The sequence below is a fragment of the Mumia quercus genome (genome assembly GCF_025506335.1).
Lineage (GTDB): Bacteria > Actinomycetota > Actinomycetes > Propionibacteriales > Nocardioidaceae > Mumia > Mumia quercus.
The window spans coordinates 455,427-512,497 of the sequence record NZ_JANZYO010000005.1 but is presented as its reverse complement, the minus strand read 5'-3'; the positions used below and the strand labels follow the sequence as shown (position 1 = coordinate 512,497).

At 72.7% G+C, this 57,071-nt stretch carries 50 protein-coding genes (1 of these 50 only partly in view); 29 read left to right on the top strand and 21 right to left on the bottom strand.

Annotation, left to right across the window (positions count from 1 at the left end; translation table 11 throughout):
- The 3 genes from NYZ95_RS14585 to NYZ95_RS20470 form a co-directional block, all read left to right on the top strand.
- Positions 1-132: integrase core domain-containing protein (locus tag NYZ95_RS14585; protein WP_262852051.1), on the top strand; the 132-nt coding region annotated here is incomplete at its 5' end.
- A gap of 372 nt (positions 133-504) precedes the next feature.
- The gene (locus NYZ95_RS14580; RefSeq protein ID WP_262852033.1) at positions 505-1,914 is read left to right on the top strand and encodes an amidase; all 1,410 of its coding nucleotides are present in this window, start codon (positions 505-507) and stop codon (positions 1,912-1,914) included.
- 43 nt (positions 1,915-1,957) lie between these two features.
- Positions 1,958-3,313 (top strand): M15 family metallopeptidase, encoded by a 1,356-nt coding sequence (locus tag NYZ95_RS20470; RefSeq protein WP_262852032.1) that lies wholly within the window; start codon positions 1,958-1,960, stop codon positions 3,311-3,313.
- Between the two features lie 10 nt (positions 3,314-3,323).
- On the opposite strand, the gene rsgA is transcribed toward NYZ95_RS20470, so the two are convergent.
- Complete coding sequence (rsgA, locus tag NYZ95_RS14570; protein ID WP_262852031.1) at positions 3,324-4,337, bottom strand: ribosome small subunit-dependent GTPase A; 1,014 nt, start codon at positions 4,335-4,337, stop codon at positions 3,324-3,326.
- A gap of 93 nt (positions 4,338-4,430) precedes the next feature.
- On the opposite strand from rsgA, the gene NYZ95_RS14565 reads away from it, so the two are divergent.
- Entirely contained in the window at positions 4,431-6,077 is a 1,647-nt protein-coding gene (locus NYZ95_RS14565; protein ID WP_262852030.1) for an acyl-CoA dehydrogenase family protein, read from the top strand.
- A gap of 15 nt (positions 6,078-6,092) precedes the next feature.
- Here NYZ95_RS14565 and NYZ95_RS14560 read toward each other — a convergent pair whose 3' ends face one another.
- Complete coding sequence (locus tag NYZ95_RS14560; protein ID WP_262852029.1) at positions 6,093-6,527, bottom strand: SRPBCC family protein; 435 nt, start codon at positions 6,525-6,527, stop codon at positions 6,093-6,095.
- A 365-nt stretch (positions 6,528-6,892) separates the two neighbouring features.
- On the opposite strand from NYZ95_RS14560, the gene NYZ95_RS14555 reads away from it, so the two are divergent.
- The 7 genes from NYZ95_RS14555 to msrB all read left to right on the top strand — a co-directional run bounded on the left by NYZ95_RS14555 (position 6,893) and on the right by msrB (position 12,070).
- Positions 6,893-8,575, top strand: coding sequence for a nitrite/sulfite reductase (locus NYZ95_RS14555; RefSeq protein WP_262852028.1), 1,683 nt, complete (start codon positions 6,893-6,895; stop codon positions 8,573-8,575).
- Positions 8,572-8,730, top strand: coding sequence for an eL43 family ribosomal protein (locus NYZ95_RS14550; protein ID WP_262852027.1), 159 nt, complete (start codon positions 8,572-8,574; stop codon positions 8,728-8,730). The genes NYZ95_RS14555 and NYZ95_RS14550 overlap by 4 nt, the downstream gene beginning before the upstream one ends.
- Positions 8,727-9,452 (top strand): phosphoadenylyl-sulfate reductase, encoded by a 726-nt coding sequence (locus tag NYZ95_RS14545; protein ID WP_262852026.1) that lies wholly within the window; start codon positions 8,727-8,729, stop codon positions 9,450-9,452. Before NYZ95_RS14550 ends, NYZ95_RS14545 begins: the two co-directional genes overlap by 4 nt.
- A 56-nt stretch (positions 9,453-9,508) precedes the next feature.
- Positions 9,509-10,258 (top strand): sirohydrochlorin chelatase, encoded by a 750-nt coding sequence (locus tag NYZ95_RS14540; protein ID WP_262852025.1) that lies wholly within the window; start codon positions 9,509-9,511, stop codon positions 10,256-10,258.
- 19 nt (positions 10,259-10,277) lie between these two features.
- A complete protein-coding gene (locus tag NYZ95_RS14535) occupies positions 10,278-10,979 on the top strand; it encodes an SDR family NAD(P)-dependent oxidoreductase (protein WP_262852024.1) in 702 nt (233 codons plus the stop codon).
- An 82-nt stretch (positions 10,980-11,061) separates the two neighbouring features.
- Positions 11,062-11,619, top strand: a complete 558-nt coding sequence (locus NYZ95_RS14530; protein WP_262852023.1) for a hypothetical protein — start codon at positions 11,062-11,064, stop codon at positions 11,617-11,619.
- A 43-nt stretch (positions 11,620-11,662) separates the two neighbouring features.
- Entirely contained in the window at positions 11,663-12,070 is a 408-nt protein-coding gene (msrB, locus tag NYZ95_RS14525) for a peptide-methionine (R)-S-oxide reductase MsrB (protein WP_262852022.1), read from the top strand.
- A 16-nt stretch (positions 12,071-12,086) separates the two neighbouring features.
- Here the strand turns inward: msrB and hemQ are convergent, their stop codons facing one another.
- From hemQ to hemE, 3 genes are read right to left on the bottom strand one after another with little or no spacing between them, the layout of a single operon-like run.
- The gene (gene hemQ, locus NYZ95_RS14520; protein WP_262852021.1) at positions 12,087-12,788 is read right to left on the bottom strand and encodes a hydrogen peroxide-dependent heme synthase; all 702 of its coding nucleotides are present in this window, start codon (positions 12,786-12,788) and stop codon (positions 12,087-12,089) included.
- Between the two features lie 4 nt (positions 12,789-12,792).
- Positions 12,793-14,205, bottom strand: coding sequence for a protoporphyrinogen oxidase (hemG, locus tag NYZ95_RS14515; protein WP_262852020.1), 1,413 nt, complete (start codon positions 14,203-14,205; stop codon positions 12,793-12,795).
- 10 nt (positions 14,206-14,215) lie between these two features.
- Positions 14,216-15,319, bottom strand: a complete 1,104-nt coding sequence (gene hemE / locus NYZ95_RS14510; protein WP_262852019.1) for a uroporphyrinogen decarboxylase — start codon at positions 15,317-15,319, stop codon at positions 14,216-14,218.
- Positions 15,320-15,389: 70 nt separating this feature from the next.
- Here hemE and NYZ95_RS14505 point away from each other — a divergent pair, with 70 nt between their 5' ends.
- The 6 genes from NYZ95_RS14505 to secD all read left to right on the top strand — a co-directional run bounded on the left by NYZ95_RS14505 (position 15,390) and on the right by secD (position 22,204).
- Complete coding sequence (locus NYZ95_RS14505) at positions 15,390-15,992, top strand: DUF3000 domain-containing protein (RefSeq protein ID WP_262852018.1); 603 nt, start codon at positions 15,390-15,392, stop codon at positions 15,990-15,992.
- Entirely contained in the window at positions 15,989-17,233 is a 1,245-nt protein-coding gene (locus NYZ95_RS14500) for an HRDC domain-containing protein (RefSeq protein ID WP_262852017.1), read from the top strand. The genes NYZ95_RS14505 and NYZ95_RS14500 overlap by 4 nt, the downstream gene beginning before the upstream one ends.
- A 42-nt stretch (positions 17,234-17,275) precedes the next feature.
- Positions 17,276-17,875, top strand: a complete 600-nt coding sequence (locus NYZ95_RS14495) for a hypothetical protein (protein ID WP_262852016.1) — start codon at positions 17,276-17,278, stop codon at positions 17,873-17,875.
- Positions 17,876-18,034: 159 nt separating this feature from the next.
- Positions 18,035-19,429: a dihydrolipoyl dehydrogenase family protein gene (locus NYZ95_RS14490; RefSeq protein ID WP_262852015.1), complete on the top strand. Its 1,395-nt coding sequence runs from the start codon at positions 18,035-18,037 to the stop codon at positions 19,427-19,429.
- Positions 19,430-19,468: 39 nt separating this feature from the next.
- The gene (locus tag NYZ95_RS14485) at positions 19,469-19,828 is read left to right on the top strand and encodes a hypothetical protein (protein WP_262852014.1); all 360 of its coding nucleotides are present in this window, start codon (positions 19,469-19,471) and stop codon (positions 19,826-19,828) included.
- Positions 19,829-19,897: 69 nt separating this feature from the next.
- Complete coding sequence (gene secD, locus NYZ95_RS14480; protein WP_262852013.1) at positions 19,898-22,204, top strand: protein translocase subunit SecD; 2,307 nt, start codon at positions 19,898-19,900, stop codon at positions 22,202-22,204.
- A gap of 61 nt (positions 22,205-22,265) precedes the next feature.
- Here secD and NYZ95_RS14475 read toward each other — a convergent pair whose 3' ends face one another.
- From NYZ95_RS14475 to NYZ95_RS14450, 6 genes are all read right to left on the bottom strand, one after another.
- On the bottom strand, positions 22,266-22,778 hold the full coding sequence (locus tag NYZ95_RS14475; RefSeq protein ID WP_262852012.1) for a hypothetical protein: 513 nt from the start codon (positions 22,776-22,778) through the stop codon (positions 22,266-22,268).
- A 53-nt stretch (positions 22,779-22,831) separates the two neighbouring features.
- Positions 22,832-23,296 carry an SRPBCC family protein gene (locus NYZ95_RS14470; protein WP_262852011.1) on the bottom strand — a complete coding sequence of 155 codons (465 nt, stop codon included), beginning with the start codon at positions 23,294-23,296 and terminating at the stop codon, positions 22,832-22,834.
- A complete protein-coding gene (locus NYZ95_RS14465) occupies positions 23,293-25,920 on the bottom strand; it encodes an AAA family ATPase (protein WP_262852010.1) in 2,628 nt (875 codons plus the stop codon). The genes NYZ95_RS14470 and NYZ95_RS14465 overlap by 4 nt, the downstream gene beginning before the upstream one ends.
- Positions 25,917-27,050 (bottom strand): metallophosphoesterase family protein, encoded by a 1,134-nt coding sequence (locus NYZ95_RS14460; protein WP_262852009.1) that lies wholly within the window; start codon positions 27,048-27,050, stop codon positions 25,917-25,919. Before NYZ95_RS14460 ends, NYZ95_RS14465 begins: the two co-directional genes overlap by 4 nt.
- A 118-nt stretch (positions 27,051-27,168) precedes the next feature.
- A complete protein-coding gene (locus NYZ95_RS14455) occupies positions 27,169-28,008 on the bottom strand; it encodes a ribokinase (RefSeq protein ID WP_262852008.1) in 840 nt (279 codons plus the stop codon).
- The gene (locus NYZ95_RS14450; RefSeq protein ID WP_262852007.1) at positions 28,005-29,039 is read right to left on the bottom strand and encodes a nucleoside hydrolase; all 1,035 of its coding nucleotides are present in this window, start codon (positions 29,037-29,039) and stop codon (positions 28,005-28,007) included. Before NYZ95_RS14450 ends, NYZ95_RS14455 begins: the two co-directional genes overlap by 4 nt.
- A gap of 111 nt (positions 29,040-29,150) precedes the next feature.
- Here NYZ95_RS14450 and NYZ95_RS14445 point away from each other — a divergent pair, with 111 nt between their 5' ends.
- Positions 29,151-30,011: a hypothetical protein gene (locus NYZ95_RS14445; protein ID WP_262852006.1), complete on the top strand. Its 861-nt coding sequence runs from the start codon at positions 29,151-29,153 to the stop codon at positions 30,009-30,011.
- Positions 30,012-30,060: 49 nt separating this feature from the next.
- Positions 30,061-31,272 (top strand): tRNA guanosine(34) transglycosylase Tgt, encoded by a 1,212-nt coding sequence (gene tgt, locus NYZ95_RS14440; protein WP_262852005.1) that lies wholly within the window; start codon positions 30,061-30,063, stop codon positions 31,270-31,272.
- 91 nt (positions 31,273-31,363) lie between these two features.
- Here tgt and NYZ95_RS14435 read toward each other — a convergent pair whose 3' ends face one another.
- Positions 31,364-32,086: a queuosine precursor transporter gene (locus NYZ95_RS14435; protein WP_262852004.1), complete on the bottom strand. Its 723-nt coding sequence runs from the start codon at positions 32,084-32,086 to the stop codon at positions 31,364-31,366.
- Positions 32,083-33,336 carry a geranylgeranyl reductase family protein gene (locus NYZ95_RS14430; protein ID WP_262852003.1) on the bottom strand — a complete coding sequence of 418 codons (1,254 nt, stop codon included), beginning with the start codon at positions 33,334-33,336 and terminating at the stop codon, positions 32,083-32,085. The genes NYZ95_RS14435 and NYZ95_RS14430 overlap by 4 nt, the downstream gene beginning before the upstream one ends.
- 177 nt (positions 33,337-33,513) lie before the next feature.
- Here NYZ95_RS14430 and NYZ95_RS14425 point away from each other — a divergent pair, with 177 nt between their 5' ends.
- The 4 genes from NYZ95_RS14425 to NYZ95_RS14410 are packed head-to-tail and all read left to right on the top strand — an operon-like array spanning position 33,514 to position 36,848.
- Positions 33,514-35,052 carry an ATP-dependent DNA ligase gene (locus tag NYZ95_RS14425; protein WP_262852002.1) on the top strand — a complete coding sequence of 513 codons (1,539 nt, stop codon included), beginning with the start codon at positions 33,514-33,516 and terminating at the stop codon, positions 35,050-35,052.
- 40 nt (positions 35,053-35,092) lie between these two features.
- A complete protein-coding gene (locus tag NYZ95_RS14420; RefSeq protein ID WP_262852001.1) occupies positions 35,093-35,506 on the top strand; it encodes an MmcQ/YjbR family DNA-binding protein in 414 nt (137 codons plus the stop codon).
- Between the two features lie 57 nt (positions 35,507-35,563).
- Entirely contained in the window at positions 35,564-36,058 is a 495-nt protein-coding gene (locus tag NYZ95_RS14415; protein WP_262852000.1) for a hypothetical protein, read from the top strand.
- Entirely contained in the window at positions 36,048-36,848 is an 801-nt protein-coding gene (locus NYZ95_RS14410) for a hypothetical protein (RefSeq protein WP_262851999.1), read from the top strand. The genes NYZ95_RS14415 and NYZ95_RS14410 overlap by 11 nt, the downstream gene beginning before the upstream one ends.
- Positions 36,849-36,864: 16 nt before the next feature.
- On the opposite strand, the gene NYZ95_RS20165 is transcribed toward NYZ95_RS14410, so the two are convergent.
- On the bottom strand, positions 36,865-39,687 hold the full coding sequence (locus tag NYZ95_RS20165) for a helix-turn-helix transcriptional regulator (protein ID WP_279307703.1): 2,823 nt from the start codon (positions 39,685-39,687) through the stop codon (positions 36,865-36,867).
- Between the two features lie 59 nt (positions 39,688-39,746).
- A complete protein-coding gene (locus NYZ95_RS14395) occupies positions 39,747-40,625 on the bottom strand; it encodes a sulfurtransferase (protein ID WP_262851998.1) in 879 nt (292 codons plus the stop codon).
- A 24-nt stretch (positions 40,626-40,649) separates the two neighbouring features.
- Here NYZ95_RS14395 and NYZ95_RS14390 point away from each other — a divergent pair, with 24 nt between their 5' ends.
- Positions 40,650-41,306: a thymidine kinase gene (locus NYZ95_RS14390; protein ID WP_262851997.1), complete on the top strand. Its 657-nt coding sequence runs from the start codon at positions 40,650-40,652 to the stop codon at positions 41,304-41,306.
- A gap of 87 nt (positions 41,307-41,393) precedes the next feature.
- Here NYZ95_RS14390 and NYZ95_RS14385 read toward each other — a convergent pair whose 3' ends face one another.
- From NYZ95_RS14385 to NYZ95_RS14365, 5 genes are all read right to left on the bottom strand, one after another.
- Positions 41,394-42,758, bottom strand: coding sequence for an adenylate/guanylate cyclase domain-containing protein (locus NYZ95_RS14385; protein ID WP_262851996.1), 1,365 nt, complete (start codon positions 42,756-42,758; stop codon positions 41,394-41,396).
- Entirely contained in the window at positions 42,751-44,475 is a 1,725-nt protein-coding gene (locus tag NYZ95_RS14380) for an NAD(P)/FAD-dependent oxidoreductase (RefSeq protein WP_262851995.1), read from the bottom strand. The genes NYZ95_RS14385 and NYZ95_RS14380 overlap by 8 nt, the downstream gene beginning before the upstream one ends.
- A gap of 70 nt (positions 44,476-44,545) precedes the next feature.
- Positions 44,546-45,676, bottom strand: a complete 1,131-nt coding sequence (locus NYZ95_RS14375) for an alkaline phosphatase family protein (RefSeq protein WP_262851994.1) — start codon at positions 45,674-45,676, stop codon at positions 44,546-44,548.
- A complete protein-coding gene (locus NYZ95_RS14370) occupies positions 45,670-46,302 on the bottom strand; it encodes a DUF5998 family protein (protein ID WP_262851993.1) in 633 nt (210 codons plus the stop codon). Before NYZ95_RS14370 ends, NYZ95_RS14375 begins: the two co-directional genes overlap by 7 nt.
- Before the next feature lie 68 nt (positions 46,303-46,370).
- Positions 46,371-49,079, bottom strand: a complete 2,709-nt coding sequence (locus NYZ95_RS14365; protein WP_262851992.1) for a bifunctional acetate--CoA ligase family protein/GNAT family N-acetyltransferase — start codon at positions 49,077-49,079, stop codon at positions 46,371-46,373.
- Between the two features lie 81 nt (positions 49,080-49,160).
- Between NYZ95_RS14365 and NYZ95_RS14360 the strand changes: the two genes are divergently transcribed.
- Complete coding sequence (locus tag NYZ95_RS14360) at positions 49,161-51,620, top strand: DNA gyrase/topoisomerase IV subunit A (RefSeq protein WP_262851991.1); 2,460 nt, start codon at positions 49,161-49,163, stop codon at positions 51,618-51,620.
- Positions 51,621-51,627: 7 nt separating this feature from the next.
- Here NYZ95_RS14360 and NYZ95_RS14355 read toward each other — a convergent pair whose 3' ends face one another.
- Complete coding sequence (locus tag NYZ95_RS14355) at positions 51,628-52,059, bottom strand: VOC family protein (protein WP_262851990.1); 432 nt, start codon at positions 52,057-52,059, stop codon at positions 51,628-51,630.
- An 85-nt stretch (positions 52,060-52,144) separates the two neighbouring features.
- Here NYZ95_RS14355 and NYZ95_RS14350 point away from each other — a divergent pair, with 85 nt between their 5' ends.
- The 4 genes from NYZ95_RS14350 to helR all read left to right on the top strand — a co-directional run.
- The gene (locus NYZ95_RS14350; RefSeq protein ID WP_262851989.1) at positions 52,145-52,846 is read left to right on the top strand and encodes an LppX_LprAFG lipoprotein; all 702 of its coding nucleotides are present in this window, start codon (positions 52,145-52,147) and stop codon (positions 52,844-52,846) included.
- Entirely contained in the window at positions 52,843-54,606 is a 1,764-nt protein-coding gene (locus tag NYZ95_RS14345) for an MFS transporter (RefSeq protein WP_262851988.1), read from the top strand. Before NYZ95_RS14350 ends, NYZ95_RS14345 begins: the two co-directional genes overlap by 4 nt.
- Positions 54,607-54,616: 10 nt before the next feature.
- Entirely contained in the window at positions 54,617-55,129 is a 513-nt protein-coding gene (locus tag NYZ95_RS14340) for a beta-class carbonic anhydrase (RefSeq protein ID WP_262851987.1), read from the top strand.
- Between the two features lie 150 nt (positions 55,130-55,279).
- Positions 55,280-57,071: the 5' portion of an RNA polymerase recycling motor ATPase HelR gene (gene helR / locus NYZ95_RS14335; protein WP_262851986.1), read on the top strand. Its footprint extends 395 nt past the window's final position; the window shows 1,792 of its 2,187 coding nt (coding positions 1-1,792); it begins with the start codon at positions 55,280-55,282; its stop codon lies off the right edge, out of view.

Below are 57,071 nucleotides of genomic sequence, written 5' to 3'. Positions count from 1 at the left end.
AACTCCGAATCAGCCCGCCTCGCCGCCCTGCCAGCATGGATCCACCACTACAACCACCACAGGCCCCACTCAGCAATCGGCAAAGCCGCACCCATCACCAGACTGACCAACCTGCCTGGACATCACATCTAGCGCTCCGCCCCACTCGACCACCCACACCCCCGCGCTCCGCCCTCCTCGACCAACAGACGAGCGGCTGGTCGAGTAGCCCGAGCCCCTGGGCGAGGGCGTATCGAGACCACACGGTCTCGATACGGGACTCCGCTAGCGCTCCGCCCCACTCGACCAACGTCTGAGGGCGTATCGAGACCACAGGGTCTCGATACGGGACTCCGCTAGCGCTCCGCCCCACTCGACCACCCACACCCCCGCGCTCCGCCCTACTCGACCACCCATACCCCCGCGCTCCGCCCGACTCGACCAACGTCTGAGGGCGGTCGGCGGCGGTTACCCACTGGTACGCTCCGGGGTGACCCAGACCACAGCCGCGTTCCAGGAGGGCTCGTGACGACCTCTGACCGCATCCACGCGTTCCGTGACGACGTCCTGGGCGACCTCGACGCGACCGGGGTCGCCGAGCTCGTCGCCACGAGGCAGATCAAGCCGCGAGAGGCCGCCGAGGCCGCCCTGTCACGGATCGAGGCGGTCAGTGCGCTCGACGCCGTCGAGCACCTCGACCCCGACCGCGCCCTCGACGCCGCGGACCGCGAGCAGTCCGGTGTCTTCGCGGGCGTGCCGACGCTCGTCAAGGACAACGTCGACGTCGCCGGCTGGCCCACGGGCAACGGCTCCGAGGCCTACACCCCGCGGCTGGCCCGCACCGACAGCGACTTCGTCCGCATGTGGGCTACCCAAGGGCTTACCTTCCTCGGCAAGTCCCGGCTGCCGGAGTTCGGGTTCAGCGCCTCGACCGAGTTCATGACTCGCCCGCCGGTGCGCAACCCGTGGAACCCGGCGTACTCCTCGGGCGCCTCCTCAGGCGGCTCCGCCGCACTGGTCGCCGCCGGCGCGGTGCCGATCGCCCATGCGAACGACGGCGGCGGCTCGATCCGGATCCCCGCGGCCGCGTGCGGCCTCGTCGGACTCAAGCCGACCCGCGGCCGGATCACGCCCGACCGCCTCGACGAGACGATGCCCGTCAAGGTCGTCACCCAGGGCGTCGTGACGCGCTCGGTGCGCGACACGGCCCGGTTCTTCGCCGCGGCCGAGCGGGCGTACCGCAACCCCAAGCTGCCCGCCGTACGCCTGGTCGAGGGGCCGGGCACGACCCGCCTGCGCATCGGCGTCCTCTACGACTCCGTCACCGGCCCCAGCGACCGCGACACCCGTACGGCGACGTCCGACACCGCCGAGCTGCTGGCGCGCCTGGGCCACCACGTGGAGGAGATCCCGCTCCCGATCACCGAGCAGTTCGCGCGCGACTTCTCGCTCTACTGGGGTTTCCTCGCCTGGTACGTGACGGCGACCGGCAAGCGCGGCTACGGCCCCGACTTCGACCCGGCCCGTACGGACAACCTCACCAAGGGCCTCGCTGCGGCGTTCCGTGCGGGCTATCGGCGCTTCCCCGCCACGCTCTACCGGCTGCGACGCACCGAGCGGGAGTACCGCGCGCTGTTCAGGACGTACGACGTCGTCCTGTCGCCCGTCCTCGCGCACACCACGCCGAAGCTCGGCTACCTCTCCCCCACTGCCGACTTCGACCGCCTGTTCGCACGGCTGCACGCGTACGTGGGCTTCACGCCGCTCAACAACGTCGCGGGCGGCCCGGCGATCTCGCTGCCGCTCGGCCGGACACGTTCGGGTCTCCCGCTGGGCGCCCACTTCTCTGCCGACCTCGGCGACGAGAGGACCCTGCTCGAGCTCGCCTTCGAGCTGGAGCAGGCGGCGCCCTTCGCACGGATCCAGGACGCCTGACCTCCGAGCGGCGGGTCCGCGCCACGACCTCTAGCGTGGAGGGGTGACGCCTCGCCGCCTGCTCCCGCTGGTCCCTCTCACCGTGCTCGCCCTCCTCGTCACGCTGCTGGCCGCGGGCCCGGCGGCCGCGGCGGCACCGACGCTCACCGCGTCCGCGCCCGCCACCGGCTACGTCGGTGCCGGGGCGACGGTCACCGGGGTGGCCACCCCGCCGGGAGGCGAGCTCACGCTCGAGCGCCGGGCCTCGGACGGCTCGTGGCGCCCGCTGGCCACCGGGCGACCTGCCGGCGACGGCACGTACGGGTTGAGGGTTGTCGTCGTCGCCGGGGCGCAGACCCTCCGCGTCACCTACCGCAGCGCCGAGGGGACGGTTTCACGCGAGGTCCGGCTCACCGGCGTCCCCGCCCCGGCTCGCGCCACGCTCAGCGGCGCGCACCGTCTCCGCGACGGACGCCGCCTGCGCCTCACCGCGCGGTGGGTCACGGTCGACGGGCGCCCTGTCACGGGGACCGCCCAGCTGTACGGACGCCGCGCCGGTAGCAAGACCTGGACCCGACGTGCCGCGGTCACGGTCAGAAAGGGCGTCGGAACGGTCCGGGTCCGCCCCCGCGTGGACACCACGTACCAGCTCCGGACGCCCGCCACAGCCGCCGTACGGGCCGCCACGTCGGCCGGCCACGGCATCGACAACCTCCCGCCTGGACGGGTCGTCCGCCTGCCGTCCGGGGCCCCGGCGCCGCGCCGGACGCTTCCCCCGCAGCGCCGCGCGGTGTCGGCCGGCGCGCACGTGCGGATCAAGAAGATCTCCGCACGAGTCTGGCGCTCGATGAAGGGCCGCAGCTGGCACCGCGGATGCCCCGTCGGCCGCAGCTCGCTGCGCCTCGTAGAGACCAGCTACTACGCGTACGACGGCTACCGGCGCCGCGGCGAGCTCGTGGTCCACCGGGGCGTCGCCAAGGCGACCAAGCGGGTCTTGACCGACCTGTACGAGGCCAAGGTGCCGATCCGCTCGATGTACCGCGTCGACCGCTTCGGCTGGTCGCGGCGCCTGCGAGGCGCCGACGACATGAAGTCGATGGCCGCCGGCAACTCCTCGGCGTTCAACTGCCGCGGCGTGGTCGGCCGACCGGGACGGCGCAGCCCGCACAGCACCGGCCGCAGCCTCGACATCAACCCGTGGGAGAACCCGTACCGGTCGGGATGGGGCCTCGTCCCGAACAGCGCCTGGGACACCCGCCGCACGCCGAAGGCCGTCGTCTACCGCAGCCGCAAGCACGTCGTCGTCCGCATCATGGCGCGGCACGGGTTCCGGTGGATGGGCCGCTCGGACTGGCACCACTTCCAGTACGCCGGCCGGGGCGCCCGCCAGCTGCCGGCACCGACGACCTTCTGGGACTGAGCCGGCTCGGTCAGTGGCCGCGCGCGCGGCGGTAGCGTCGCTGGGCGCGCGTCGAGCGACGGAGCTTGCGGTTCTGCTCGGCCGCCAGCCGCGCGTCCGCACGTCGCTCGAGCCACTGCGCCTCGCGCTGCAGGGCGCGCCAGCTCTCGAAGCGGCGCAGGCTCAGGGTGCCCGCGTCGAGGGCCGCACGCACCGCACATCCCGGCTCGACCTGGTGACCGCAGTCGGCGAAGCGGCAGGACGCCGCCAGCTCCTCGACATCGGCGAACGCGGCGACCAGCCCTTCGGTGTCGGTGACGCCGACGCCGCGGAGCCCGGGCGTGTCGATCACCCACCCGCCGCCGGGGAGAGCCACGAGCTCGCGCCGCACCGTGGTGTGTCGACCCCGCCCGTCCGCACGGATCTCCGACGTCGCGACCAGGTCCTCCCCCGCCAGCGCGTTCACGAGACTCGACTTCCCCGCACCGGAGGAGCCCAGGAGCGCGAGCGTCCCGTCACCGGCCAGCGCCGCGACCTCCGCGAGGCCGTCACCCGTCCGCGCGCTGCACAGGACGACCGGAGCACCGAGCTGGGTCGTGACCTCCTCGGCCACGTCGGGGCCGTCAGACGCGAGGTCGGCCTTGGTCAGGACGACCGTCGCCGGTGCGCCGCTCGCCCACGCCACGACCAGGAGCCGCTCGACCTTCGCGAGGGACGGCATCTGGTCGAGACCGACGACGACCGCGACCGCATCGAGGTTGGCGGCGAGCACCTGACGCCGCGACGAGCCGCCGGGCTCGGCGCGCTCGAGAGCGGTGCGTCGCGGCTCGATCTCCACCACCCGCAGCTCGGCACCGACCGCCTCGACGCTCACCCAGTCGCCCACGCACGGGACGCTCTCGCCGCCCGGACCGGGCACGACTCGCGCGGCGACGTCCTCGCCGTCGGCGCGTCGTACGCGGACGACCCCGCGGTCGCCGCGCACGACGCGGCCGCGCCACCGCTCGGGTGTCCGGCTCGTCCCGCTCTGCGTCTGTGCGTCCACCCCGCGACCGTACGGAGGAAGCCGCCTGCGGAGCGAACGAATTTCGGTCGACCACGTGGCCCAGGTCACGACGCGGGCGCCTACGCTGGCCGCATGGACCCGCTGCAACGCACCCCGCACAACCAGGCTGCGCCGCTGGCCGGCTACCACACCGTGCGCTCCGACGCCGCGCTCGTCGCCGCGGTGCGCGCCTTCGCCGGTGACGACGCGGAGACGGTCCTGACCTCGCTGGACCCCGTCGGGGAGCTCGGCGGATCGGCGCAGGCCCGTGAGCACGGCATGCTGGCCAACCGCCACGAGCCCGTCCACCAACCGGTCGACCGGTACGGCAACCGCGTGGACGAGATCACGTTCCACCCGTCGTGGCACTGGATGATGCAGCGTGGGGTCGAGTTCGGCCTGCACGCGACCCCGTGGGTCAGCGAGGAGCCGAAGCCGCACCTGCGACGCGCCGCCGCGTACGTGGCGTGGACGCACAACGAGCCTGGCCACGGCTGCCCGCTCACGATGACGTATGCCGCCGTCCCCGCCCTGCGCGCCGACGACGCGCTGGCCAAGCAGTGGACCCCGCTGCTCGCCTCCACCGAGTACGACTTCGGGCTGCGCAACCCTGCCGAGAAGCGCGGGATCCTCGCCGGGATGGGGATGACAGAGAAGCAGGGCGGGTCCGACGTCCGCACCAACGTCACCGTGGCGACGCCGACCGACGTCGAGGGCGAGTACGTGCTGCGCGGGCACAAGTGGTTCACCAGCGCGCCGATGAACGACCTCTTCCTCGTCCTGGCCCAGGCGCCGGGCGGCCTCACCTGCTTCGTCGTGCCCCGGGTGCTGCCCGACGGCACCCGCAACCCCCTGCAGGTGGTGCGGCTCAAGGACAAGCTCGGCAACCGCTCGAACGCCTCCTCCGAGCTGGAGCTCGACGGCACGTGGGCCGTACGCCTCGGCGACGAGGGCCGCGGGGTCCGGACGATCATCGAGATGGTCGCGTCGACCCGGCTGGACTGCGTGCTGGGGTCTTCGTCGTTGATGCGACGCGCCGTGGCGGAGGCGACCTGGCACGCCTCGCAGCGCTCGGCGTTCGGTGGGCTCCTCTCCGACAAGCCCGCCATGCAGAACGTCCTGGCCGACCTCGCCGTCGAGAGCGAGGCCGCCACGCTGCTCGCCCTGCGGATGGCCTCCAGCGTCGAGCAGCCCGCAGACGAGCACGAGCGCGCCCTGCGCCGCATCGCGCTGCCGATCGCGAAGTTCTGGGTCTGCAAGCGCACGCCCTTCCACGTCGCGGAGGCGCTCGAGGTACTGGGCGGCAACGGCTACGTCGAGGAGTCCGGCATGCCGCTGCTGTTCCGCGAGTCTCCGCTCAACTCGATCTGGGAGGGCAGCGGCAACGTCAACGCGCTCGACGTCCTGCGTGCGCTCCAGCGCGAGCCGGAGGCGCTCGACGCCTGGCTCACCGAGGTCGGCAGCGTCCGCGGGGAGGACCCGCGGCTGGACGCGGCCGTGAACGATGTGCTCGCCGGTCTCGCCGACCTGTCCGACATGGAGTTCCGCGCACGGCGCCTCGCGGGGCAGATGGCGGTCGCGCTCCAGGCGTCCTTGCTCATCCGCCACAGCGACCCGGACGTGACCGACGCGTTCCTCGCCAGCCGCGTCGCGGGCGACTGGGCAGGGACCTTCGGCACCCTCCCGCGCGGCGTCGACGCGGCGCGCATCGCGCGGCGGGCGACCCCCGTCACCCTCTGAGACCGCCGGGAGTCCTCAGAGGCGGGACAGGGTGTCCCTCATCTGACGCGCCGTCTTGTCGGCGAGCCGCTCGAGCGGCAGTCGGAGGATCGCGTCAGGCACCTTGCCGACGGCACCGTGGAACGTGAAGTCGGCGGTGTACTGGACCTCGGTGCCGGTGCCGGTCGAGGCGAACACGAGATGGTCCGTCGTCGTCACGGAGTCGTTGCTGCCGGTGACCTCGAAGACCGCGTCCGGGTCGCGCCGGGTCGTCTCGTACGTCAGCTCGACGCTCTTGCCGAGGAACTTCGACACGTTGTGGTAACGGGTGCCGACGCCTCCGTCTCCGGAGAGCCGCGTCGTCTCGACGGTGCCGGGGTCCCACTGCTCGGTGGTGGTGAAGTCGCTGAGGAAGGCGAAGACCTCAGGGAGCGGCTTGTCGACGGTGAGCGTGCGCGAGACAGCAACCATGACGTCACGCTACGGCACCGTTCCCGTACCCGCTTTCGCTCACGGAGGCGTTAACGCGCCGGACTCTGTGGCGGCGCTCACACAGACCCCCTCCGATCCCTGCAACTCCGGGGATCACCGAACACGGATCTCACATGATGAACGGGAATCTCATATCGTGGGATTGGCCATTGCCGGATCAGGGGTCCGCAGCACAGACTTACGACCATGCTCACAGCGCAGACGACTCACCTGGCGGCCCGTCGCCACGTGGACTTCGGTCGTATGCGCAGCATGATGTGTCGCTGCGCCTGATCCTGGCCCCGGCTTTCTGAGTGCCGGCCCGACCGTCATCCGCTTCTCGAGCATCTTCGACAGGACGTCTCATGACTGCCACCACCGACGCACCCGTGCGCGCTGCCCGCCCCCGCCGCAAGAAGGGCGAGGGCCAGTGGGCTCTCGGCTACCGCGAGCCGCTCAACGCCAACGAGCAGTCCAAGAAGGACGACAACCCGCTCAACGTGCGTGCCCGCATCGAGAACATCTACGCGCACGGCGGGTTCGACTCGATCGACAAGGCCGACCTGCGCGGACGCTTCCGCTGGTGGGGGCTGTACACCCAGCGCAAGCCCGGCATCGACGGCGGCAAGACCGCGACGCTGGAGCCGGAGGAGCTCGAGGACTCGTACTTCATGCTCCGGGTACGCATCGACGGCGGCCAGCTCGACCTCGCACAGCTGCGGACGGTCGCCGGCATCTCCACCGAGTTCGGCCGGGACACCGCGGACCTCACCGACCGCCAGAACGTCCAGTACCACTGGATCCGCGTCGAGGACATGCCTGAGATCTGGGGGCGCCTGGAGTCCGTCGGGCTGTCGACCCAGGAGGCGTGCGGTGACTGCCCCCGCGTCATCCTCGGCTCCCCCGTCGCCGGCATCGCCGCCGACGAGATCATCGACGGCACGTGGGCCGTGGACGAGATCCAGCGCCGCTACATCGGCGATCCGTCGCTGTCGAACCTCCCCCGCAAGTTCAAGACCGCCATCAGCGGCCACCCCAGCCACGACGTGGTCCCGCAGATCAACGACGTCGCGTTCACCGGTGTCGTCCACCCCGACTACGGCCCCGGCTTCGACCTGCTGGTCGGCGGCGGACTGTCCACCAACCCGATGCTCGCGCAGCGGCTCGGTGCCTGGGTGCCGCTCGAGGAGGTGCCCGAGGTCTGGCACGGGATCGCCTCGGTCTTCCGCGACTACGGCTACCGCCGCCTGCGGACCCGCGCGCGCATCAAGTTCCTCATCGCCGACTGGGGCCCGGAGAAGTTCCGCGACGTCCTCGAGAACGAGTACCTCAAGCGCAAGCTCGTCGACGGCCCCGAGGCGCCCGCGCCCCGTACGCCCGGCGACCACGTGGGCGTGCACCAGCAGGTCGACGGCAACTACTACGTGGGCGTCGCCCCCAAGGTCGGACGCGTCACCGGGACGGTGCTGAGCCGGCTCGCCGACGTCGTCGAGGCCCACGGCAGCAACCGCGTCCGTACGACGGCCCAGCAGAAGCTGCTCGTCCTCGACGTCGCGCCGGACAAGGTCGACTCGCTCGTCGCCGCGCTCGCGGAGATCGGGCTCGAGGCAGAGCCGTCGCCCTGGCGCCGCAACACCATGGCGTGCACCGGCATCGAGTTCTGCAAGCTCGCGATCGTCGACACCAAGAACCGCGCCGACCTCCTGATCGAGGAGATGCAGCGACGCATTCCCGAGCTCGACGAGCCGATCACCATCAACGTCAACGGCTGCCCCAACTCCTGCGCCCGGATCCAGACCGCCGACATCGGCCTGAAGGGCCAGCTCGTCACGGAGGACGGCACGCAGGTCGAGGGCTTCCAGGTCCACCTCGGAGGGGCGCTCGGGCTGCGGGCCGGCTTCGGCCGCAAGCTGCGGGCGCACAAGGTCACTGCCGCCGGGCTCCCCGACTACGTCGAGGGTCTGGTCCGGGCCTACCTGGCTGAGCGCGCCGACGGCGAGTCGTTCGCCGAGTGGGTCGGGCGAGCCGAGGAGGGCGTGCTGCGATGAGCGGACGAGCGGCCCCCTACCACTGCCCGTACTGCGGCGACGAGGACCTGCGTCCTCACGCCGACAAGCACGGCGCCTGGGAGTGCCGCTCCTGCCTCCGCGCCTTCGCGCTCTCGTTCCTCGGACTGATCCCACCTGGAGGTGAGACTGCATGACCACGACAGCCGTACGCGGGGACGTCCCCGCGCGTTCCGCGGAGGAGCTCGAGGAGCTCGCCCGCATCGCCGGGCCCGACCTCGAGCTCGCCCCGGCCGAGCTCATCGTCGCGTGGGCGGTCGAGCAGTTCGGCGAGCGCTTCTGCGTCACCTCGTCGATGGGCGACGCCGTGCTCGCCGACATCGCCGGCAAGGTGGCGCCCGGTATCGACGTCGTCTTCCTCGACACCGGCTACCACTTCGCCGAGACCATCGGCACCCGCGACGCCGTCGAGGCCACGATGCCGGTCAACCTCGTCACCGTCCGTCCGGAGCAGTCGGTCGCCGAGCAGGATGCGCAGCACGGCAAGGACCTGTTCCGTACCGACCCCGACCGCTGCTGCGCCCTGCGCAAGGTCGCCCCGCTGCAGGACGCCCTGGCGGGCTACGACGCCTGGGCGACCGGCCTTCGCCGCGAGGAGACCCACAGCCGCGTCATCGCCCCCGTGGTGGGGTGGGACGCCCGCAAGCGCAAGGTCAAGGTCTCGCCGCTGGCGCGCTGGAGCGCCGACGACGTCGACCGCTACATCGCCGAGAACGGCGTGCTCGTCAACCCGCTGAGGTACGACGGCTACCCGTCGATCGGCTGCTGGCCGTGCACCCAGCGCGTCGCCCCGGGCGAGGACGCCCGCAGCGGACGCTGGGCCGGCACCGGCAAGAACGAGTGCGGCATCCACCTCTGAACCCTGTCCTCACCCTGTCCGATCCCACGACACCCTCCCGGAAGGAGGAATGCACCATGACCGCCCCTGCACTGGTCACGCTGGCTCACGGAAGCCGCGACCCCCGCTCGGCCGCCACCATCGCATCACTGACGGAGTTGGTCCGGTGCATGCGTCCGGACCTGCGAGTCGAGGAGGCGTATCTCGAGCTGGCCGAGCCCGGCCCGCTGACCGTGATCGACCGGCTCGTCGCCGAGGGTCACGACGAGGTCGTCATCGTCCCGCTGCTCCTCACCCACGCGTACCACGCGTCCGTCGACGTCCCCGCGGTCGTCGAGGCCGCGCGCGAGCGACACCCGCACGTCCGGGTGCTCGCGACCGACGTCCTCGGCATCCAGAAGAGCTTCCTCGGGGTGCTGGACCTGCGCCTGCGGGCCGCGCTGCGCGAGGCGCGCGCGACCGAGCTCGACGGTCTGGTCCTCGCCGCGGCCGGCAGCTCCGACGCCCGCGCCAACGCGCACGTCGCCCGCGTCGCCCGTGCCTGGGGAGCCCACCACCGCCTGCCCGTGCTCGCGGCCTTCGCGTCCTCGGCACCACCGGCGGCCGGCGAGGCCGTCCGCGCGCTGCGCCGCGACGGCAAGCGGCACATCGCGGTCGGGTCGCTGTTCCTCGCACCGGGCTTCCTGCCGGACCGTGCGTCAGAGCTGGCGCTCGAGGCCGGTGCGGTCGCCGTCTCCGACCCGCTCGGCGCCGCGCCGGAGCTCGCCCACGTCGTGCTCGCGCGGTACGCGGTCGGCGCCGTCGACCTGGTCCCGATCCCGGCCTGACGACCGGCAGACTGTCCGCATGGACACGTCTCCCGGTCTCACCCTCGGCTCGGTCGTCGTGCACGGGGCGACCGGGTACGTCGGGCGCCACCTCGTCCGCGGTCTGCTCGCGCACGGTGCCACCGTGCTCGCCGTCGGCCGGTCCGACGATCGGCTCGAGGCGGTGCGGGAGCAGGCTGGGGCGGACGGCGCCCACCTCGTCCCCGTCGTCGCCGACGTCTCGACCGACGCAGGCGCGGAACGGGTCGCCGAACGCCTCGACGGCCACGGTCCGGTGCAGGCGGCGTTCGCCGCGATCGGCGGCTGGTGGGAGGGGCCGCGCCTCGTCGAGCTCGACACGTCCACGTGGTCGTCGCTCCTGACCAGCCACCTCACCGCCCACTTCCTCGCGGCGCGTGCGACGGTCCCCCACCTCGACCCCGCCGGCTCGGCGTACGTGGCGTTCAACGGCATCGCCACGCTCCAGCCCGAAGCACGCTCCGGACCGGTGAGCGTGACCGGCGCCGGGCAGTCGATGCTGCTCGACGTGCTGCGCGCGGAGGAGGACCGGCAAGCCGTCCGCTTCCACGAGCTGTGCGTCGTGAACCCGGTCGTGGACGACGGGGAGGCCGCACAGGCCACAGAAGCGGTGGTCGAGATCTCCGACGTGGTCGCGACGGCGCTCACGCTCGCCCGCTCCGGCGACCCGGCCACCCACCGGCACGAGCTCGGGCGCCTCTGACGCCGAAGGCGCCCGCCTCGGCGTGCACAGGCGCTTCGGCGTTAGGCGTTAGGCTGGAGACCCCCTCGCGAAAGGCATCGAGATGAACGATCCGAGTCCGCAGGAGTCGCAGCCGTACGACGTGGCGGTGCTCTTCGAGCAGGAGCTCTCCAGCCTCGACGCCCAGCAGCTCACGGCGTTGCACGAGGGGCTCGACGACCCGGTCGTCTACCACCTGCTCCTGCCCGTCGAAGACGCCGCGGCCACCATGGCGACCTCGCTCGGGGTCCTGGGTGGCGCCGACCTGGCGATGCCCGACGCGCGCTCGCTCGGCGACATCGACCGCGCGGTCCGCGAGGAGGGCGAGGCGGCGCTGCAGCGGTCGATCGACCTCGTGAGGGCCGCCGGGAAGCCGACGACCACCGTCCGCGGAGCGCTCACCCACGACGACCCGGTGCACGCGCTCTCCGACCTCGTGACGCAGTCCGGCGCCGCCGAGGCGATCATCCTCACGACCTCGCACGTCTTCTCGGAGTTCTTCCACGTCGACTGGGCGTCCCGTGCCGAGCGCAAGCTGAAGGTGCCGACGCTGCACCTCATCGAGCACGAGACGTTCGACGCCCGGGCCTCAGGCGCCGGCGAGGGCGCGTCCCTCATCTGACGTTCGCAGCCGCCTCGCGTGCGTGCCTCCGTACGATGGAGGCATGTCGTACAAGGTCGAGAAGACGGATGCCGAGTGGCGGGCGATCCTCACCCCGCAGGAGTTCCACGTGCTGCGCGAGGCCGGCACCGAGCGGCCGTTCAGCAGCGCGTACGAGACCGACGAGACGCCTGGCGTGTACGCGTGCCGCGCCTGCGGCACCGAGCTGTTCCGCAGCGACACCAAGTTCGACGCGCACTGCGGGTGGCCGGCGTTCTGGTCGCCGCTGGCCGGAGACAAAGTCGAGCTGATCGAGGACACCTCCCTCGGGATGCGCCGCGTCGAGGTGCGTTGCGCGACCTGCGGCTCGCACCTCGGTCACGTCTTCGAGGGCGAGGGCTTCCCCACCCCGACCGACCAGCGCTACTGCATCAACGGCGTGAGCCTCACGCTCGTCCCCGACGCCGACTGAGGCGCCCGCGCCCTGCTCAGGGCAGCGTGTCGACGATCTCGGCGACCGTACGCAGGCGGCCGGTGTAGAACGGGATCTCCTCGCGCACGTGCAGACGCGCCTTGCTGGCGCGCAGGTCGCGCATGAGGTCGACGATGCGGTGCAGCTCGTCGGCCTCGAAGGCGAGGAGCCACTCGTAGTCGCCGAGTGCGAACGCCGCGACCGTGTTCGCCCGGACGTCCTCGTAGCCCGCCGCCATCATGCCGTGCTCACGCAGCATGTCGCGGCGCTCGGCCTCCGGCAGGACGTACCAGTCGTACGAGCGCACGAACGGGTAGACGCACAGGTACGCCTTGCCGCCGGGCTCGCTCAGGAACGCCGGGGTGTGCGAGCGGTTGAACTCGGCGGGGCGGTGCAGACCCGTCTGCGACCACACCGGGGCGAGGCGCTCACCGAGGGCCGTGCGCCGGAACGCGTGGTAGGCGTCCTGAAGGGCGTCGGCGGACGAGGCGTGCCACCAGATCATGAGGTCGGCGTCGGCCCGCAGCCCCCCGACGTCGTACAGGCCGCGCACGACGACGTCGCCTGCCGCGAGGTCGGCGAGCAGCGCCTCGACCTCAGCGGTGACCTTCGTCCGGTCGGACACGTCACCGAAGGGCGTCTCCAGCCGGAAGACCGACCACATCGTGTAGCGGATCGTCGCGTTCAGGGCCTCGTGATCGAGCTCGGACGTCGTCATACCCTCATTGTGCCCCGCGACCGGAAGGGCCTTCCAGGTGGTCGCAGACACGGTCGGCCGCCGCCCGTGCCGAGGCGACGACGGCAGGGATCCCGACCCCGTCGTACGCCGCTCCGCACACCTCCAGCCCCGGCGTCGCGGCGATCTCCGTCGTGATCTGGGCGACCCGGTCGAGATGGCCGACCGTGTACTGCGGGAGGCCGCCGCCCCACCTCTGCACGTGCGCGTCGGCGAGAGGACCGCGCAGGCCGACGGCCTCGCCGAGATCGGCGACCGCGGTGGCGACGAGGTCGGCGTCGTCGCGCTGGAGCACGTGCTCCTCCCCTGCCCTGCCGAGCGAGGCGCGGAGCAGGACGAGGTCGCCGGCACGCTTGGCGAGCCAGCCCCACTTCCACGAGGAGAACGTCGCCGCCTTGATCGCGCGCCCCTCGACCGGCGGGACGAGGAATCCCGACGTCGTCGGCTCGGCGTCGATCTGGCCCCGCGGGACCGCCAGCGTCACGATCGCCATCGAGGCGTACTCGATCTCGCGCAGGAGCCTCGCGGCCACGGGCACCGTCGGCGCCACGAGCCTCGCCGTCGGCGCGGCGGGGGTCGCGAGCACGAGCGCGTCGGCCTCGAGGGCCCACGGCTGGTTCGCCGGACCCACCACCAGGCGCCAGCGTCCATGTCCCAGCGGGTCCGCCTCGCGCACCGTCTCCCCGGTCCGGACGGTCACACGGGGGTGGCGGGCGACAGCCACTGGCAGCTGCCACATGCCGCCGTCGAGTCCGGCGAAGGCCGGCGGGAGGTCGGGCGGTGCCGACGCCGCCTGCTCCGCCGCCGCACGTCCGAGCCGCAGACCGCGCTCGTGCAGCGCCCAGATCGCCGGCGCGGCGGCCCGTACGGACAGCTCCGAGGCGTGACCGGCGTAGACGCCACCGAGCAGCGGCTCGACGAGCACGTCGACGACCTCACGTCCCAGGCGGTGCCCGACGTACGAGGCGACCGACACGTCGTCGGACGGGGTCGGCAGAGGCAGGTCGGTGCGCGCGCGCAGCAGCGCAGGCGCCGAGAGCACGCGGCTCTGCGCGAGCGCCGTCATGTCGCTGGGCACGCCCATCACCGACGGTGGGAGCGGGCGCAGCGCGCGCCGGCTCCACAGGGAGGCGCTGACCGGCTCGGGGTGCACCAGCGCGTCCGCCAGCCCGACCTCGCGGGCGAGCCCGACCGCCTCCGGTCGCCGGTTGAGCATCGACTCCGCGCCCACGTCCACGGCGACGCCGGCGACCTCGGTCGAGGCGAGCTTGCCGCCGACCCGGTCCGAGGCCTCCAGGATGGTGACCTCGGCACCGGGGATCCGGTCGGCCACCGCACGGGCCGCTGTGACCCCCGCGAGGCCGCCACCGACGACGACGACGTGGACGGGCTGTCTCATCACCGCGACCTCAGCGGACCTCGAACGCGTGGACGTGGTCGACCAGGCGCTTCAACGCGTCCGGGTCGGTCGCGGGGAGCACGCCGTGGCCGAGGTTGAAGACGTGGCCGCGCGCCTGGCGCCCCGCCTCGAGGACGGCCGTCGCCTTCTTCTTCATCACGTCCTCGGGCGCGAAGAGAACGGTCGGGTCGAGGTTGCCCTGGACCGACCGGCCCTTGCCGACCCGCGTGACCGCGTCGGCGAGCGAGACCCGCCAGTCGACGCCGACGACCTCGGCGCCGGCGTCGCCCATCTCCTGCAGGAGCTCGCCCGTACCGACACCGAAGTGGATGCGCGGCACCCCGAGGTCGGCGACGGCGTCGAGGACCTGCTTGGCGTACGGCTTGACGTACGTCACGTAGTCCTCGCGCGACAGCGAGCCTGCCCACGAGTCGAACAGCTGGACAGCCTGCGCGCCCGCCTGCACCTGGACGCGCAGGAAGCTGGCGGCGATCTTCGCGAGGCGGCCCAGCAGCGCGTCCCACGTGGCGCGGTCGCGGTACATCAGCTCCTTGGTGAGGCGGTGGTCACGCGAAGGGCCGCCCTCGATGAGGTACGACGCGAGCGTGAACGGCGCTCCCGCGAAGCCGATCAACGGGGTGCCCTTGAGCTCGGAGACGAGGCCGCGTACGGACTCGGTCACGTACGGCACGTCGTCTGCGGTGAGGTCGCGCAGCTGCCGCTCGACGTCCTTGACCGTACGGATCGGGTCGGCCACCACCGGACCGGTGCCCGGCACGATGTCGAGGTCGACGCCGATCGCCTTGAGCGGGACGACGATGTCGGAGTAGAAGATCGCCGCGTCGACGCCGTAGCGCCGGACCGGCTGCATGGTGATCTCCACGACCATGTCTGGGCGCGTGCAGGACTCCAGCATCGGGACGCCCTCGCGGAGCTTGCGGTACTCGGGCAGCGAACGGCCCGCCTGACGCATGAACCACACCGGGACGTGGTCGACCTTCTCGCCCCGGCAGGCCGCGACGAACGCGCTGGTCGCGGGGGCAGAGGCCTTGGTGGCACCGTCCTTCGTGGTGTCGGCGGTCGTCGGGGTGTCCTTGTTCTGCGCAGCACTCACGCCTCGATCCTCGCAGGTCGCACGGCGCGTCGCTGCCCCAGGTGCGCGTGATCGCGCATACTCTGAACACATGGCAGCGCGCACCGAGCTCGACGGTCAGCCGTCGGAGTTCGTCGATGCTGTCGCTCAGCTGCGCGATGCGGCACTTCGCCCGGAGGTGCTCTGCGAGCCGCTTCCCGCGCCCCGCAGGATCGCCCCGTACGCGTACGCGCAGAGCGGCGACGTGCACGTGGCCGGTGAGGAGATCGGCACCGGCCGCCTCGTCCTGCTCCACGACCCGGCCGGCAACGACGCGTGGCAGGGGACGTTCCGCCTCGTGACGTTCGCCCGCGCCGAGGTGGACGCGGAGATGGCCAGCGATCCCGTGCTCCCCGAGGTCGGCTGGAGCTGGCTCGTCGAGGCACTGGGCGCGCAGGGTGCCTCGTACGTCGCCCCGAGCGGCAGCGTGACGACCGTCCGTACCGAGGGATTCGGGGGAATGGAGGAGGACGGCTCGACCGCCCAGCTGGAGATCCGCGCCTCCTGGACCCCCCTGTTCGGCCGCGGCGTCGGCCTCGCGGCGCACGCGGAGGCGTGGGGCGACCTGCTCTGCACCGTCGCCGGGCTCCCGCCGCTGGCGCCTGGCGTCCTCACGCTCCCCCGACGCGGCCCCGAAGGGCGGCCCCGCCGGTGAGCGATGCCGATCCCGAGTCCGCACCCGCGGAGGAGGAGGTGGTCCTGCCACCCCTCGAGCTGCACGACCCCCTGCCCGGCGTCATCCAGGACGCCGAGAGCCTGAGGCGCACCCTCGACGCGCTGCGCCGCGGCACCGGCCCCGTCGCGATCGACGCCGAGCGCGCGTCGGGCTACCGCTACTCCCAGCGGGCCTACCTCATCCAGCTGCGTCGTGAGGGCGCCGGCACGGCACTGGTCGACCCGACCGCCTTCACCGATCTGCGCGACCTCGACGAGGCCATCGCCCCCGCCGAGTGGATCTTGCACGCCGCGACGCAGGACCTTCCCTCGTTGGCCGAGGTCGGGCTGCGCCCGCGCACGCTCTTCGACACCGAGCTCGCCGGCCGACTCCTCAACCTGCCCCGGGTCGGTCTCGCCTCGCTGGTCCAGGAGATCTTCGGGATGAGCCTGGCCAAGGAGCACTCGGCTGCCGACTGGTCCCGCCGACCGCTGCCCGAGCCCTGGCTCCTCTACGCCGCACTCGACGTCGAGCCCCTGGTGGGTCTGCGCGACGCGCTCGCCGAGCGGCTCGAGGCCGCCGGCAAGCTCGAGTGGGCCCTCCAGGAGTTCGAAGCCCTGCTGGCCTTCACCGGCCCGGCCGTCCGCGCGGAGCCCTGGCGCCGTACCTCGGGGATCCACAAGGTACGCGGCGGGCGGCGGCTGGCCGTCGTCCGCGAGCTGTGGGTCGCCCGCGACACGATCGCCCGCGAGCGCGACGTCACACCGGGGCGGATCCTCAACGACGCCGCCCTCGTGGCGATCGCCCGTGCGGTCCCGCAGAGCCGCCAAGAGCTGCGCGACCTCGAGGTCATGCGCAGCCGGGGAGCCCGCCGCTACCTCGACACGTGGGACGCCGCGTTGGCCCGCGCACGCGACCTCGGCGAGGCCGACCTCCCTAACGCCGGAGCGAGCGAGCTCGACGGGCCACCGCCACCGCGGTCGTGGCCGGAGCGCAAGCCCGAGGCAGCTGCCCGGCTCGCGGCGTACCGCGCGGTGCTCACCGAGATCGCCGAGCGCCACGACCTCCCGGCCGAGAACCTCCTCACGCCGGACCTGGTCCGACGCCTGGCCTGGGACGACGTCGGGGGCGCCGATGCTGACGCGGTCGCGGCCTTCCTCACCGAGCGCGGCGCGCGGCCCTGGCAGGTCGCCCTGACGGCGCCGGCACTGGCCGAGGCACGCCGTACGCTGGCGCACTGAATTCGTCGCGATCACGTCACCTGTGTCCCCTACGCTTGACCGGTGGCCGAGTTCAAGAAGCCGTTCCTCCCCGGACCTGAGCTCTTCGCCCTCCAGCAGGGCGAGGAGGACCCGGTCGCGCGCGCGGAGGCCGGTGCCCGCGTCGCGCACCTCCTCGTACGCGGCGCCCGCTCGGCAGGAGACGAGGAGACCACCGCGCGGGTGCTCGCCCTCGCCGACGAGCACGGTCTCGACCTCCTCGCCGAGCTCTGGTCGGGTGCACCGGCCGACTCGCTCGCAGGTGCCCTGTGGCGGCTGTACGTCCTGCGGACGTGGGTGCGCCGCGACCCGGTCCGCGCGGCCCGCGAGTTCGACGCCGGCAAGGCCCACTCCCCCGTCGACGAGGTCGTCGCCGGCGTCGTGGACCCGCCAGGCCCGCAGGAGGTCGTCGCGCTGGTGGACGCCGTGGTGCGTGGTGTCGTCACCAACGACCTCGCCGACACGCTCGACCGCGCCGCCGCGTTCGCCCGGCTCGTCGGCGTCGGCCGCGCCTCGCTCGACGCGAACGACCACGACGACGCCTTCAGCGCGTCGCGGCTGGTCGACACAGCGCGCGCCCTCCAGCTCGCCGCCGCACATGAACGACGTGGCGACCTGGGCTAGGCTGGTGCACGCGCCGGGCTGCGGTAGCCCCGGGTCCCAAAATTAGCCGCTACGAGCGGCCACGCGCCGTGAGGCGCTCCCAGCCCGGCGCACGACTTCCCTCCCCGCTCTCCGCGCCGTTGTCCTGCGCGATCGCCGCTGGTGAGCCATGCTCTCGTCATGGACGAAGCGCGCGCAGACGCCGACGAGACCACAGACGTCCTCGTCCTCGGGACCGGCCCGGGCGGTGAGGCCGCGGCAGGTGCACTCGCCCGCGCCGGGCTGGACGTCGTCGCCGTCAAGGCGGGACTCGTCGGAGGCGAGTGTCCCTACTACGGGTGCATCCCGTCCAAGACCCTCCTGCGCTCGGCCGAGCTCCTCGCCGACGCCCGCCGCGCCGACGAGGCCGCGGGCAAGGTGAGCGTGGTCCCGGACTTCGACCTCGCGTACGCCCGGGTGCGCGACATCACCGCCGACTGGGACGACTCGGCCGCCGTCGACCGACTCCGAGACCAGGGCGCACGGCTGGTCCGCGGGACGGGGACCCTCGTCGGTCCCGGCCGCGTCCAGGTCGACGACCGGACCTTCACCGCACGGCGCGGCATCCTCCTGGACGTCGGCACACGTCCCACCGTGCCGCCGATCGACGGCCTCGCCGACGCGCCGTACTGGACCAACCGCGAGCTCCTCCGCAGCCCCGAGCTCCCGGCGTCGCTCGTGGTTCTGGGCGGGGGTGCCATCGGGCTCGAGCTCGCGCAGGCCTACGCGAGGTACGGCACGGCCGTCACCGTCCTCGAGGGTGCCGACCGCCTCCTCGCCCATGAGGAGCCGGAGGCCGCCGCGCTCGTGTCCGCCGCCCTCGGTGAGGACGGCGTGACGATCCGGACCGGGAGCCACGTCACCGCGGTACGGCACGACGGCGAGGGCTTCCACCTCAGCACGGAGGACGGCACGGACGTGCAGGGCCACCGGCTGCTGGTCTCCACGGGCCGTACACCCAACACCGACCGGCTCGGCCTCGACACCATCGGCGTCACGACGCAGCACGGCTACCTCTCGACCGACCCGCACCAGCGGGTCCTCGTCGACGGCGCCCCCGTCGACGGACTGTGGGCGATCGGGGACGTCACCGGCCGCGGAGGCTTCACGCACGTCTCGATGTACCAGTCGGCGATCGCGGTCGCCGCCATCACGGGCCAGTCCGGCCCCGGGGCGTCGTACCGGGCGCTCCCCCGGGTCACGTTCACCGATCCGGAGGTCGGCGCGGTCGGGCTCACCGAGGCACAGGCGCGGCACCGCGGCCTCGACGTACGGATCGGCACGGCGGACCTGGCGGCCTCGTCGCGCGGGGCGACGTACGGGCCGGGCAACCGGGGCCTCATCAAGCTGGTCGCCGACGCCGAGCGCCGGGTGCTCGTCGGGGCAACCTCGGCAGGGCCCGCCGGTGGGGAGATCCTCGGCGCGCTGTCGGTCGCCGTCCACGCCCAGGTCCCGCTGTCCGAGCTCGTCCGCACGATCTGGGCGTATCCGACGTTCCACCGGGCCATCGGCACCGCGTTGGCCGATCTTTCCTGAGCGCCTCGGCTGCTCGGCCCGTCAGGCTAGACTGCTGAGGTGCTCAGGAACGTCCCGCGTCTGCCTGCCGTCCTGGTGGCGGCAGCACTTTCGGGACTTCTCCTCATGCTGGGCGGCACCGCGTCCGCCTCGACACCCCGCAGCCACGCGACGTCGTCGACGGACGCGGGCACCGGCTCCGAGCGTGGGCTGACGGGCTGGAAGGCCGCGATCCACAAGATCGACGTCGGCACCCGCGCGCACCACGAGAAGACCGCGCTCGGCCCCGTCCCGGCCACGCTCCCCTCCTCGGCCGACGTGCCGGGTGACGACGCCCGCGCCGACGAGACGGGCGGCTCCACCGCCGCTCCACTCACCGTCGTGCCGGGTGGGGTCCTCGGACGCGCACCCCCGCGCTGACGGCGTCACCTCGCCCCGTCCTCGCGCGCCGTCGGTGCGCCGTCCTCTCCAGAATCCCGGAGCCTTCTCGTGTCACGTCCAGATTCCCGCGCGCCCCTGTGGCGTGCGGTTGCGGCACTCGCCGTCCTCGTCATCTCGGCGATCGTCGCCCTCAACTTCTCCCCACGCCTCGGGCTCGACCTGCGAGGCGGCACCCAGATCGTCCTCGAGACCCAAGACAGCGCACGCACCAAGGCTGACTCGGAGTCGACCGACCGCGCGCTGGAGGTCCTGCGCGGACGTGTCGACGCCCTCGGTGTCTCCGAGCCGACTCTCGCCCGCTCGGGCGAGCGCCGCATCATCGTCGAGCTGCCCGGCGTCCAGGATCCCCGCAAGGCGGCCGAGGTCATCGGCCAGACGGCTCAGCTGACCTTCCACAACGTGATCGGCCCCGCGCCGGAGGGCGCCAAGTCCACCGAGGGCCAGACCGTGGTCAAGGACGAGGACGGCAACCCGATCATCGTCGGACCGCAGGAGCTCGACGGCAACGGCGTCACCAGCGCGAAGTCCGAGCAGGAGCAGCAGTCGCTCCAGTGGGTCGTCAACGTCAAGTTCAACAAGGAAGGCACGCCAGGCTGGCAGAAGCTCGTCCAGGACGCGTGCGCCAACACCGCCGGCGGTCAGCGGATCGCCATCATGCTGGACAACGAGGTCATCTCCTCGCCGCAGGTCCAGCCGTCGCTGTGCGCGGGCGCGGGCTCGACGACCAGCATCACCGGTGACTTCACCTCGCAGACGTCGAAGGACCTCGCCATCCTCATCGAGGGTGGCGCCCTGCCAGTCCCGGTCGAGGTCATCGAGCAGCGCACGGTCGGCGCCACCCTCGGTGACGCCGCCATCGAGGCGTCGTTCGAGGCCGCGATCATCGGCGTCGTCCTCACCGCGCTCTTCATCGTCTTCGTCTACCGCCTGATGGGCTTCATGGCGAGCATCGCGCTCGGCTCGTACGCGCTGATGTCGTACGCGATGCTCCTGTGGCTCGGGGCGACGCTGACACTGCCCGGCCTGGCAGGCTTCGTGCTCGCGATCGGCCTGGCGATCGACGCCAACGTTCTCGTGTTCGAGCGCGCGCGGGAGGAGTACGCGCGCCGGCGCGGCGAAGGACTCTCCCGCGCTCTCGATACCGGCTACAACAAGGCCTGGTCGGCGATCCTCGACTCCAACGTGACGACGCTCATCGCGGCAGGCCTGCTGTTCTTCCTGGCCAGCGGGCCGGTGAAGGGCTTCGGCGTCACGCTGTCCATCGGCACCATCGCCTCGATGGTCTCCGCCCTCGTCATCGCACGCGTCCTCACCGACTGGGCGGTGCGGCGGTCGTTCGCCAAGAACCGGCCGGCGATCACCGGCCTCTCCGGCACGGGGCGCCTGCGCGAGTGGCTCGTCACCAAGGGCCCCTTCCTCATGCGCAAGGCTGGCACGTGGGTCGTCGTGACGGTGGTGGCCCTCGTCCTCGCCGTCACCGGCATCGTCACGCAAGGGCTCAACCTGGGCGTCGAGTTCACCGGCGGCCGGATCCTGGACTTCCAGGTCACCAAGGCGATCTCCGCCGACGAGGCGCGCGAGATCGTCTCCGACGCCGGGTTCCCGAGCGCGGTCGTTCAGGAGTCCGGCGGAGAGTCCGGCAACCAGGACAACATCACTGTCCGGACCGACCAGATCACCGACGACGAGGCCGTCAAGATCCAGGACGCGCTCGCCGAGAAGGCCGGCGAGGTCACGAAGGAGCGCGACGAGCTGATCGGGCCGAGCCTGGGCGAAGAGCTCCGCAACCAGGCGATCATCGCGTTCATCATCGCGCTCGCGGCGCAGATGCTGTACCTGGCGGTGCGCTTCCGGTGGACGTTCGCGTCGGCCGCCGTGCTGTCGCTCGCCTCGGTCGTGACCTTGGTCGTCGGCATCTTCGCTTGGATCGGCGAGTCGATCGACGGCGTCTTCCTCGCGGCGATCCTGTCGATCATCGGTCTGGCGGTCAACGACACCATCGTCGTCTTCGACCGCATCCGAGAGAACCTCCGCGAGCACCGCGAGGGCTCCAGCCTGCGCAAGACGTTCAACGACGCGATCATGCAGACGATCCCGCGTACGGTGAACACCGGCCTCGGCGCGATGTTCATCCTCGCCGCGCTCGCGATCCTGGGTGGCGCTTCGCTGCAGCCGTTCGCGATCGCGCTGCTGCTCGGTCTGACGCTCGGCACGCTGGCGACGATCTTCGTGGCTTCGCCGATCGCGCTCCTCCTGGAGGAGCGGTTCCGGCCGAAGTCGAAGGAAGACCGCGTCGCCGCGGCCGACCCGTACGCGACCGTCCCTGCGGGCGGACGCGAGGCGGGCTCGCTGTAGCAGCCGGAGACAGCACAAGGCCCGGTCTCGACGATGTCGAGACCGGGCCTTGTCGTCTGCGTCAGAAGGTGCCGGTGCGCTCGCGCGAGACCGTGAAGCCGCGCTCCGACTCCAGGTGGATGCAGGTCACGCCCGTACGCGCGCTGGTGCACCCCACGTCACCGACGATCGTGGAGCGCCCGTACGCCAGCTCGGGCGACTTCCCGGCGAGCGAGGCCACGCGGCAGGTGAACTCCGCCCCCTGCGCGGTGACGAGCAGCGTGCCGCCCCAGCCCTTGCCGCATCCCTCGGGTCGCGGTGGCGGGTCGTACGCGTAGTCGGCGATGTCGCAGCGCGCGCTGCGCTCGTCGAGCCGGCAGACGATGTTGCCGCTGGGGCTGCGGAAGGCGCGCATCTCGTCACCAACCTTCGGCAGCTTGGTCGAGACGCCCTCGATCGGAAGCTCGGCGCTGCGCGACTCCCGGGGTGGCTCGGGCGACGAGCTCGCGGCCGTTCCCGTCAGCTGGGCCGCCGACGAGCAGCCGGTCAGGGCGAGCGCGGCGAGGGTGAGGGCGACGTGTGTCGCTCGGTGCACGGGGTTGTCTCCTGCGGGTCGAGGTCGGGGGGCGCGCGTGCTCGTCGGCCACTCTAGGCGACCGCGAGGTCGTGCAACGAAGCAAGATAGCGCGTCAGCCCTGCGATGCCGTCACGCATCATCAGGGAATGGTTGAGGCGGAAGGCCGGGGACAGGAACGGACCGGCGACGTTCATCCAGTGCTGCGCGGTGACGACCTCTTGGACGTAGTGCACGGACGTCGCGTCGCCGTCGACACGCGTCCGCACGCTCGCCCACCCTTCCAGATCGCCCGCGATCTCCGCCAGGAGATGACCCGACGCGCTGTCCGCCCGCGCGCGGTGGAGGGTCACGTGGAGCGTGTACGGAAGCAACGAACGCACCGCGACGCGGGCGGTGTCCTCGTCGATCCCGACGACGCGACGGACCTGCGGCCACCAGCGGGGATAGTGCTCGAGGTCGGCGAGCGCGTCGAAGACCAGGTGCCGCGGCGCCGGGACGCGCCACGTGCGCTCGAACGTGTAGTGACGAGGGGTCATGCCGGCGTCAGGCTCACCGTGGTCGCGCCGCCCACCATCTGGAAGCGGCGGGGCTGGCACGTGAGGACCACGACCTGCGCGGTGCGGCCGACGTCGTTGAGCACGACGGCGAGCCGCTCGAGCCGCGCCGGGTCGGAGAACCCGAGGGTGTCGTCAAGGACGACGGGGGCTCCCTCGTCCGGGTCCACCAGCTGGGCGCAGGCGAGACGCCCGAGGAGCGCCAGCTGCTCCTTGGCCCCGCCGGAGAGCGAGGCGAAGGGAACCGTGCGGCCGCGCAGCGTGCGGCTGTCGATGGCGAGGTCGGTGCTCACCTCGACCTCGAAGTCGGGACCGAACACCACCTTGCCGAGCCGGTCGATGCGCTGCTTGAACGGAGCGACGTACTGGCGCTGTGCCTCGTCGCGGTGCCGCAGCAGCGTGTCGCGCAGCAGCGCGGCGGCCTGGGCCGCACGGTGCAGACGCTCGTACGTCGCGCGCGCCGCTTCGAGAGCGGCCTTCACGTCGACCAGCCGGTCGTGGATGCCCTCGCCGGCGCGGTCGTCGAGGAGCGTCTGCAGCTCGACGGCGCGCGTGTCGGTGCGGGTGAGGTCGCGATCGACCCGCTCGACGAGCTCGCGCGCGTTGGTCAGCTCCATGTCAAGAGTCTCCGGCGATGCGGCGGTTACCGCCAGGCGCGCGGCCTCAGCGGCGGCGAGGGCCTCGTCCCGGGCGCGCGCGGCCGCATCGACGGCCTCGTCCAGGGCGTCGTCGCTGTGGTCGGCCCGTGCACTCTCGAGGCGAGCGACGGCGCGCTCGTGCTCGTGCTCGGCGCTCTCGAGCTCCTGGCGCGCGCGGACCGCGGACTCCGCGGCCGCGACCAGCGCGTCGCGTGCCTCGTCGTGCGCGTCGCGTGCCCCTGCTGCCTCGGAGTCGGCGTCCTCGGCGGCCCGACGTGCAGATGCCGCGGCGGACTCGAGGCCGTCGAGGTCAACGTCGTCGGCGCCGGAGTCCTCGGCAGGCACGCCCTCCTCGCCGGCGTCAGCGCTACGGCTGCTCAGGGTCGCGAGGCGGCCCGTGAGCTCGTCAAGCGTGGCGCCGTCCAACGCCTCCCGCAACGCGCTCTCGGCCGCGGCCAGCCGGGCGTCAGCGTCGCGGCGCCGCTCGTGGGCCGACCGAGCGTCGGCCAGCGAGTCGACCTCGGCCACCCGAAGGGCGGCCTCGAAGGTCTCGCGCGCAGCGACTTCACGGCGCTCCAGGTCGGCCGGTGGCGTGCCCGGACGGACCAGGACCTCTGCCACCCCGTCGACACGCACCCGCACCTCGTCGAGCACGACGCCCTCGTACGGGTCGTCTCCGAGGACCGTGCCGTCGACGACGACGGGCTGGTCGCCGAGCGCGCGCACCACGAGCCCGGCCGCAGCGGCCTGACGCGCACCCTCGGCGACCTTGAGGTCGGTCGCCAGGTCGGTCAGGCGCTCCAGCAGCGCGTCGTCGACGCGCAGGACGTCACGCTCGGCGCGCGCCCGGGCCTTCTCCTGGCTGGCCACCTCCGCGCGCCGGAGGCGTTGGGACAGCGCGGCGCGTTCGGCCGCGTCACGACGACGGGTGAGCGCGGCCGCCGTCTCGTCGGCGGCGGTGCGCGCCTCGCGGGCGCTCTTCGCGGCCGCTGCGGCGACAGCGCGCGCACGCGCCTCCACGCTCTGGCACTGCTCGTGGGCCGCGGACACCTCACGGACGCGCGCGCTCAGTGTGTTGACGGCAGCGGCCCGACGTGCCACCTCCGCAATGAGCGCCGCACGGTCGTCGCGCGCGTCCGCGGCGTGCGCGTGACTCCGCTCGGCGACCTCGGCGTCCTCCTCGGCGCGGCGCAGACGCTCACGCAGCGCGTCGAGCGCGACCACGGCGTCCTCGGCACGTCGCAGCCGCGCGTCAGCCTCGATCGACAGCGTCGACAGCCGCTCGTGCTCCTGCTGGGTGGCGGCGTAGTCCTCGACGTAGCGGTCCATCTCGGCGCTGCGCGCACGAAGGACGTCGAGCTGAGACTCGAGGTCGGCGATCTCGGCAGCTGCCTGGGCGTAGTCGCCACGCGGCCTGCCGCTCGCGGTCAGGTACTTCTCGCACTCCGCGGTGATCGCGGCGACCAGCGCGTCGTGGTCGCCGGCGGCGCCCGTCGAGTCGTCGAGCGCCCGGTGGAGGGACGAGATCCTTGCCAACGACGGCTGGTCGAGCGACTCTCCCTGGACGACCTCCAGCGCCTCCCACAGGTCGACGTCGACCGTCTCCTCGAGCAGGCGCGTGAACCGCTGGTGCGCCTCGTCGCCGCTGAGCTGCTCGCGGACCGGAGCGCGTACCTCGAGCTCGGTCGACGGCGACTTGAGCCAGCGCTTGCGGAAGACGACGTCGTACGGCCCCGTCCGCAGCTCGATCTCGGCCTCCGGCCCGACGTCGCGGCCGACGGGCTTGACGTCACGTACGGCTTGGCTCCGCGAGCTCGACTTGGTGGTGCGGAGCAGCCGGACCGCCTCCGCGACCGACGACTTGCCGACCTCGTTGGGGCCGACGACGACGGTCACGCCCTCCCCGAAGCGCACGGTCGACTCCTCGACGCCCCGGAAGTTGCGGAGCGTGACCCGGACGAGCCTCACCGGCCGGCTCCCGCGAGCCGGTAGAGCAGGCCGAGGGCGTCCTGCGCCGTGCGGGCGGACTCCGTCTCCGAGGTCGCCAGGTCGACGAGCTCGTCGAGCGCGGCCTGCGCGAACCCGCTCAGGCCGAGGTCGGCGAAGTCGTGGCCGTCGGGGAGCACCGCCAGGTCGGTGTGACGCTCCCAGGCGTCGAGCCTGGCGAAGAGCGCGCGCGCCTCCTCGAGGACCTCCTCCAGGCGCGTCGCCTCGGCGGTCGACAGCGTCCCGCGCAGGGTCAGCCACACCGCGGTGCGCTCCTTGTCGGGCAGCGCGCGCAACCGTTGCGCGAACGCGTCGACGTCCTCGCGGGATCCCAGCTCAGCGCTCACCACCTCGAACCGCCACCGACCGACGCGCTCGCGCTCGACGGTGACTCCGCCCGAGCCAGGGTCGACGTCGACGACGAGGACGTTGCCGGGATCGGTCTCACGGCGGTGGGTGACCTCCGGCGCGCCGGCGTACCAGATGCGGTCCTCGACCTCGGTCGTCGAGTGGCGGTCACCGAGCACGACGACGTGCGCGAGGTGGTTGTCGAGCGCCTTGCGCAGCGCCGGGACGTCGATGGCCGCGACGGCGTCGCGGTCGGGGTTGAGCGTGCTGGCGGCACCGTGGCCGGCGACGACCCTGACGACGCCCTCCGGCATGGGCCCCAGGCTCGCGCACGCGTCGGCGACCAGGTCGCGCGTGGGGTGCTTGCTGAACCACGGGGCGCCGACGATCTCGGCGCCGTCGACCACCGCGTACGGTGCGCTGTCGCGCAGGACGTGCACGTGGTCCGGCGCCAGGTCCTGGAAGGCTCGGGAGTCGTAGATCGACGCCGCGTCGAGAGGGTCGTGGTTGCCGGGGAGGAGGACGACGGGGACGGTGAAGGACCGCAGCGCCTCGAACGTACGGGCGACGATGCTGCGGTCGAGCTGGTTGGACTCGAACACGTCACCGCAGACGACGACGAACGCCGCACCCCGCGCCTCAGCGAGCTCGCCGATGCGACGGACGGCATCGAGGCGCGCCTGCTGGAAGCGTGGGCGTGCGTCGTCGTCGAGGTAGTGCGCGGTCATGCCGAGCTGCCAGTCTGCTGTGGCGACGAACCTCAATGCGCACCTCCCGGGGTCGAAGATCCGTGTCCCACCCTAGGAGCCGAGGCGGACAGGATCGGGGACGCGCGCCGCGGCTGGGGACGACCGGTTGCTGGGGAGAAGATCACACCGGCGATCACACCGGTTGGGCACCCGACCAGGTCGTCGCCTCGGCCCCGGCAGCGACCGCCGCACGCAGCGCGTCCTCGCGTCCCGCCCCGGCCGCCAGCGCGGACGCCAGCGCACCCGCGAACGCGTCACCGGCGCCGGTCGTGTCCACCGCCGCCACGCGCGGCGCGGGCACCGTGGTGCCGCCCCACGTCGCCCCGCGGCCGCCCAGCGTGACGCAGACGCCGTCGTCGGCGCCGCTCAGCCCGAACGCCTGCGCCTCGTGCTCGTTGACCACCACAGGATCGGCCTGCGCCAGCAAGGACCGCGGCAGGTCACGCACGGGCGAGGCGTTGAGCACGAGCCGGGTCCCGGTGGTCGCGGCCACCTCGGCCACCGCGCGTACGGCCTCGTCCCCGATCTCCAGCTGCACCAGCACGACGTCGGCACCCTCGAGGGCTGCGCGGGCCGAACGGACGTCATCGGCCTCGAGCCGCGCGTTCGCCCCGGCGGCCACGACGATCGCGTTCTCACCCGTCGGGTCGACCACGATGAGGGCCGTCCCCGTCGGCACGCCCGGCGTCGTCTGCAGGAACGTGACGTCGACCCCGGCCTCGGCCAGCGCCGACCGGTACGCCTCGCCGTCGCCGTCGTCGCCCACCCGGCCGACCATGGTCACTCCGGCCCCCGCACGTCGCGCCGCCAACGCCTGGTTGGCGCCCTTACCTCCGCGGAGCCGGACGAGGTCGCTGCCGAGGACGGTCTCCCCCGGCGACGGGTGGCGAGCGACGCTCGTGACGAGGTCGACGTTGAGCGAGCCGACCACGACGACGGCACCCGTCGGGAAGCCCTCCTCGGCGAGGCTCACCGTTGGACCGCGCGGGCCGCGTCATCGACCTGCGAGGCGCCTGGGCCCGCGCAGATCGTCGTCAGGAACAGGTCGCGTACGCCTTCGGCGTCGACCCCGACCGCGACGTCGACGAGATGACCCAGGGAGTCCACCCCGTGGACCGCGTCCTCCCCAAGCACGAAGCGGCGGTCCACGACCGTCTGCCCGCGCGAACGCCCCGGTGCCAGCTCCACGTGGACCGGCCACCGGCCGGTGGTCAGGAGGTCGGGCTGCGCCACCATGCAGACCGCACCGGCGTCACCCAGCAGGCCGCCGTGACCGACGCGCGGGTCGCTGCGGATCACGTCGTGGGAGTGCGCGAGCAGCCGCCCCGCCAGCGCCACGGCCGGGTCGGGGTCGCCGTGAAGCACCTCGTACGTCTGCGCCTCGACGACGACCTGAGAGAACACGTCGAGCCCGTACATCGTCACGGGTACACCCGCACCCAGCACGATCGCCGCGGCCTCCGGGTCGTGCCACACGTTGAACTCGGCGACCGCCGTCGCGTTGCCGCCTTCCACGGCGCCACCCATGAGCACGATGCCGGCGAGGTTGTCGCGGACCTCGGGATAGGCGCGCAGCAGGAGCGCGACGTTGGTCATCGGGGCCAGCGGCACGAGCGTCACCGGGTCCGGAGACTCCAGGATCGCCCGCCGCATCAGGTCGATCGCGCCGCCGTCGGCCGCCAAGCGCGCCGACGCCGGCAGCCGCTGGTCACCCATGCCGTCCGCGCCGTGGATGTGGCGCGCGTCCCGAGACGGCCCCACGAGAGGGCGTTCGGCGCCACGGCCCACAGGGACGTCAGGGGCGTCGAGCGCGTCGAGGACCGCGAGCGTGTTGGCGACCACCTGGTCCACGTCGGCATTGCCCGCCACACAGCTGATCGCGCGGAGGTCGAGACGGGGGCTGCGGACCGCGAACATCACGGCCAGGGCGTCGTCCACCCCCGTGTCGACGTCGAGCACGACGGGGAGCGGCGCGGTCGTGGTGGGCTCCAGCGAGGACGTCATGGACACACGGTAACCACGCCGGACTGTGCCTGACCTCACTTGGGCGAGCGTGACCTTCCCGTTACCGTCGAAGGTTGGTCCCCGAACCGCCCCCGACCCCCGGAAGGCTGCATGACGGCGAAGAAGACCGACGAGACCGACGAGGAGACCCACGTCCTCTCCGGCGTCTCGTCGAGCCAGGTCGTGGGCGGCGCCCTCGCCGCGATGACCGCCGCCGTCGCGGGTTCGTGGCTCGGTGTCGCCGGCACCCTCATCGGCGCCGCGGTCGGCTCCGTGGTGGCCACGATCGCGGGCACGGTCTACACCAACTCCCTGCGCAAGAGCCGCCGTCTCGCGGAGGCTGCCCGGCTGACGACCCGCGCCGCGCTCGCCAACCGCGCCGTCACACCGGGCCGCCCCACCGTCGTCATGCCGACCGCGCCCGACGCAGCGCAGGCGCTCGCGGAGGCCGAGTCCGAGGGCGCAGACGTCGGCGCAGACGGCACCGACGAGGGCACACCGGCCGACAAGCCGAAGCGCCTCGTCCCGTGGCGGGCCGCGGCCGTGGCCGCGGTCGTCAGCCTCGCCCTGGCGCTCGGCGGGATCTGGGCGTACGAGAAGGTGGCCGGTCACCCCATCGGCTCCAGCGACAAGCCTGGGACGACCTTCAGCAACGTCCGCTCGGGCGACTCCGACGGGTCCGACGGCTCGGGCGGGTCCGGTGGGTCGGACGACCAGGACCCCAAGGACTCCCCCAGCGAGCAGCAGTCCCCGAGCGACACGCCGTCCCCGACGACGCCGTCGCGGGACACGGGGTCGACCCCCGCTCCGGAGCAGTCGACGACGACTCCCCCCACCCCTACGCCGTCGCCGACGACGAGCCCAGAGCCCGTCGAGCCGACTCCCCCGCCGATCCGTGAGGACGCCGAGGGTCTCGCTCCGGAGCAGCCGGCGCCGCAGGCCGAGACGGCCTCCCCGACGAGCGACGGATGACGTCGCGCCACCCCGCAGGGTCAGCGGGCACGCCTGGTTGGATGGAGCGGTGAGCTTCTCCTTCTCGGTGTCCGAGCGCCTCGCCGACTCCGTCGACGGCGCCCAGGGGCGTACCGGCGTGATCTCGACCCCGCACGGCGACATCCGCACCCCCGCGTTCGTCCCGGTCGGGACCAAGGCCACCGTCAAGGCCGTGCTGCCCGAGACGATGGCCGACCTCGGTTCGCAGGCGCTGCTGGCCAACGCCTACCACCTCTACCTCCAGCCCGGACCCGACATCGTCGACGAGGCCGGAGGCCTGGGCGCGTTCATGAACTGGCCCGGGCCCACGTTCACCGACTCGGGCGGCTTCCAGGTCCTGTCCCTCGGGGCCGGTTTCCGCAAGGTGCTCGCGATGGACACCACCGGCCGTACGGCCGACGACGTCATCGCCGACGGCAAGGAGCGCCTCGCGCACATCGACGACGAGGGCGTGACCTTCAAGAGCCATCTCGACGGGTCGAAGCACCGCTTCACCCCGGAGGTGTCGATGCAGATCCAGCACCAGCTCGGCGCGGACATCATCTTCGCCTTCGACGAGTGCACGACGCTGATGAACACCCGCGAGTACCAGGAGCGCTCGGTCGAGCGCACCCAGCAGTGGGCCGTGCGGTGCGTCGCGGAGCACGAGCGGCTGACGACCGCCCGCGCCGGCAAGCCGTACCAGGCGTTGTTCGGTGTCGTGCAGGGCGCGCAGTACGAGGACCTGCGGCGGCGTTCGGCGCGTGGGCTCGTGGAGCTCGGGTTCGACGGATACGGGATCGGCGGCGCGCTCGAGAAGGAGCAGCTCGGCACGATCGTCGGGTGGGTGTGCGAGGAGCTGCCCGAGGACAAGCCGCGTCACCTGCTCGGCATCGGCGAGCCCGACGACCTGTTCACCGGGGTCGAGAACGGTGCGGACACGTTCGACTGCGTGAGCCCGTCGCGGGTCGCGCGCTCCTCGCGGGTCTACACGCACGACGGGCAGCGCAACCTGCTCGTGGCGGCGTCGCGGCGCTCGTTCGCGCCGATCGACGAGGAGTGCGACTGCTACACGTGCACGCACTACACCGAGGCGTACCTGCACCACCTGTTCAAGGCCAAGGAGTACAACGCGGGGACGCTGGTGACGATCCACAACGAGCGGTTCATCGTGCGGCTCGTCGACAAGATCCGGGCCTCGATCGAGGACGGCACGTACGCCGACTTCAAGGCGGACTTCCTCGGCCGCTACTACGCCTGACCGCCCCGTCCGCGATTCGGGCACTTTCCCACCGAACGGCCGCCCGCAGGCGTGGAGAACTGCCCGAATCGGGGACGGGACGGGGACTCGGTCAGTACGTGGGCTCGCGGGACTTGAGCCAGCGGATCACGAGCATCGTCACCGGCATCACGACGAGCTCCACGCCGACCTTGTAGACGAAGCCGACGACGGCGTAGTTCCAGAACTGGCCCCACGTCGTGATCCCGATGACCGAGGCGGCGATCGCGCAGAAGATCAGCGTGTCCGCGAGCTCCCCGACGCCGGTCGAGGTCGCCAGCCGCGCGAAGAGGCCACGCTCGGCCGTCCGCGCCTTCATCCGCACCAGCACGACGCTGTTGAGGAGCTGGCCGACGACGTAGCCCGCCAGGCTCGCCAGCACGATCTGCGGGACGAATCCGAGCACCGCCTCGTACGCCGCCTGGTTCTCGTAGAACGACGCGCCAGGCGCCCGCTGGACGACCCAGAACGTCACCGACGCCAGCACCGCCATCGCGAAGCCGGTGATGATCGCGCGGCGCGCCGCCCGGAACCCGTACACCTCCGAGATCACGTCACCCAGGACGTACGCGAGGGGGAACAGGAACGCCCCGCCGTCGGTGATGACCGGCCAGACCTGCACCCCGCCGAGCGTCCACGAGCCCGTGCCGATCTCGATGCCCTTGGTGGCCACGATGTTGGAGACGACCAGCACCACGCAGAACGCGGCGAGGATGACGTCGTAGTGCGTCGAGCCGCGAGAGGCGTAACGGACGGCGCCGTCGCGTACGGGCGCGGCTCCCCTCTGGGCGCTCACGCGAACGGGGTCCGGCGGTCGAGCCGCAGCGACAGGCGTCCCGCCCATCGCCACAGCCGCGCGACGGCGTCACGGTCCTCGTCGGTCACGAGGTTGCCCATGAGGCGCAGCGCGATCGTCATCAGCGTGTACGACCGCATGCCGACCGGGCCTGCCGTCGTCACGAGGCCCGGCACGGTGAGCAGCCCGGCGAGACGGCGCGCGATCGAGAACGCCTCCCCGTAGTGGGTGCGCAGCTCCTCCGGCCACGCGGTGGCGAGGTCCGCGCCGGACGCGAGCTGCTCCGCGACCAGCCGGCCGGTCTCCAGGCCGTAGTCGATGCCCTCGCCGTTGAGCGGGTTGACGCAACCGGCCGCGTCGCCGATCAGCGCCCAGTTCGCCCCGGCGACACCCGAGACCGCGCCGCCCATCGGCAGGAGCGCCGACGTCGGGGCGCGCAGCTCGTCGGCCAGCTCCCACTCCGTACGACGCTGGCGGGCGTAGTGCTCCATCAGCGGGCGCAGCTGCACGTTCGCCGGACGCTTGGACGTGGCGAGCGTGCCGACGCCGAGGTTCACCTCGCCGTCGGCCAGCGGGAAGATCCAGCCGTAGCCGCTCAGGACCGCACCGGCCTCGTCGCGCAGCTCGAGGTGGCTGGAGATCCAGGGGTCGTCGCTGCGCGCCGACTTCACGTAGGAGCGCGCGGCCACGCCGTACGCGGTCTCGCGGTGCCACTCGCGACCGAGCACGCGGCCGAGGGGCGAGCGGACGCCGTCGGCGACGACGACACGGTCGGCAGTCACCGAGTGCGGCCCGTGGGCCGTCTTGAAGACCACCTCGCGGACGCGCGCGCCGTCGCGGACCACGTCCACCGCGCGGGTGCCGTCGAGCGGGGTCGCGCCCGCGTCGAGGGCGGCGGCGCGGATGTGCGCGTCGAGCTCGGTGCGCGGGACCGCGGAGCCGTGGTCGGGCAGCGAGCCGCCGGGCCACGGAAGCATCAGAGTCTGACCGAACCCGGCCGCGCGCAGACCGCGGTTGATGCCGTGGCGGCGCACCCACGGGCCGAGGTCGAGCCGGTCGAGCTCGGCGATCGCACGGGGGGTGAGGCCGTCGCCGCAGGTCTTGTCGCGGGGGAAGTACGCCGCGTCCGCCAGGACCACGTCCAGCCCGTGCCGCGCCGCCCATGCCGCGGCCGCGGAGCCCGCAGGACCGGCGCCGACGACGAGGACGTCCGTACGCGTGGGGAGGGCGGTGGCGGGTTCGGGACTCACGGTGTCGATTGTGTCATCCGGGTGCGCGGCACCGTCCGCCTGGCGCGGGGCGGGGCGCGAGGCGGGGCGGGCGGGCGGTGAGCCTGGTCCCACCGAGCGGCGCGCGGTGGGACCTGGCTCACCGCCGGGGCGTCGGACGGCCTGCTGGTGTCGGTGGGTCGCAGCACAATGGGCGGCATGCTCCTGTCGGATGTCGTCGCCACGTCCCGCGCGGTCGCCTCCACGCGGTCTCGCCTCGCGAAGCGTGCCGAGATCGCCGCGCTCCTGCGCCGTACGGACCCTGCCGTGCTGGAGATCGTGGTGACCTACCTGTCCGGCGAGCTGCGGCAGCGCCGTACGGGCCTCGGCTGGGCCTCCCTGCGCGACATGCCGACGCCTGCGTCCGAGCCGACGCTGAGCGTGGAGGAGGTCGACGCGGCGTTCGAGACGATGGCAGGGTTGTCGGGCCCGGGGTCGCAGACGGCGCGTGCCGAGACCGCGCACGACCTGTTCGCGCGGGCGACTGCCGACGAGCAGCGCTTCCTCGCCGGGCTCGTCTCCGGCGACGTCCGGCAGGGCGCGTTGGACTCGGTCGTCCTCGACGCGGTCGCGGAGGCCGCTGACGTGCCGGCTGCTGCGGTCCGGCGAGCCGCGATGCTGCAGGGCGCGAGCGCGCCGGTCGCCGTCGCCGCGCTGGCTGGCGGTGTCGAAGCCCTGACCGCGGTGACGCTCGAGCCGGGTCGCGCCGTACGCCCGATGCTGGCGTCCTCGGCGCCCGACGTCGCCGCCGCGCTCGACAAGGTCGGTCCTGCGCTGCCGGCCTCGGTCGACACCAAGCTCGACGGCATCCGCATCCAGGTCCACCGGGTCGGCGACGACGTCCGCGTCTACACGCGCAGTCTCGACGACATCACGGAGCGGGTGCCGCAGATCGCCGACACCGTACGCGGGCTCGCCGCCGATCCGCTCGTCCTCGACGGCGAGGCGCTCATCGTGGAGCGCGACGGGCGGCCCGCCCCGTTCCAGGACATCGCTTCGCTCGGTGCGACCCACCCCCGCGACACCGCTCCCGACCTGCGCTCCGGCGACGACGTACGGGTGCTGTCGCCGGTGTTCTTCGACGTGCTGCACGCCGACGGCGACGACCTGCTCGACCGACCGCTGCGCGAGCGCCTCGACGTGCTGGAGCGGATCGCACCGGGACTCGGCGTGCCGCGGCTGCACACCGCCGACCAGGACGAGGCGCAGGAGTTCTTCGCCGAGGCCGTGCGGTCGGGCTACGAGGGCGTGGTCGTGAAGTCGCTCGACGCCCCGTACGAGGCGGGGCGCCGGGGCGCGGCGTGGGTGAAGGTGAAGCCCCGCCACACCCTCGACCTCGTCGTCCTCGCCGTCGAGTGGGGCTCGGGTCGCCGCAAGGGCTGGCTCAGCAACATCCACCTGGGCGCGCGCGACCCCGAGGGTGGGTTCGTGATGCTCGGCAAGACCTTCAAGGGCATGACGGACGAGATGCTCGCCTGGCAGACCGAGCGGTTCACCGAGCTGGCCGACGGCCCGACCGACCGCCACGTCGTCCCCCTCCGGCCGGAGCAGGTCGTCGAGATCGCCTTCGACGGGGTGCAGCGCTCGCCGCGCTACCCCGGCGGGGTAGCGCTGCGGTTCGCGCGGGTGCTGCGCTACCGCGACGACAAGACGCCGGACGAGGCCGACACGATCGACGCCGTACGCGCACTGGGCTGACGCGGCGCGCAGGCTCGCCGCGGGCTCTTAGGCTGGGGTGATGGCACGGTCCCGGAAGGCACGCGAGTCCGACATCGAGGAGATCGCACTCGCCCTCCCCCGCACGACGAAGGTGCCGGGCTGGGGCGGACTCCCGTCGTACCAGGTCAGCCGGAAGTTCTTCGTCGGCTACCGCACACCCCGCCCGGACGCCCTCGACCCCGACACCGGCGAGCGGCTCACGGACGTGGTGGTGTTCCGGGTGCCCGACGAGGGTGACAAGGTCGCGCTCGTCAGCGGCGACGGTCCGTGGTTCACGACCGACCACTTCAACGGCTACAACGCGGTGCTGCTGCGGCTCGCGCACCTCGGGCGGGTCTCCCGCGCCGAGCTCGCCGAGGTGATCGAGGACGCCTGGTGCTCCCAGGCACCCAAGACTGTCGTCGCGCGCTGGCAGGACGCATCCACCGACTGACCGTACGAGCACTCCAGTGGGCAGACGAGAACGTCGTTCCGCCCCTACAGTTCGGCCGTGGACCTCGACCTCGAGACTCGGCGGGCCCTGCACCGCCGCGCGTGGACGCTCCTGGGCTCGCTCGCCGCCAGTGTGACCGCGGTGGTGTGGTGGGTCGCCTCCGGCGTCGGCAGCGCGCCCGACCCGATCCCGGTCTGGCTGGCCCTCGTGGTCCTTGGATGCGTCGTCCCGCTCGCCGGTCCGCAGGTGCCCGTCCAGGCGGTCCGGCCGCTGCTCCGCAGCCACGAAGCGGGGACGGCCGTGGTGGTCCACGGGAGCCACTCGCCCGTCAGGCCTCCGAAGGCGCTGATGCTGCGCATCGGGGACGACTACTACGTGTGGAGCGCCCACCTTCCGTGGGGCACCGCGCCCCGCGCAGGCGACGTGCTCACGCTCCACGGCGACGTTCGCGACGGCGGGTGGGTGCTCGCGCTCGATGCCGCGCACGGGGCGAGCTACCCGAAGCGGCGGCTGAGACTCCAGGAAGCGCCCGTGGTCAGCCATGACGGCTGAGAAGGAGGTCCGCACCGCGTTCGCCGCCCGCGTCACCGGCCTCGTCCTGGCCGGCGTCCTCGTGACCGGTGCCACCGCCTTCTGGGTCTTCGGCCCGTTCGACATCGACAACGACCTGCGCCACGCGCGCCGGCTCGTGTCCACGCAGGAGCACCAGAGGGCCGTCGTCGTCGACAGCGAAGACGTCCCGTCGGAGGAGTACGAGGACCTCGGCTCGGCCATCGCCGTCGTACGACTCCCCGACGGCTCCCACGCCGACCTCTGGACGACGGACACCGGCTTCGCCGCTATTTTCGGCGGGCCGGACGAAGGCGAACGCCTGACCGTCGTGGTGGACCCCGACAACCCGACCTGGGCCGCGAGCGTCGCCGATGCCGAGGCGTCCGTGCTCTCGCACGCGCGCTACCTGTTCGTCAGTCTCGTCCTGCACATCGGAGGCATCCTCGCGATCGCGGGCGGGCTCCTGACGCTCGGAAGGGCGATGCCGTTCCGCGCGTACCGCTCCCTGCGCCGCCCTCGTGACCACGTCCGCGCCGAGGTGGTCGCAGTCATGTGGGCGGCCCGGCGCGCGAAGGAGCGCGTCACCCTGCGCCTCCGCGTCGGCGAGGACGACTACAGCTGGGACGCGACTCTCCCCGCAGGATGCGTCCCCTACGTCGGCGGCTTCCTCGACCTGCACGGCGACGTGCGCGACGGCGGCTGGGTGATGGCGCCCGACCCCGAGCACGGAGTCGCGTTCCCGCGAGCCAGGCTCCGCAAGTGGGGCGCGCAGCCGTCGACCCGCTCCTGACACCCTGCGGAGTGACTCACTCCCCCGATGCGCCCGAGCGCGCCCTCACCGCAGCCTCCGTACGGCTGGAGACCCCGAGCTTGCGCAGGATCGCTGAGACGTGGACGGACGCGGTCTTACGGCTGATGAAGAGCCGCTCACCGATCTCCCCGTTCGACAAACCTTCGGCCACCAGGGCCAGCACCTGCCGCTCGCGCTCCGTGAGCTCGTCAGGGTCGCCACGCCTGCCGACCGCGTCGAGCCCTCCGCTCTCGAGCACGGCCTCCGCCTGCTGCACCACGAGCCCGGCACCGATCGCGCGCCCGGCCTCGACGGCCTGCGTCAACCGCTCCCTCGCACCGGCGCGGTCGCCTTCGGCCAGCAGCGTCTCGCCGTCGCGCAGCAACGCGTACGGGCGCAGGTGGGCGGGTCCCGGCGCCTCGGCGACCGCCGACCACGACCCCTCACCGAGCTCGGCGGCGAAGGTGCCGCCCCATGCGGGGAAGGTGGGCCACGACGCACACTCCCGCGCGATCGCACGGTACGGCGCGAGGTCGGGCGCCGCGCCCCCGTCCTCGCGGCGGAGGGCGGCGATCGCGCGCGCTGCGACCGCGACGACCGGAAGCTCGTCGCCAGGGCTGCGGTCCTGACCTGGGCGCAGCAGGATGTCGGAGGCGAGCCGAAGGGCCTCCGCAGGATCACCCCGCAGCAGCGCCATCTCACCCAGCGTCGCCGCGACCCGCGTCCGGACCTGCTGCTCGAGCCTCCCGAACCGCTCCCACCCGGCAAGCTTCGCCCGGGCGACCGCCTCGGACGCGTCCACATCGCCCCGCCACATCTGGAGCCACGCCCAGCGCTCGCGCAGGTACATCGCGAACATGCTGTCCGCGACGAGCGGGATCGCCCGCTCGTACCAGGCTGCGGCCTCCTCCCACCGGCCCAGCCCGATCATCGCCTCGGCGGCGTTGCCCTCGAGCATCGCGTCGGTGCTCCACCCGGACCCGAGAGCACGCGAACGCCGTGCACCCTCTGACGCGAGACCCAGCGCGGTCTCGAACTCGCCGCGCAAGAGGTGGCAGTGGGAGGCGTTCACGCAGTAGCGCGACAACGCCTTCCAGTCGTCCCCGGCCAGGTCGCGGGCGCGTTCGAGGTCGTCCAGTCCCTCGACGTCCCCGCGCGACACGCGGCAGACGCCGCGCATGTTGAGCGCCAGCGACGCGCTGGACGTCGCCCCCGCAGCGGTTGCCGTCTCGAAGCACTCGGTCGCGCTCACGATCGCCTCGCGGGTGCGGCCATCGAGCATCCCGTCTCGTGTCTTCGTGACGAGCAGGAGGGCCCGCACCTCGTCGTTCTCGCCCGGACGCACCAGGGCGAGCGCCCGCTCGAGGAACGCGCGCCCCTCGGTGCTGCCGGCCTGCGCGGCGATCACCGCCGCGTTGTCGAGCGCCCGGGCCAGGCCGTCGGTGTCGTCGGGGGGCCACTCGGCCAGCGCCTGCTGGCACAGCGCGAGCGCACGGTCGAGGCGCGTCGTCGACCGTACGGACTCGGCGACGCCGATCAGGAGCTGGTGGTGGGAGACGCCGGCGGCCTCCTCGGCGTCCGGGACCATCTCCCAGAGGTCGAGCGCGCGCTCGCCGAGGGTCGCGGCGGTCGTCCAGGACCCGGCACGGTCGGCTGCTTCCTGGCCCTGGACGGCGGCCGCCAGCGCACGGTCGAGGACCCGCGCACGCCACCAGTGCTCCGCGATCTCGGAGAGGCGCGCGACGGTCGTGGGGTACGACTCGAGGGCGTTCGCGTACGCCGAGTGCAGGCGCCGACGCTCACCCGGAAGTAGCTCGGAGAGCACCGCCTCCTGGACCAGGGCGTGCCGGAAGGCGTAGCCGTCCTCGTCGCCCTCGAGCACCGCGGCTGCCACGGCCTCGCGTGCCGCGCCCTCGGCCGCGACCACGGCGTCGGGCCCGAGGGCGTCGGCCAGGAGGTCGTACGAGGCGCGCGAGCCGGCAGCGGCCACCTGCCGGCAGAACTCCTGCGCATCCGGCGACAGGCGGGAGTACCGCAGGAGCAGCAGGTCGCGAAGCGAGTCGGGGAGGTCGATGCCGAGGAAGCCGACGAGCTCCTCGACGTAGAACGGGACGCCCTCGCTGCGGTCGATGAGATCGGCGAGGCCCGGCCCGACGTCATCGTCTCCGAGCAGCGCCGCGGCGAGCTGGGCGACCTCGCCCTCGTCGAGGCGCGGGACGTCGAGCCGCGCCACGAGCCGTCCGCGCTCGAGCTCGGCCAGCATCGACCGCAACGGGTGGCCCCGGCCCACGTCGTCGCTGCGGTAGCTCGCCACGAGCAGCAACGAGCTCCCCTGCGGCATCCGGGCGAGGCGGTCGACCGTCGCCCGGGTGGCGTCGTCGGCCCAGTGGAGGTCCTCGACGACCACCACGAGCGGCCGGCGCTCTGCCACTGACGCCAGCAGCCCCGCCACGACCTCCGGCAGCCGCCCCGGGCTCGCCTCCGCACGCACGTCGATCAGGCGAGGTGCCACCAGGCCGAGCGCGTCGGCGCTGGGCCCGGCCTCGTCGAGCGTACGGTCGGCTCCGAGCGCACCGACGACGTCGCGGACCAGGCCTTCGAGGGCCGCGTACGGCAGCGGGCCGGACCCTGAGTCGGCACACGCACCGGAGACCACGAGCGCGTCGCCGCGCTCGCGGACCTCGGCGACGAACTCGCGGAGCAGCCGGCTCTTGCCGATGCCGGCCTCGCCGGCGACCACGAGGGAACGCGCGGCGCCCCGGCGCGCCTCCGCGTACGCCTCGCGCAGAGCGGCGAGCTCTGGGGCGCGGCCGACCAACGGTGCACGGACGTGAGCCATGATCTCATCGTGCCGTACGTCGCGGACAGGACCGGCGCGCACGGCTCGCCGGCCTCGTCCTAGGTGGCGTCGGAGTCCCCGGTCGCCACCGGCCGCTCGGGGTCGCTGACCCACTCGCTCCACGACCCCGCGTACAGCGCGGCGTCGACCTCGGTCATGCGCAGGGCGAGCACCTCGTGCGCGGCAGTCACGCCGGAGCCGCAGTAGACGGCGACGTCCGCCCCCGGGACCGCCCCGACCGCGGCGAACCGCTCGGAGAGAGCCGCCACCGGCTTCCAACGGCCGGAGGCGTCGACGTTCTCGGCGGTCGGCGCGCTGCGGGCTCCCGGGACGTGGCCTGCCACCGGGTCGATCGGCTCGACCTCGCCGCGGAACCGTTCTCTCGCCCGGGCATCCAGCAGCACCGCCTCACGCCCGGCGCGGGCCGCCCCCTCGGCGTCGACGAGCCGCAGGTGGCCGGGATCGGCCTCGAAGTCGCCTTCGGCAGGCGCCGGCGACTCGTACGACACCGGCAGCCCGGCCTCGCTCCACGCCGCCCAGCCTCCGTCGAGGAGTCGTACGTCCGGGTGGCCGTGGTAGGTGAGCAACCACCACGCCCGAGCCGCCGCCGTACCGTCCGCCCCGTCGTACACCACGACGGGCTGGTCACGACGGACCCCGGCAGCGCGCATCGCCGCCGCGAACCGCTCGGGGTCGGGGAGCGGGTGCCTCCCCCGCCCGTTCCCGGGCGGGTCCGCCAGGTCGGTGTCCATGTCGACGAACACCGCCCCCGGCACGTGGCCTTCCTCGTACGCGGCGCGTCCGGGCGGTCCACCGAGGCGGTAGCGCACGTCGAGCAGCGTCACCGGCCCCGCCCTGAGGAGCTCGTCGAGCGCGGCGACGGTGACCAACGGCTCAGGACTCGGGGGCCGGTTCGGCTCGGCGATGGGGGCAGGCATGTGCACACGGTAGCCTCGTCCCTCGTGGCGAGCTTGCTCTTCTTCACCGGGACGATGGACAGCGGGAAGTCCACGCTGGCCCTCCAGACCAACCACAACCACGCGGCGCGTGGCAGGGTCGGCCGCATCTTCACCAGCCACGACCGCGCCGGCGGCGGGCGGCTCTCGAGCCGGCTCGGCCTGTGGACCGAGGCGCACGAGGTCGACGCCGACTTCGACTTCTGGAACCACATCGTCAGCTCGCTGACCGCGGGCGGCCGGATCGACTACCTGATCTGCGACGAGGCCCAGTTCTACACGTCGGCGCAGGTGGAGGCGCTGGCGCGGATCGCCGACGAGCTGCAGATCGACGTCTTCGCCTTCGGGATCCTCACCGACTTCCGCGCGCGCCTCTTCGAGGGCTCGGCGCGGCTCGTCGAGCTGGCCGACCGCATCCAGCCGCTGCAGGTCGAGGCCCTGTGCTGGTGCGGCAAGCGGGCCACCCACAACGCCCGTACGGAGAACGGCGTCATGGTCACCGAGGGCGACCAGATCGTCGTCGGCGACGTCGACGATCCCGGCCTGCCGGCGCCCACCGTCGGGTACGAGGTGCTGTGCCGCCAGCACCACCGTCGGCGCATGACGACCGCGCGAGCGCGCGCCGTCACCACGCTCAACGACCCCCTGCCGTTCAACGGCTGACCGTTCCGTCGGCGATTCGGGCAGTTCCCCACCGGTCGCACCGTGCCGGACGTGGACAACTGCCCGAATCGGGGACGGGGCTGACCGTCAGCCGACCGAGAGCAGCCGGAAGACCTCGACCGGCTCCGCCTTGCCCTTGAGCGTCAGCGGGCCCAGCGGATCCACCCGGGCGTCCGGCAGCAGCGCGAGAGTCGCCGCGCTCACCGCGACGCCTCCGGCCGGCGCCTGGCCCTCGATGCGGGACGCCGTGTTGACGGTGTCCCCGATGACGGTGTGGGTACGCCCGCCGGTGGTGCCGAGCACGCTCACCGACGCCGGACCGGAGTTGACCCCGACCCGGAACCGTGGCCAGTCCGGGTGCTCCTGCACGACGCGGGCGGTGGCCTCCTGCAGCGCCAGGCCGGCGAGCGCGGCCCGCCGCGCATGGTCCGGCTGGTCGCCCCGGCGGTTGAACGTGACCATCAGCGCGTCGCCGATGATCCGGTCGACGTCGCCGCCGTACCGTCCGACCACGGGCGGGACCGCCACCTCGAAGTACGCGTTGAGCATCTGCGTCACCTCGTGCGGCGCGTGCGCCTCCGAGAACGCGGTGAACCCCTGGAGGTCGGCGAAGAGGATGCTCATCTCCCGCTCCCCCGCCCGCGTCTCGTCGAGGTAGAGCCCGGCGAATCGCTCCTCGTGCCACTGCCGCCGTGCGGTCAGCGCCACGAGCAGGACCGCGGCGAGCATGAGCACGTGCCACTCCCACCACGAGAGGTGCCAGCTGCGCGAGAACGCCACCGCGACCGCCGCCTCGGCGAGCAGCACGAACGCCGACGCGACCGCGAGCGGGAGCGCCGCGCCCCGGACCCGCCAGAGCCGCAGGTACCTCCACGCCGCCACGGCGTACCCGACGACCGCGGCCCCGGCGCACGCCGCCAGGACGCCGTCGACCTGCTCCGGCACCACGCCATCGTCGAGCGGCCACACCCGGACGAGCGAGAGCGCCGCCCATCCCACGACCACCACGACGACCGCGACGCGCAGCAGCCGGGCCCGCGCCACCACGGCGACGTCGCGCTCCCCACCGAGGTCGCGCGCCGACCACACCGCGAACACCGCGCCCAGCGCGAGACCGACCGGGGTCGCGAGCACGAACCCGGCGTTCGGTGCCGACAGCAGCACGCCCGGGGTCGCGAGGGCGTGCAGGCCGAGGAACGCCGCGGTCACGAAGAACGCGTACGAGGCCAGCAGCACCCGAGCGTCGCCACGCTGCAGGGCCGCCACCCCCATCGCGTACGCCACGAGCGCACCGACGACGGCCGCGGCCAGCACCAGCCAGAAGTGCGCCGGGTGGTCCTCCCACGCGACGTCGATCTCCGGTCGCCACAGCAGGAGGGCGAGACCGGCCAACGGGATCGCGAGCGCGACGGCGACGAGGCCCGCGCCGGCGCGTCCGTGCGTCTCACGCATCGTCGGCCGCCAGGCACTCGTGGACCTGCGAGACCACGACCGAGCCTTCGCCGACCGCCGCAGCGACCCGTTTGACGGAGCTGCTGCGGAGGTCGCCGACGACGAACACGCCCGGCATCGAGGTCTCGTACGGGCGTGGGGGGCGCTCGCGGGGCCACGCGCCGGAGGCTGCGGCGTCCGCCCCGGCGAGGACGAAGCCGCGAGAGTCGCGGCGTACGCCGTCGGGCAACCAGTCCGTACGCGGCTGGGCGCCGATCATCACGAACAGGCCGTCGGTGCGCAGCGGCTCCGAGTCCAGGCCGGTACGCCGGTCGCGGAGCACCACGTGCTCGAGCCAGCCGTCGCCGCCCCCGCCCACGATCTCGACGCTCGTGCGCACCTCCACCGTGTCGTCGGCCGCGATGGCGTCGACGAGGTACTGCGACATCCCCGACTCCAGCGTCTCCGCGCGGACGGCGAGGGTGACCTTCTCGCAGTAGCGGGCGAGGTGCAGCACGGCCTGCCCGGCAGAGTTGCCGCCCCCGACCACGACCGCCCGCCGTCCGGCCATCGCGTGCGCCTCGGAGACGCTCGCCCCGTAGAACACCCCGGCCCCGCTGAGCGCCTCGAGCGCGGCGACGCCGAGACGCCGGTACGAGACGCCGCTGGCCAGCACGACCGCCCGGGCGGTGACGGTGCCGAGACCGGCGATGTCCACCTCGAAGCCCTTGTCCCGCGGACGCAGGCCGACGACCTCGCGCATCAGAAGCACGGTCGCCCCGAAGACCCACGCCTGCTGGTAGCCGCGCTGCGCGAGCTCCGCGCCGGTGATGCCGCGCGAGAAGCCGAGGTAGTTGCGGATGAGCGAGCTCGACCCCGCCTGGCCGCCGATGGCCTCGCGCTCGACGAGGAGGGTCCGCAGGCCCTCCGACGACCCGTAGACCGACGCAGCGAGACCGGCCGGCCCCGCTCCGACGACGAGCAGGTCGAAAGCCCGGTCGCGGTCGTCGAGAGACGTCCGGACTCCCCACGCCTCCGCGATCTCGACGTCGCTGGGGTCCTTGAGGATCGGGGCACCCCGGATCGCCGGCATCGTGACCAGCACGTCGACGGCCTCCAGGTCGTGCCCGCGGGCGCGCACCGCACGCTCGACCCGGTCCGCGAGGTCGGTCCCCCGCTCGCGGAAGGCGTGCGGGACACCGTTGCGGACCAGGAGGCTGCGTACCTGCGCCGCGCGCGCCGAGCTGCGCCCCGCGACGACGACCACCTCTCGCATCGTGGTCGCGTCGCTGCGCGACCACTCCTGCACGAACTCCGCGACCGTGCGGTGGAACAGCTCGTCACGCTCGGTCCAGGGCTTGAGGACGTAATAGCTGACGTCGCCGACCGCCACCGCGGACAGGATCGTGCGCGCGATCTCCCTGCTCTTCCAGTCGCCCCACTCGACGAGGAGCGCGCGCCGGGCGTCGGGGTGCAGCGCCCGCGCCGTCGTCAGGACGGTGTCGCGCTCGTCGGGCTCGAGCGCGTGGTCGACGAGGACGACGGCCACCGGGGCCGTACCGTCGTGGGCCCGCTCCAGCGTGCGTACGGCCTCGGCCGCGGTCAGCTCCCCACGGACGCGGAAGCCGTCGCCGAAGGCGCGCTGCAGCTCTCCCTCGAGCCGCTCGAGAGAAACCGGGTCACGATCGACCGCGAGGAGCAGGGGACGCGCGGCGCCTCGCGTGTGGGCGTGGGCCATCCTTCGACGCTAGTGACCAGGCGGATCCCTCGCCCAGGCGTTTTCACGGGCGAGTCGTCAGGGTCGAGCCTCACATGTCGACGAGCAGGGGGACGCGCACCTCGGCCGGGGTCACCGACCCGTGGAAGCCCGACATCTTCAGCTCGATCGCGAAGTGGCGCGAGGAGAACACACCGAAGTCGCCGAGCGAGGCCACGAGGACGTCCCCGATCCGGGGGCGTACGGAGTCCTGGATCTGCCCGAACCAGCCCGCGGCCTCCGCCTCCTCGCGCGTCACCACCAGCGCCCGGTCACCGAGCCGGTCGCGCCAGCGCTGGGCGACCTCGGGGGCCGCACCTGCCCGGGTGTAGAGGTGGCGGAAGCGCGCCTCGCCGGCGAAGACCACGACGTCGGTGAGCATGGCGGGCTCGGCCTCGACGTCGAACCTGCCACCCTTGGGCAGGTCGAGCATGCCGTGGTCCGCGGTCACCAGCAGCGCCGTGCCCGGAGCGAGCGCGTCGCGCAGGTCGGCCAGGTCGCGGTCGATACCGCGCAGCCGGTCGCGCCACTCCGGGGAGGTGCACCCCTTCTCGTGGCCGGTGTGGTCGAGGGTCGACTCGTACGTGTAGACGAGCGAGGTGGGTGTCGCCTCCGACGTCTCGACGACCACGTCCAGCCGCTCGTACACCGAGCTGATCGGATGGAAGGGCACCCCGCCCTGGCTGCACACCGTCAGCCCCGAGCCTTCGAACTCCGCCTTGTTGACGGCGGAGGTGGGGATGCCGGCGGCGTCGACCCGCTCGAACATCGTCGGGTACGGCTGCCACTCGGCGGGGTCGACCTCCGGGTCCCAGCGGAGCGAGTTCATGACGCGGTCGGTGCCGGGGATGCGGCTGGTGTAGCCGACGACGCCGTGCGTGCCGGGGGCGAGCCCGGTGCCGAGCGAGGTGAGGCTCGTCGCCGTGGTCGAGGGGAGACCGCAGAGCAGCGGCTCCCGGTCGACGAGCGAGCTCAGGTACGGCGCGATGTCGGCGTGCTCGCGCAGCAGGTCGTAGCCGAGGCCGTCGACGAGGACCACGACGTAGCGCGCGGCGTCGGGCAGGCCGAGCGTGTCAGCCCAGCTCGGGACGCCCATCGCGGCGGCGACGCTGGGCAGGACCGACGTGAGGCTCCGGCCGCTGTAGTCGGTCGTGGGCAGCGGCGTCCCAGTGGCCGTCACCACCGTGGACGGCTCGTCGCCGCAGACAGCTCCCGAGAGAACGACAGAAGACGTTGCACGGCCGCACCACCGTCGGCGGCGGCGCTCACCCGAAGCGAGAAGTCGTCGGCGGTGGCCGAGCCGGTGTAGCCGTGATCGGCCTCGCAGCTGGGGTCCGAGCAGCCCGCCGGCTCGAGGTCGAGACGCCGCACGGCACCCCAGCCGATCGTCAGGACGACCTCGGCGGTGTCACGCGCGGACACCGCGCCGACGGCGGTGGCCATCGGGACGGTACGGGTGACGACCACGGAGTCCACCGTCCGCAGCGGCACGGCCTCAGTGGTCGTCGACGTGTACGGCTCGGGCAGGACGTCGTCGGCCGAGTGCTCGTCGGTGTGCGCGAGGACCAGGCGCGACGGCGTCAGCGTGAGGACCGTCATGTGCCGGCGGACCTCCTCGCGGTCGAACGTCGGCTCGTGGTGGAGCACGTAGGCCAGCACGGGCTCGCCCGCGAGCGCGTCGTCGATGCCGGCCGTGACCACCTGGGGGTAGTAGCCGGTCGTCTCGATGTCGGCGGTCAGCTCTGCGGTACGGTCGCGCAGCTGCTCGCCGCTCTCGGCGCGTTGCGGCGAGGGGTGTCGGTTGGCCATGCCTCCCAGTCTCCCACTGTCGTCCGAACGGTGTGACGCTGTCCCCGACACCGGTCTGCGCCACTTCATCAGCGGGCCACCGTGTCGCCGAGGCCGGCCGGCGAGCTGAGCCGGCGGACGTACCAGTCGCGCCGGTTGTCGACCGGCTGCGCGACCCGCGCCCTCGCCTTGAGCACGCGGTAGCCGTCATGCCCCGCGAGCACCGGCTCGAGGTTGATCTCGGCCACCTCCGGCAGGTCGTCCTTGAGCGCCGCGACACGCTGCAGGAGGTCCTCGACGGAGTCCAGGTCGGCGCGCGGGCCTCCCCGGTAGCCGAACAGCAGCGGCGCCGACTTGAGCTCACGGATCATCTCGGCGGCGTCGACGTCGGTCACGGGTGGGATCCGGTACGAGCGGTCGTCCAGGAGGTCGCTGGCCGCACCGGCGAGGGCGAACGACAGCAGCGGGCCGAACAGCGGGTCCTCGACCGTACGGATCGACATCGGGACCCCGGGCGGGGCCATCTTCTGGACCACGAACATCGCCCGCTCCGGAGGGCCGATGTACTCGGTCATCGCCGTCCACGCCTCGCGCATGTCGTCGGCGTCGGAGACGTTGCGCCACACGTGCGTCATGTCCGGGCGCGCGCGCACCGTGTCGGCGGTGGCCTTGAGGACGACGTTCCAGCCGAGCTCGTGGCCCGCAGCGATCGCCGCCTCGAGCGTCGGCGCACGGAACCAGTCCCAGAGGTCGATGCCGTACAGGCGGAGGAGGCGGTGGACGTCGTCGTCGTCGAGCCACCCGCCGTCGGGCGTACGGCTGAGGGCGGCGCGGACCAGGTCGCTCGCGGCCTCGCGGTCGACGTCCTCGTAGTGGGCGATCTGCCCTTGGTCGCGTCCGGCCCAGGCGGCGTAGCTGACGACGCGGGCGAGCGCGCGCACCGCCGACTCCGGCGCCGAGTACGACGGGACGGAGCCGCGGCCGGCCGCGCCCTCGACGTCGGGGACGCGCAGCAGCTCGGGCACGCCCTCAGACCCGAGGAACGTGGACACGATCGGCTTGTCGGACTGCTCCCCCACCGCGGCGAGCACGTTGGCGACGTCCTCGCCGGTGGTGTTGACCGGCGGGATGTAGACGGCGACGATCGCGTCGACGTCGGGGTTGTCGATCGCCGTGTCGAGGGCGTGCTCGAAGTCGTCGGCACCCGCGCCCGCGCCCAGCGCAATGGGGTCGGCGACCTTCAGGCCCGCCGCGGTCGCGGCGTCGGCGACGAGGAGGGCGAGGGCGTCGGAGTTGCCGACGACCGCCACCCGCGGCCCGCGCGGCAACGGCTGGTGCGCGAGCAGCTGGGCCACGTCGAACATCTCGTCGAGCGTGTCGACCTGGATCACGCCCGCCTGGCGGAACATCGCGTCGACGGCCGACTGCGGCGCGGTGGTCTTGCGGACGGCGTGGCCGACAGGGACACCCTGGGTCGAACGGCCGGACTTCACCGCGACGATCGGCTTCTTGCGGCCGACGCGGCGCGCGATGCGGGAGAACTTGCGCGGGTTGCCGATGGACTCGAGGTACAGCAGGACGACCTCGGTCGCGTCGTCCTCCTCCCAGTACTGCAGGAGGTCGTTGCCCGACACGTCGGCGCGGTTGCCGGCCGAGACGAACGTCGAGAGGCCCAGGCCCCGGCGGTCGACGTTCTCGAGGATCGCGAGCCCGAGCGCACCGGACTGGCAGAAGAACCCGACGCGGCCGCGTGGCGGCATGATCGGCGACAGCGACGCGTTGAGCCGCATCTGCGAGGACGTGTTGATGACGCCGAGGCAGTTGGGGCCGACGAGGCGCAGCCCGTACGAGCGGGCGAGCCCGACCAGGCGGCGCTGGCGTCGGCGCCCCTCCTCGCCGATCTCGGCGAATCCCGACGAGATGACGATGAGCCCGTGGACGCCCTTGGCGGCGCAGTCGAGCACGACCTCAGGGACGGACTCGGCGGGGACGGCGATGACGGCGAGGTCGACGTCGCCCGGGATGTCCTGGACCGTCTTGTACGCCGGCAGGCCCGAGACCGCCTCGGCCTGCGGGTTGACGGCGTACACGGCGCCGGTGAAGTCACCGAGCACGAGGTTGCGGACCATGCCCTGGCCGATCGTGTCCTGTCGGCGGCTCGCCCCGACGACCGCGACGCTGCGGGCGTTGAAGAACCGTTCGATCGACGCGGCCTCGGCGCGGTGCTCGCGCGACTGCATCACCCCGATGGCGGTCTCCGTGGGGTCGATCGAGAACACGAGGCGCATCACACCGTCGGCGACGCTGCGCTCGACCTGGTAGCCCTGGTCGCGGAAGACCTGGATCATCCGGACGTTCTCGGGGAGCACGTCGGCGACGAAGCGGTGGATCCCCATCTCGCGGCCGGCCTGGGCGAGGTGCTCGAGGAGGAGCTGGCCGAGCCCGCGGCCCTGCTGGTCGTCCTCGACGAGGAACGCCACCTCGGCCTCGCCGTCGGCCACCGCGTCGTAGCGGCCCACGGCGATGATGCTGGCGCCGATCGTCACGACGAAGGCGACCCGCTTGTCGTAGTCGACGTGGGTGAAGCGCTTGACGTCGCGGTCGGACAGCTTCGGGTACGGGGCGAAGAAGCGGTAGTACTTCGACTGCTCGGAGACCCGGGCGTAGAAGCGGACCAGCTCCTCGCCGTCGTCGGGCGTGATGGGCCGCAGGTGGGCCGTGCCGCCGTCTCGGAGGACGACATCGGCCTCCCAGTGCTCGGGATAGCGCTCGTCGGGTACGTCGAGTTCGTCGGCCACACGCCAGAATCTACCGCCTGATCCCAGCGTGGGGACCGCCACGACCCGGTCGCGTCGGCCCGATGGCCTAGGGTTCGATGCATGGCCCGCCGTACGCCGACTGCACCGCCCCCGGACGACTTCGAAGAGCACATCGTCGACATCGACGTGCGCGAGGAGATGCGCTCGAGCTTCCTCGAGTACGCCTACTCGGTGATCTACTCCAGGGCCCTGCCGGACGCGCGTGACGGCCTCAAGCCGGTCCAGCGCCGCATCCTCTACACGATGGACGACATGAACCTGCGGCCCGACCGCGGTCACGTCAAGAGCGCCCGTGTCGTCGGCGAGGTGATGGGCCGGCTCCACCCGCACGGCGACGGCGCGATCTACGACGCGCTGGTGCGGCTCGTCCAGCCCTGGTCGCTGCGGCTGCCGTTCGTCGACGGCCACGGCAACTTCGGCTCGCCCGACGACGGCCCCGCCGCGATGCGTTACACCGAGTGCCGGATGGACCATCCCGCCCTCGCGATGACGGCGTCGATCGACGAAGACACGGTCGACTTCCGGCCGAACTACGACGGTCGCGAGGAGGAGCCGTCGGTGCTGCCGTCGGCCATCCCCAACCTGTTGGTCAACGGCGCGTCCGGCATCGCCGTCGGCATGGCCACCAACATGGCGCCCCACAACCTCGTCGAGGTCGTCCAGGCGCTCCGCCACCTCATCAAGAAGCCCGAGGCGTCCCTCGACGACCTCATGCGCTTCATCCCCGGGCCCGACCTGCCCACCGGCGGCAAGATCGTCGGCCTCGACGGCGTCCGCGAGGCGTACGCGACAGGGCGCGGCAAGTTCGTGATGCGGGCGACCGCGCGCGTCGAGAACGTCACGCCGCGCCGCAAGGGCATCGTCGTCACCGAGCTCCCCTACAACGTGGGCCCGGAGAAGGTCATCGAGCGCATCAAGACGCTCGTCCAGTCGAAGAAGCTCCAGGGCATCTCCGACCTCAAGAACCTCACCGACTCCCAGGGCCTCAACCTCGTCATCGAGATCAAGAACGGGTTCAACCCCGACGCGGTCCTCGCCCAGCTCTACAAGATGACGCCGATGGAAGACTCCTTCGGCGTCAACAACGTCGCCCTCGTCGACGGGCAGCCGCGCACCCTCGGTCTGAAGGAGCTGCTGGAGGTCTTCCTCGACCACCGCATCGTCGTGGTCCGTCGGCGCAGCCAGTTCCGTCGCGACAAGGCCGCGGCACGGCTCCACCTGGTCGAGGGCCTCCTCATCGCGATCGTCGACATCGACGAGGTCATCGCGCTGATCCGCTCCAGCGACGACCGTCGCCATGCCCACGGGCGGCTGATCGAGGTCTTCGACCTCTCCGAGAAGCAGGCCGAGTACATCCTCGACCTCCAGCTCGGCCGGTTGACGCGCTTCTCGCAGATCGAGCTCGAGCGCGAGGCCGACGAGCTGCGCGCGACGATCGAGGAGCTGGACGCGATCCTGTCCGACGACGCGCTCCTGCGCGGCATCGTCTCCGACGAGCTCGGCGAGGTCGCCAAGAAGTTCGGCACGCCCCGTCGTACGGTCCTCCTCCAGAGCGCGGGACAGACGGTCACCGCCGCGGTGCCTCTCGAGGTCGCCGACGACCCGTGCTTCGTCCTGCTGTCGGCCACCGGTCTGCTCGCCCGCACCGCCGACGACACGGTTCCCGAGATCGACGTCGCCCACCGGCACCAGCACGACGTCATCGCCTCCGCCGTACGCGCGACCGCCCGCGGCGAGGTCGGTCTCCTCACCTCGGCCGGACGGCTCGTCAAGCTCAACGTCCTCGACCTGCCCGGTCTCCCGCCGACCGCCGCCGCCCCGAACCTCCAGGGCGGCCTGCCGCTCGTGGAGATCCTGGCGCTGCGCGACGGCGAGCGTCCTCTCGCCCTCACGAGCTTCGACCCGGACTCTCCCGGCCTCGCGCTCGGCACACGCAAGGGCGTCGTCAAGCGGGTCAAGCCGGAGTACCTCCCCAGCAAGGACGACTGGGAGGTCGTGGCGCTGGCCGACGACGACGAGGTCGTCGGCATCCGTCAGCTGGTCACCGCTGACGAGGAGCTCTGCTTCATCACCTCCGACGCCCAGCTGCTCCACTTCCCGGCGGCATCCGTGCGCCCGCAGGGCCGGACGGGCTCGGGGATGGCCGGCATCAAGCTCGCCGCCGGCGCCTCCGTGCTCTTCTTCGGCGCGTTCGACGTTGCGGAGGACGCCGAGGTCGTGACGATCGCGGGGGCCGCCGACACGCTGCCTGGCGCGGAGTCGGGCTCGGTGAAGGTCACGCCGTTCAGCGCGTACCCGGCGAAGGGACGCGCGACGGGCGGCGTGCGCTGCCAGCGTCTGCTGAAGGGCGAGGACCTTCTCGTCCTCGCCTGGGCCGGTCGTGGTCCCGCGATGGCGTCAGGGTCCGGCGGAGCCGCGGCCCCGTTGCCCGAGGTCGACCAGCGCCGCGACGGGTCGGGCGTCCCGCTCGCCCAGCCGGTCCTCGCGGTCGGCAGCCCGGTGGCGACGCAGCTGGTGTGAGGCTGCCTCAGGCGTCGGGCGCCGTGCTCGGCCGGTGGTGCGCCTCCTGGACGACCCACGAGTTGCCGTCGGGATCGTCGAAGTAGACGTACGACATGAAGTCGCGCCGCTCGGGATCGACTCCCGGCACCAGCCCGCCCTCGGCGAAGTGCTGGATACCGGTGTTCGTCACCCCGTTCGCCTCCAGGTCGGCGTGGGCGACCTCGATGTCGTCGACCACGAGGTAGACGCCGGTGGTCGCGCCGGGCTCCGTACCGACCAGGCCGATGCCGAACGTGATCGAGCACGCCGACCCGACGGGAGTGAGTTGGACGACCCTGAACTGGTCGTTCGGCTGGTGGTCGACGTCGAGGTGGAAGCCGAGCCGGTCGGCGTAGAACTCCTTCGCGCGGTCGACGTCGGTCACTCCCAGGATGATGTTCTCGATCTTGGCGTGCACGCATGTCCTCCCGTGGTGTGCCGCCCCGGGTGACAACGTCTCCCGCTGCGTCCTGAGCGGTTCAGGTACGCCTATGCTGACGCCCATGCTGAAGCGTGTCACCGTTATTTCCGTCCTGCCTCTGCTCGCCTTTGCCGCCGCCGGCTGCACGGGTGGCGGTGACGGTGACGACGGCTCGACGGGCGCGGACCTCTCCGACCGGCTCGCGGCCGCCCGCACGAACCTCGACGACGCGGAGAGCCTCTCGCTCTCGCTGTCCACCGAGAAGCTCCCGTCCGGAGTGACGGGCCTGCTCGACGCCCAGGGGAAGGGCAACCACTCCCCTGCCTTCACCGGCACCGTGAAGGTGTCGCTCAAGGGCGTGCCGGTGGGCGCGGAGGTCGTCTCGGTCGACGGCGAGGTGCTCGTCAAGACCGGCTTCTCCCCCGACTTCGTGCCGATGGACCCCGCGTCGCTCGGCGCGCCGGACCCCGCGACCCTGATGAAGAGCGACGGTGGCATCTCCTCGCTGCTGACCGAGACCGAGGATCTCGAGGAGGACGGCGAGAGCCGGGACGGCCGCGAGGTGCTCACGACGATCACGGGCACGATCCCCGGCTCGGTCGTCCGTACGCTCATCCCCACCGCACGCGAGGACGAGAGCTTCGACGCGACGTACCGCCTCACCGACGACGACGAGCTGCGCGATGTCGTGCTCGGCGGCCTGTTCTACGACGCCGACGAGCCGGTGACCTACAAGGTCGCGGTCGCGACCTCCGACGAGCCGGTCGAGATCACCGCGCCGTGACCGAGAGCGCCGCCGCCCCGGCCGGACGCGCGGCGCGGCTCCTCCTCGGCCTCGCTGCAGTCGCGGTCGCGTTCGCCGCCGCCGACACGTACGTCGTCGTGATGGCGCTGCCGGACATGATGGCGGCCGGCGGGCTCGGCCTGGACGAGCTGCAGCGTGCCGCTCCCCTGGTGTCGGGATTCCTGCTCGGGTACGTCGCGGTGCTGCCGCTGGTCGGTCGGATCGCCGACCTGCGCGGGCGCCGTCCGGTGCTGGTCGGCTCCTTGGTGCTGTTCGCCGTCGGGTCCGTCGTCACCGCGGCGGCCGACGGCCTGCTACCGATGGTGGCGGGCCGGTTCCTGCAGGGCGTCGGAGGCGGCGGTCTCGTCCCCGCGACGCTCGCACTCGTCGCGGACCTGTGGCCCCCGCGCCGACGGGGCGTGCCGCTCGGAGTGGTCGGGGCAGTGCAGGAGCTCGGCAGCGTGCTCGGACCCCTGTACGGCGCGGCCGTGCTCGCCGTCGCGGACTGGCGGGCGATCTTCTGGCTCAACTGCGCCGCCGGTCTCGTCCTCGCCGGGGCGATCCTGGCGACCGGCCACCGGCGAGGGACGGGCGCTCGCCGCGAGGCCACGGGATTCCCCGACGTCCTCGGTGCCGTCCTCGCGGTGCTCGCCGTGGCAGCCCTGGCGCTCACGCTCGCCGAGCCCGCCCCGATGCGCGACGACGTCGAGCTCGGCACGCTCTTCCTCCCGGTGGTCGGCGAGCTCCGCTGGACCACCCCGGCCGCGCTCGTGACGTACGCCCTCGCCGCCGCGTTCGTCGTCCGGGAGCTGACCGCACGACGGCCGCTGGTCGCACTGCGCACCTGGCCCGCCACCGCCCGTACGGTCGACCTGGGGGGTGCGTTGCTCCTCGGAGCGGCGCTCGGCTGCGTGATCGTGACGTTCGCGTCGGCAGACCCGGAGCAGAGCGTGGTGTCGCCCGCTGCGCCGCTGCTGCTGGGCGGCGCCGCCGTGGCGACGGTGGCGTTCGTCTGGAGGCAGCGGACGGCGACGGCGCCGCTCGTGCCCCGGCGGACGCTGAGCGCCCGTCCTGCCTGGGGCTCGCTGATCGTCTCGCTGTTCGTCGGCGCTGCCCTGATCGCGGCGCTGGTCGACGTCCCGTTCTTCGCGCGCCTGACCGAGCACCGCGGCTCGCAGCTCGGCGCCGCCCTCGTGCTCGTGCAGTTCCTCGTCGCCCTGCCGGTCGGCGCGCTCGTCGGCGGGTACGCGACGCGGCGCATCCGTCCCGGGTGGGTCGCCGGGGCGGGCATGGCGCTGGCCTGCGGCTGCTTCGTCGTCATGGCGGGCTGGGAGCGCGACGCCCTCACCCACCCGACGTCGTCGGTCGCGCTCGCGCTCGCCGGCCTCGGGTTCGGCCTCGCGGCCGCGCCCGTCAACGCCGCCCTGCTCGACGCGACTCCCGACGCCACGCACGGCATCGCCTCGGCTCTCGTGGTGGTCGCGCGCATGGTGGGGATGCTCGTCGGGATCTCGGCGCTGACGTCGTGGGGACTGCAGGCCTACCAGGACGCGGTCGCCCAGATGCCCGCGCTCGCCGAGCTCTGCCCCGGCTCGGCGACCACCTGCGACGCGTACAACGACGCGATGATCGACGCAGGCATCGTCCAGCTCAGCACCGTGTTCACCGGTGCGGCGGTGTGCGCCGGGATCGCGGCCGTCGTGGCGGTCCTGCTTCTCACCCCTCGTCCCGCGAGCACCGCCGAGGTCGTCGGCGACTAGGTTCTGACCTATGACGTCTTCTTTCGATGACCGCGGCTTCGACGACCTGCTGGCGGCGAACCGCGAGTACGCCGACCACTTCGACCTGTCCGGGTTCGACGGTGTCGCCCGCGCGGGTGTCGCGATCGTCACCTGCATGGACTCGCGCATCGACCCGCTGCGGATGGTCGGGCTGGAGCCCGGTGACGCCAAGATCCTGCGCAACCCCGGTGGCCGCGTCACCGAGCAGGTCCTCGTGGCGCTGGTCCTCGGCGCGAACCTGCTGAAGGTCGACCGCGTCATGGTCGTCGAGCACACCCGCTGCGCGATGGCCAGCGCGTCGGAGGCCGGTCTGCAGGCGCGGGTCGGCGAGGCGACCGGCACGGATGCGACGTGGATGTTCCTGGGTGCCATCAGCGACCAGCGCGCCGAGCTCGCCGAGTCGGTGCACAAGATCGACTCGCACCCGTTGATCCCGTCGCACGTGCGCGCCGGAGGGTTCCTCTACGACGTCGACACCGGGCTCCTCGAGCAGGTCGTCTGAGCCCGGGGCAAAGAAAAGGAGAGGGGGTGCGGCTCCCTCTCCCTTTCCAAGGTATAGCCGACCCCGGGGCTTGAAACAAGCCCCCCACAAGGGCGGAGAATCATCGGCCGAGGCCGCGCCGTGCGGCCCTCGTTCCTGATCGGAGCCGCCTTGCACCAGCCGTCCAGCCGTCCTCGGACCACTGTCTTCGCCCTTCCCGACCACCTCTCCGCCAAGGCCGACCCGGCCCTCATCGCCCGCGACGAGCGACACCTCGCCGCGATCGCGGACTGTCTCGAAGGCACGGTCGCCGACCTGACCGCACGCCTGGAGACGACGCGCAAGGCGCCTGGCGGCGAAGGCCAGGCGGCCCTCGAGCGCGACATCGAGATCCGCCGGCTGTCCGGTCGGCTGCGGATGCTGCGCCGCTTCGGGCTCGACCTCTGCCTCGGCCACATCGTCGCCGAGGGCGAGGACGAGCCGCTGTACGTGGGGCGCCTCGGCCTCACCGACTCCGAGGGGCGACGCCTGCTCGTCGACTGGCGCTCGCCTGCCGCCGAGCCGTTCTTCGCGGCGACGCACGCCCATCCGATGGGTCTGGAGAGCCGGCGTCGCTACCGCTGGAGCGACGGCCGGGTCACGGACTACTGGGACGAAGTGTTCACAGAAGGCGGCCTCGCCGGACACGCCGCTTCCCTCGACGACCAGTCCGCGTTCCTCGCCACCCTCGGCAGCAGCCGCACCGAGCGGATGCGCGACGTCCTCGGCACGATCCAGGCCGACCAGGACGCGATCATCCGATCCGGCTCGCGTGGCGCGCTCGTCGTGGACGGCGGCCCCGGGACGGGCAAGACGGTGGTCGCGCTGCACCGGACGGCGCACCTCCTCTACTCCGATCCTCGGCTCGGCCACCGGCGCGGTGGGGTGCTCTTCGTCGGGCCGCACGCGCCGTACCTCGCGTACGTCTCCGACGTGCTGCCGAGCCTCGGCGAGGAAGGCGTGCAGACCTGCACGCTGCGAGACCTGGTCCCCGAGGGGGCGACCGCTCGGCCCGAGTCCGACCCGGAGGTCGCGCGGCTGAAGGCGACCGTCGACATGGTGAGGGCCGTGGAGGCGGCGGTCGGCATCTACGAGGAGCCGCCGACCGAAGGGATGGAGGTCGACACCCCGTGGGCCGACGTGTGGGTGAGCGCCGACGACTGGGCGGAGGCGTTCCGGGCGCCCTCGCCGGGGACGCCCCACAACGAGGCGCGCGACGAGGTCTGGGACGAGCTGCTGACGATCCTGGTCGACAAGCTGGGGCTCGACGAGGACGACGACGGGCCGACGGCGGAGGAGGTCCGGCGTGAGCTCGCGCGCAGCACCGAGCTCCGTGAGGCTCTCGTGAGGGCCTGGCCGATGCTCGAGCCCACGGACCTCGTCGCCGACCTGTGGACCGTACGGGCTTACCTGCGCCACTGCGCGCCGTGGCTGAGCTCCGATCAGGTCGAGCGCCTGCTGCGTCCCGACGCCCAGGCGTGGACGGACGCCGACCTGCCGATCCTGGACGCCGCACGCCAACGGCTCGGCGACCCCGAGGCGTCCCGGCGCCGCCACCGCGACGAGGCCGCGCTGGCAGCAGAGCGCGAGCAGATGTCCCGCGTGGTCGACGAGCTCATCGCGGCCGACGACAGCGAGCTGCTGCTCATGACCACGCTGCGGGAGAACGACATGCAGAACTCGCTCGTCGACACGTCGGTCCTGGCGAGCGCCGACCCCGACCTCCTGGCGGGCCCGTTCGCGCACGTCGTGGTCGACGAGGCGCAGGAGCTCACGGACGCCGAGTGGCAGATGCTCCTCCTGCGGTGCCCGTCTCGGAGCTTCACCGTCGTCGGCGACCGGGCGCAGGCTCGGCACGGCTTCACGGAGTCGTGGGAGGAGCGGCTCTCGCGAGTCGGATTCGACCAGGTCGCGCTCGCCTCGT

Excerpts from the sequence above, each read along its gene's own strand:
- NYZ95_RS14420 (WP_262852001.1), top strand. The coding sequence starts at position 35,093 with ATGGCACGGTCCCGGAAGGCACGCGAGTCCGACATCGAGGAGATCGCA.
- NYZ95_RS14505 (WP_262852018.1), top strand. The coding sequence starts at position 15,390 with ATGGCAGCGCGCACCGAGCTCGACGGTCAGCCGTCGGAGTTCGTCGAT.
- NYZ95_RS14425 (WP_262852002.1), top strand. The coding sequence starts at position 33,514 with ATGCTCCTGTCGGATGTCGTCGCCACGTCCCGCGCGGTCGCCTCCACG.
- NYZ95_RS14410 (WP_262851999.1), top strand. The coding sequence starts at position 36,048 with ATGACGGCTGAGAAGGAGGTCCGCACCGCGTTCGCCGCCCGCGTCACC.
- NYZ95_RS14540 (WP_262852025.1), top strand. The coding sequence starts at position 9,509 with ATGACCGCCCCTGCACTGGTCACGCTGGCTCACGGAAGCCGCGACCCC.
- msrB (WP_262852022.1), top strand. The coding sequence starts at position 11,663 with ATGTCGTACAAGGTCGAGAAGACGGATGCCGAGTGGCGGGCGATCCTC.
- NYZ95_RS14385 (WP_262851996.1), bottom strand. The coding sequence starts at position 42,758 with ATGCGTGAGACGCACGGACGCGCCGGCGCGGGCCTCGTCGCCGTCGCG.
- NYZ95_RS14550 (WP_262852027.1), top strand. The coding sequence starts at position 8,572 with ATGAGCGGACGAGCGGCCCCCTACCACTGCCCGTACTGCGGCGACGAG.
- hemQ (WP_262852021.1), bottom strand. The coding sequence starts at position 12,788 with ATGACGACGTCCGAGCTCGATCACGAGGCCCTGAACGCGACGATCCGC.
- NYZ95_RS14360 (WP_262851991.1), top strand. The coding sequence starts at position 49,161 with ATGGCCCGCCGTACGCCGACTGCACCGCCCCCGGACGACTTCGAAGAG.
- NYZ95_RS14545 (WP_262852026.1), top strand. The coding sequence starts at position 8,727 with ATGACCACGACAGCCGTACGCGGGGACGTCCCCGCGCGTTCCGCGGAG.
- NYZ95_RS14450 (WP_262852007.1), bottom strand. The coding sequence starts at position 29,039 with ATGACGTCCTCGCTGGAGCCCACCACGACCGCGCCGCTCCCCGTCGTG.
- NYZ95_RS14555 (WP_262852028.1), top strand. The coding sequence starts at position 6,893 with ATGACTGCCACCACCGACGCACCCGTGCGCGCTGCCCGCCCCCGCCGC.
- NYZ95_RS14445 (WP_262852006.1), top strand. The coding sequence starts at position 29,151 with ATGACGGCGAAGAAGACCGACGAGACCGACGAGGAGACCCACGTCCTC.
- hemG (WP_262852020.1), bottom strand. The coding sequence starts at position 14,205 with ATGAGACAGCCCGTCCACGTCGTCGTCGTCGGTGGCGGCCTCGCGGGG.
- NYZ95_RS14560 (WP_262852029.1), bottom strand. The coding sequence starts at position 6,527 with ATGGTTGCTGTCTCGCGCACGCTCACCGTCGACAAGCCGCTCCCTGAG.
- NYZ95_RS14535 (WP_262852024.1), top strand. The coding sequence starts at position 10,278 with ATGGACACGTCTCCCGGTCTCACCCTCGGCTCGGTCGTCGTGCACGGG.
- NYZ95_RS20165 (WP_279307703.1), bottom strand. The coding sequence starts at position 39,687 with ATGGCTCACGTCCGTGCACCGTTGGTCGGCCGCGCCCCAGAGCTCGCC.
- NYZ95_RS14370 (WP_262851993.1), bottom strand. The coding sequence starts at position 46,302 with ATGGCCAACCGACACCCCTCGCCGCAACGCGCCGAGAGCGGCGAGCAG.
- NYZ95_RS14530 (WP_262852023.1), top strand. The coding sequence starts at position 11,062 with ATGAACGATCCGAGTCCGCAGGAGTCGCAGCCGTACGACGTGGCGGTG.
- NYZ95_RS14490 (WP_262852015.1), top strand. The coding sequence starts at position 18,035 with ATGGACGAAGCGCGCGCAGACGCCGACGAGACCACAGACGTCCTCGTC.
- NYZ95_RS14565 (WP_262852030.1), top strand. The coding sequence starts at position 4,431 with ATGGACCCGCTGCAACGCACCCCGCACAACCAGGCTGCGCCGCTGGCC.
- NYZ95_RS14395 (WP_262851998.1), bottom strand. The coding sequence starts at position 40,625 with ATGCCTGCCCCCATCGCCGAGCCGAACCGGCCCCCGAGTCCTGAGCCG.
- NYZ95_RS14380 (WP_262851995.1), bottom strand. The coding sequence starts at position 44,475 with ATGGCCCACGCCCACACGCGAGGCGCCGCGCGTCCCCTGCTCCTCGCG.
- NYZ95_RS14470 (WP_262852011.1), bottom strand. The coding sequence starts at position 23,296 with ATGACCCCTCGTCACTACACGTTCGAGCGCACGTGGCGCGTCCCGGCG.
- NYZ95_RS14350 (WP_262851989.1), top strand. The coding sequence starts at position 52,145 with ATGCTGAAGCGTGTCACCGTTATTTCCGTCCTGCCTCTGCTCGCCTTT.
- NYZ95_RS14340 (WP_262851987.1), top strand. The coding sequence starts at position 54,617 with ATGACGTCTTCTTTCGATGACCGCGGCTTCGACGACCTGCTGGCGGCG.